This is a genomic window from Mesorhizobium sp. BR1-1-16, from assembly GCF_020165495.1.
Taxonomy (GTDB): Bacteria; Pseudomonadota; Alphaproteobacteria; order Rhizobiales; family Kaistiaceae; genus Kaistia.
The window spans coordinates 57,672-112,613 of sequence record NZ_JAIUIE010000003.1; the positions used below are offsets into that span (position 1 = coordinate 57,672).

At 65.4% G+C, this 54,942-nt stretch carries 61 protein-coding genes (2 of these 61 running past the window's edge); 34 read left to right on the forward strand and 27 right to left on the reverse strand.

Going from position 1 to position 54,942, the window contains the following annotated elements; translation table 11 throughout:
• The 4 genes from LB518_RS08730 to LB518_RS08745 all read left to right on the forward strand — a co-directional run.
• On the forward strand, positions 1-137 hold the 3' end of the coding sequence (locus tag LB518_RS08730; RefSeq protein WP_224576073.1) for a glycosyltransferase. It extends 994 nt beyond the left edge of the window; the window shows 137 of its 1,131 coding nt (coding positions 995-1,131); its start codon lies beyond the left edge, outside the window; the stop codon is at positions 135-137.
• Positions 138-290: 153 nt separating this feature from the next.
• The gene (locus tag LB518_RS08735; RefSeq protein WP_224576075.1) at positions 291-1,493 is read left to right on the forward strand and encodes a pyridoxal phosphate-dependent aminotransferase; all 1,203 of its coding nucleotides are present in this window, start codon (positions 291-293) and stop codon (positions 1,491-1,493) included.
• A 95-nt stretch (positions 1,494-1,588) separates the two neighbouring features.
• The gene (locus tag LB518_RS08740) at positions 1,589-2,002 is read left to right on the forward strand and encodes a VOC family protein (RefSeq protein WP_224576077.1); all 414 of its coding nucleotides are present in this window, start codon (positions 1,589-1,591) and stop codon (positions 2,000-2,002) included.
• 67 nt (positions 2,003-2,069) lie between these two features.
• Positions 2,070-3,512 (forward strand): phospholipase D-like domain-containing protein, encoded by a 1,443-nt coding sequence (locus LB518_RS08745; protein WP_224576080.1) that lies wholly within the window; start codon positions 2,070-2,072, stop codon positions 3,510-3,512.
• On the opposite strand, the gene LB518_RS08750 is transcribed toward LB518_RS08745, so the two are convergent.
• Positions 3,513-4,502 carry a magnesium transporter CorA family protein gene (locus tag LB518_RS08750; RefSeq protein WP_224576082.1) on the reverse strand — a complete coding sequence of 330 codons (990 nt, stop codon included), beginning with the start codon at positions 4,500-4,502 and terminating at the stop codon, positions 3,513-3,515. It abuts the gene before it with no gap.
• A 222-nt stretch (positions 4,503-4,724) separates the two neighbouring features.
• Between LB518_RS08750 and LB518_RS08755 the strand changes: the two genes are divergently transcribed.
• Both LB518_RS08755 and LB518_RS08760 read left to right on the forward strand, forming a co-directional pair.
• Positions 4,725-5,240 (forward strand): DUF992 domain-containing protein, encoded by a 516-nt coding sequence (locus LB518_RS08755; protein WP_224576084.1) that lies wholly within the window; start codon positions 4,725-4,727, stop codon positions 5,238-5,240.
• Positions 5,241-5,447: 207 nt separating this feature from the next.
• On the forward strand, positions 5,448-7,511 hold the full coding sequence (locus LB518_RS08760; RefSeq protein ID WP_224576086.1) for an elongation factor G: 2,064 nt from the start codon (positions 5,448-5,450) through the stop codon (positions 7,509-7,511).
• Here LB518_RS08760 and LB518_RS08765 read toward each other — a convergent pair.
• Positions 7,491-9,020 carry a DHA2 family efflux MFS transporter permease subunit gene (locus LB518_RS08765; RefSeq protein ID WP_224576089.1) on the reverse strand — a complete coding sequence of 510 codons (1,530 nt, stop codon included), beginning with the start codon at positions 9,018-9,020 and terminating at the stop codon, positions 7,491-7,493. The two genes, LB518_RS08760 and LB518_RS08765, sit on opposite strands and share 21 nt — an antisense overlap.
• Positions 9,021-9,150: 130 nt before the next feature.
• Between LB518_RS08765 and LB518_RS08770 the strand changes: the two genes are divergently transcribed.
• From LB518_RS08770 to LB518_RS08790, 5 genes are all read left to right on the forward strand, one after another.
• The gene (locus LB518_RS08770; protein WP_224576091.1) at positions 9,151-9,972 is read left to right on the forward strand and encodes a DUF1194 domain-containing protein; all 822 of its coding nucleotides are present in this window, start codon (positions 9,151-9,153) and stop codon (positions 9,970-9,972) included.
• Positions 9,973-10,036: 64 nt separating this feature from the next.
• The gene (locus tag LB518_RS08775) at positions 10,037-11,281 is read left to right on the forward strand and encodes a lytic murein transglycosylase (protein WP_353619940.1); all 1,245 of its coding nucleotides are present in this window, start codon (positions 10,037-10,039) and stop codon (positions 11,279-11,281) included.
• A 250-nt stretch (positions 11,282-11,531) separates the two neighbouring features.
• Entirely contained in the window at positions 11,532-12,011 is a 480-nt protein-coding gene (locus tag LB518_RS08780; protein ID WP_224576095.1) for a YaiI/YqxD family protein, read from the forward strand.
• A gap of 159 nt (positions 12,012-12,170) precedes the next feature.
• On the forward strand, positions 12,171-12,992 hold the full coding sequence (locus LB518_RS08785; RefSeq protein WP_224576097.1) for a lytic murein transglycosylase: 822 nt from the start codon (positions 12,171-12,173) through the stop codon (positions 12,990-12,992).
• Positions 12,993-12,995: 3 nt separating this feature from the next.
• Positions 12,996-14,243, forward strand: coding sequence for a BaiN/RdsA family NAD(P)/FAD-dependent oxidoreductase (locus tag LB518_RS08790; RefSeq protein ID WP_224576099.1), 1,248 nt, complete (start codon positions 12,996-12,998; stop codon positions 14,241-14,243).
• Positions 14,244-14,264: 21 nt separating this feature from the next.
• On the opposite strand, the gene LB518_RS08795 is transcribed toward LB518_RS08790, so the two are convergent.
• From LB518_RS08795 to LB518_RS08805, 3 genes are all read right to left on the reverse strand, one after another.
• Positions 14,265-14,621, reverse strand: a complete 357-nt coding sequence (locus tag LB518_RS08795; RefSeq protein ID WP_224576102.1) for a winged helix-turn-helix domain-containing protein — start codon at positions 14,619-14,621, stop codon at positions 14,265-14,267.
• Between the two features lie 73 nt (positions 14,622-14,694).
• Positions 14,695-15,693 (reverse strand): ABC transporter permease, encoded by a 999-nt coding sequence (locus LB518_RS08800; protein WP_224576103.1) that lies wholly within the window; start codon positions 15,691-15,693, stop codon positions 14,695-14,697.
• A gap of 33 nt (positions 15,694-15,726) precedes the next feature.
• Positions 15,727-16,536: an ATP-binding cassette domain-containing protein gene (locus LB518_RS08805; RefSeq protein WP_502845808.1), complete on the reverse strand. Its 810-nt coding sequence runs from the start codon at positions 16,534-16,536 to the stop codon at positions 15,727-15,729.
• Positions 16,537-16,949: 413 nt separating this feature from the next.
• Here LB518_RS08805 and LB518_RS08810 point away from each other — a divergent pair, with 413 nt between their 5' ends.
• Positions 16,950-17,942: a substrate-binding domain-containing protein gene (locus LB518_RS08810; RefSeq protein WP_224576121.1), complete on the forward strand. Its 993-nt coding sequence runs from the start codon at positions 16,950-16,952 to the stop codon at positions 17,940-17,942.
• Positions 17,943-18,069: 127 nt separating this feature from the next.
• Here LB518_RS08810 and LB518_RS08815 read toward each other — a convergent pair whose 3' ends face one another.
• Positions 18,070-18,327, reverse strand: coding sequence for a hypothetical protein (locus LB518_RS08815; RefSeq protein WP_224576123.1), 258 nt, complete (start codon positions 18,325-18,327; stop codon positions 18,070-18,072).
• A gap of 188 nt (positions 18,328-18,515) precedes the next feature.
• Positions 18,516-19,142, reverse strand: a complete 627-nt coding sequence (locus tag LB518_RS08820; RefSeq protein WP_224576125.1) for a glutathione S-transferase family protein — start codon at positions 19,140-19,142, stop codon at positions 18,516-18,518.
• A 159-nt stretch (positions 19,143-19,301) separates the two neighbouring features.
• On the opposite strand from LB518_RS08820, the gene modA reads away from it, so the two are divergent.
• The 3 genes from modA (at position 19,302) to modC (ending at position 21,943) form a co-directional block, all read left to right on the forward strand.
• On the forward strand, positions 19,302-20,093 hold the full coding sequence (gene modA, locus LB518_RS08825) for a molybdate ABC transporter substrate-binding protein (RefSeq protein WP_502845816.1): 792 nt from the start codon (positions 19,302-19,304) through the stop codon (positions 20,091-20,093).
• Positions 20,094-20,192: 99 nt separating this feature from the next.
• Positions 20,193-20,888 (forward strand): molybdate ABC transporter permease subunit, encoded by a 696-nt coding sequence (gene modB / locus LB518_RS08830; protein ID WP_224576131.1) that lies wholly within the window; start codon positions 20,193-20,195, stop codon positions 20,886-20,888.
• Positions 20,885-21,943, forward strand: coding sequence for a molybdenum ABC transporter ATP-binding protein (gene modC, locus LB518_RS08835; RefSeq protein WP_224576133.1), 1,059 nt, complete (start codon positions 20,885-20,887; stop codon positions 21,941-21,943). The genes modB and modC overlap by 4 nt, the downstream gene beginning before the upstream one ends.
• On the opposite strand, the gene LB518_RS08840 is transcribed toward modC, so the two are convergent.
• Positions 21,940-22,293 (reverse strand): septal ring lytic transglycosylase RlpA family protein, encoded by a 354-nt coding sequence (locus LB518_RS08840; RefSeq protein WP_224577095.1) that lies wholly within the window; start codon positions 22,291-22,293, stop codon positions 21,940-21,942. The two genes, modC and LB518_RS08840, sit on opposite strands and share 4 nt — an antisense overlap.
• Positions 22,294-22,535: 242 nt before the next feature.
• Entirely contained in the window at positions 22,536-23,324 is a 789-nt protein-coding gene (locus LB518_RS08845) for a DUF72 domain-containing protein (protein WP_224576136.1), read from the reverse strand.
• Between the two features lie 85 nt (positions 23,325-23,409).
• Here LB518_RS08845 and LB518_RS08850 point away from each other — a divergent pair, with 85 nt between their 5' ends.
• Complete coding sequence (locus tag LB518_RS08850) at positions 23,410-23,664, forward strand: YgaP-like transmembrane domain (RefSeq protein ID WP_224576138.1); 255 nt, start codon at positions 23,410-23,412, stop codon at positions 23,662-23,664.
• A gap of 39 nt (positions 23,665-23,703) precedes the next feature.
• Here LB518_RS08850 and LB518_RS08855 read toward each other — a convergent pair whose 3' ends face one another.
• The 3 genes from LB518_RS08855 to LB518_RS08865 all read right to left on the reverse strand — a co-directional run bounded on the left by LB518_RS08855 (position 23,704) and on the right by LB518_RS08865 (position 24,835).
• Positions 23,704-23,958 carry a GlsB/YeaQ/YmgE family stress response membrane protein gene (locus LB518_RS08855; protein WP_224576141.1) on the reverse strand — a complete coding sequence of 85 codons (255 nt, stop codon included), beginning with the start codon at positions 23,956-23,958 and terminating at the stop codon, positions 23,704-23,706.
• 118 nt (positions 23,959-24,076) lie between these two features.
• On the reverse strand, positions 24,077-24,496 hold the full coding sequence (gene arfB / locus LB518_RS08860) for an alternative ribosome rescue aminoacyl-tRNA hydrolase ArfB (RefSeq protein WP_224576144.1): 420 nt from the start codon (positions 24,494-24,496) through the stop codon (positions 24,077-24,079).
• A gap of 21 nt (positions 24,497-24,517) precedes the next feature.
• Positions 24,518-24,835 (reverse strand): hypothetical protein, encoded by a 318-nt coding sequence (locus tag LB518_RS08865; protein ID WP_224576147.1) that lies wholly within the window; start codon positions 24,833-24,835, stop codon positions 24,518-24,520.
• Between the two features lie 93 nt (positions 24,836-24,928).
• Here LB518_RS08865 and LB518_RS08870 point away from each other — a divergent pair, with 93 nt between their 5' ends.
• Positions 24,929-25,756: an SDR family NAD(P)-dependent oxidoreductase gene (locus LB518_RS08870; RefSeq protein WP_224576150.1), complete on the forward strand. Its 828-nt coding sequence runs from the start codon at positions 24,929-24,931 to the stop codon at positions 25,754-25,756.
• Positions 25,757-25,758: 2 nt separating this feature from the next.
• Positions 25,759-26,250 (forward strand): GNAT family N-acetyltransferase, encoded by a 492-nt coding sequence (locus tag LB518_RS08875; RefSeq protein WP_224576153.1) that lies wholly within the window; start codon positions 25,759-25,761, stop codon positions 26,248-26,250.
• Here the strand turns inward: LB518_RS08875 and LB518_RS08880 are convergent.
• The 3 genes from LB518_RS08880 to uvrB form a co-directional block, all read right to left on the reverse strand.
• A complete protein-coding gene (locus LB518_RS08880) occupies positions 26,240-26,818 on the reverse strand; it encodes an AAA family ATPase (RefSeq protein WP_224576156.1) in 579 nt (192 codons plus the stop codon). The two genes, LB518_RS08875 and LB518_RS08880, sit on opposite strands and share 11 nt — an antisense overlap.
• Positions 26,819-27,035: 217 nt before the next feature.
• Positions 27,036-27,410: a GFA family protein gene (locus LB518_RS08885; RefSeq protein WP_224576158.1), complete on the reverse strand. Its 375-nt coding sequence runs from the start codon at positions 27,408-27,410 to the stop codon at positions 27,036-27,038.
• Between the two features lie 80 nt (positions 27,411-27,490).
• Positions 27,491-30,349: an excinuclease ABC subunit UvrB gene (gene uvrB / locus LB518_RS08890; RefSeq protein WP_224576161.1), complete on the reverse strand. Its 2,859-nt coding sequence runs from the start codon at positions 30,347-30,349 to the stop codon at positions 27,491-27,493.
• Positions 30,350-30,534: 185 nt separating this feature from the next.
• Here uvrB and parA point away from each other — a divergent pair, with 185 nt between their 5' ends.
• From parA to LB518_RS08910, 4 genes are read left to right on the forward strand one after another with little or no spacing between them, the layout of a single operon-like run.
• A complete protein-coding gene (parA, locus tag LB518_RS08895) occupies positions 30,535-31,200 on the forward strand; it encodes a ParA family partition ATPase (protein ID WP_224576163.1) in 666 nt (221 codons plus the stop codon).
• A complete protein-coding gene (locus tag LB518_RS08900) occupies positions 31,197-31,418 on the forward strand; it encodes a SlyX family protein (protein ID WP_224576165.1) in 222 nt (73 codons plus the stop codon). Before parA ends, LB518_RS08900 begins: the two co-directional genes overlap by 4 nt.
• Before the next feature lie 15 nt (positions 31,419-31,433).
• Entirely contained in the window at positions 31,434-33,113 is a 1,680-nt protein-coding gene (locus LB518_RS08905; protein WP_224576168.1) for an FAD-dependent oxidoreductase, read from the forward strand.
• The gene (locus tag LB518_RS08910) at positions 33,110-33,418 is read left to right on the forward strand and encodes a UBP-type zinc finger domain-containing protein (protein ID WP_224576171.1); all 309 of its coding nucleotides are present in this window, start codon (positions 33,110-33,112) and stop codon (positions 33,416-33,418) included. Before LB518_RS08905 ends, LB518_RS08910 begins: the two co-directional genes overlap by 4 nt.
• Before the next feature lie 75 nt (positions 33,419-33,493).
• On the opposite strand, the gene minE is transcribed toward LB518_RS08910, so the two are convergent.
• From minE to LB518_RS08940, 6 genes are all read right to left on the reverse strand, one after another.
• Positions 33,494-33,760: a cell division topological specificity factor MinE gene (gene minE, locus LB518_RS08915; protein ID WP_224576174.1), complete on the reverse strand. Its 267-nt coding sequence runs from the start codon at positions 33,758-33,760 to the stop codon at positions 33,494-33,496.
• Positions 33,757-34,575: a septum site-determining protein MinD gene (gene minD / locus LB518_RS08920; RefSeq protein WP_224576177.1), complete on the reverse strand. Its 819-nt coding sequence runs from the start codon at positions 34,573-34,575 to the stop codon at positions 33,757-33,759. Before minD ends, minE begins: the two co-directional genes overlap by 4 nt.
• A 24-nt stretch (positions 34,576-34,599) precedes the next feature.
• On the reverse strand, positions 34,600-35,274 hold the full coding sequence (gene minC, locus LB518_RS08925) for a septum site-determining protein MinC (protein WP_224577097.1): 675 nt from the start codon (positions 35,272-35,274) through the stop codon (positions 34,600-34,602).
• A 422-nt stretch (positions 35,275-35,696) separates the two neighbouring features.
• A complete protein-coding gene (locus LB518_RS08930) occupies positions 35,697-36,989 on the reverse strand; it encodes an LLM class flavin-dependent oxidoreductase (RefSeq protein WP_224577099.1) in 1,293 nt (430 codons plus the stop codon).
• Between the two features lie 184 nt (positions 36,990-37,173).
• On the reverse strand, positions 37,174-38,238 hold the full coding sequence (locus LB518_RS08935; protein WP_224576180.1) for an LLM class flavin-dependent oxidoreductase: 1,065 nt from the start codon (positions 38,236-38,238) through the stop codon (positions 37,174-37,176).
• Positions 38,239-38,337: 99 nt separating this feature from the next.
• Positions 38,338-39,096 carry an SH3 domain-containing protein gene (locus tag LB518_RS08940; protein WP_224576183.1) on the reverse strand — a complete coding sequence of 253 codons (759 nt, stop codon included), beginning with the start codon at positions 39,094-39,096 and terminating at the stop codon, positions 38,338-38,340.
• Positions 39,097-39,342: 246 nt separating this feature from the next.
• On the opposite strand from LB518_RS08940, the gene lepB reads away from it, so the two are divergent.
• Together lepB and LB518_RS08950 are read left to right on the forward strand one after the other, a co-directional pair.
• Complete coding sequence (gene lepB / locus LB518_RS08945) at positions 39,343-40,128, forward strand: signal peptidase I (RefSeq protein WP_224576186.1); 786 nt, start codon at positions 39,343-39,345, stop codon at positions 40,126-40,128.
• Positions 40,129-40,212: 84 nt separating this feature from the next.
• Positions 40,213-41,382, forward strand: coding sequence for an MFS transporter (locus LB518_RS08950; RefSeq protein WP_224576187.1), 1,170 nt, complete (start codon positions 40,213-40,215; stop codon positions 41,380-41,382).
• A 3-nt stretch (positions 41,383-41,385) separates the two neighbouring features.
• Here the strand turns inward: LB518_RS08950 and LB518_RS08955 are convergent, their stop codons facing one another.
• Together LB518_RS08955 and LB518_RS08960 are read right to left on the reverse strand one after the other, a co-directional pair.
• On the reverse strand, positions 41,386-41,526 hold the full coding sequence (locus LB518_RS08955; RefSeq protein ID WP_224576189.1) for a hypothetical protein: 141 nt from the start codon (positions 41,524-41,526) through the stop codon (positions 41,386-41,388).
• Between the two features lie 147 nt (positions 41,527-41,673).
• On the reverse strand, positions 41,674-42,522 hold the full coding sequence (locus LB518_RS08960) for a dienelactone hydrolase family protein (protein WP_224577101.1): 849 nt from the start codon (positions 42,520-42,522) through the stop codon (positions 41,674-41,676).
• Positions 42,523-43,030: 508 nt separating this feature from the next.
• On the opposite strand from LB518_RS08960, the gene LB518_RS08965 reads away from it, so the two are divergent.
• The 7 genes from LB518_RS08965 (at position 43,031) to LB518_RS08995 (ending at position 48,089) form a co-directional block, all read left to right on the forward strand.
• Entirely contained in the window at positions 43,031-43,243 is a 213-nt protein-coding gene (locus tag LB518_RS08965) for a cold-shock protein (RefSeq protein ID WP_224576191.1), read from the forward strand.
• 351 nt (positions 43,244-43,594) lie between these two features.
• Positions 43,595-44,098 carry a type III secretion system chaperone family protein gene (locus LB518_RS08970; protein ID WP_224576193.1) on the forward strand — a complete coding sequence of 168 codons (504 nt, stop codon included), beginning with the start codon at positions 43,595-43,597 and terminating at the stop codon, positions 44,096-44,098.
• Positions 44,099-44,181: 83 nt separating this feature from the next.
• A complete protein-coding gene (pip, locus tag LB518_RS08975) occupies positions 44,182-45,132 on the forward strand; it encodes a prolyl aminopeptidase (RefSeq protein WP_224576195.1) in 951 nt (316 codons plus the stop codon).
• Positions 45,133-45,220: 88 nt separating this feature from the next.
• The gene (gene proC / locus LB518_RS08980) at positions 45,221-46,045 is read left to right on the forward strand and encodes a pyrroline-5-carboxylate reductase (protein WP_224576196.1); all 825 of its coding nucleotides are present in this window, start codon (positions 45,221-45,223) and stop codon (positions 46,043-46,045) included.
• Between the two features lie 52 nt (positions 46,046-46,097).
• Positions 46,098-46,757, forward strand: a complete 660-nt coding sequence (locus LB518_RS08985) for a TetR/AcrR family transcriptional regulator (protein ID WP_224576198.1) — start codon at positions 46,098-46,100, stop codon at positions 46,755-46,757.
• Between the two features lie 53 nt (positions 46,758-46,810).
• Positions 46,811-47,176 (forward strand): tRNA-binding protein, encoded by a 366-nt coding sequence (locus tag LB518_RS08990; RefSeq protein WP_224576200.1) that lies wholly within the window; start codon positions 46,811-46,813, stop codon positions 47,174-47,176.
• An 85-nt stretch (positions 47,177-47,261) separates the two neighbouring features.
• On the forward strand, positions 47,262-48,089 hold the full coding sequence (locus tag LB518_RS08995; RefSeq protein ID WP_224576203.1) for a VOC family protein: 828 nt from the start codon (positions 47,262-47,264) through the stop codon (positions 48,087-48,089).
• Between the two features lie 18 nt (positions 48,090-48,107).
• Here LB518_RS08995 and LB518_RS09000 read toward each other — a convergent pair whose 3' ends face one another.
• From LB518_RS09000 to LB518_RS09010, 3 genes are all read right to left on the reverse strand, one after another.
• The gene (locus tag LB518_RS09000) at positions 48,108-49,478 is read right to left on the reverse strand and encodes an ATP-binding protein (protein WP_224577103.1); all 1,371 of its coding nucleotides are present in this window, start codon (positions 49,476-49,478) and stop codon (positions 48,108-48,110) included.
• 172 nt (positions 49,479-49,650) lie between these two features.
• The gene (locus LB518_RS09005; RefSeq protein WP_224576215.1) at positions 49,651-50,370 is read right to left on the reverse strand and encodes a response regulator; all 720 of its coding nucleotides are present in this window, start codon (positions 50,368-50,370) and stop codon (positions 49,651-49,653) included.
• Between the two features lie 24 nt (positions 50,371-50,394).
• On the reverse strand, positions 50,395-50,946 hold the full coding sequence (locus tag LB518_RS09010) for a MarR family winged helix-turn-helix transcriptional regulator (RefSeq protein ID WP_224576216.1): 552 nt from the start codon (positions 50,944-50,946) through the stop codon (positions 50,395-50,397).
• A 267-nt stretch (positions 50,947-51,213) separates the two neighbouring features.
• Between LB518_RS09010 and LB518_RS09015 the strand changes: the two genes are divergently transcribed.
• A complete protein-coding gene (locus tag LB518_RS09015) occupies positions 51,214-52,113 on the forward strand; it encodes a branched-chain amino acid aminotransferase (RefSeq protein ID WP_224576218.1) in 900 nt (299 codons plus the stop codon).
• A 60-nt stretch (positions 52,114-52,173) separates the two neighbouring features.
• On the opposite strand, the gene LB518_RS09020 is transcribed toward LB518_RS09015, so the two are convergent.
• Positions 52,174-54,024, reverse strand: a complete 1,851-nt coding sequence (locus LB518_RS09020) for an ABC transporter ATP-binding protein (RefSeq protein WP_224576221.1) — start codon at positions 54,022-54,024, stop codon at positions 52,174-52,176.
• A 63-nt stretch (positions 54,025-54,087) separates the two neighbouring features.
• Between LB518_RS09020 and LB518_RS09025 the strand changes: the two genes are divergently transcribed.
• Together LB518_RS09025 and hemF are read left to right on the forward strand one after the other, a co-directional pair.
• Positions 54,088-54,588 (forward strand): tRNA (cytidine(34)-2'-O)-methyltransferase, encoded by a 501-nt coding sequence (locus tag LB518_RS09025; protein ID WP_224576223.1) that lies wholly within the window; start codon positions 54,088-54,090, stop codon positions 54,586-54,588.
• Positions 54,575-54,942, forward strand: the start of a protein-coding gene (gene hemF, locus LB518_RS09030; protein ID WP_502845809.1) for an oxygen-dependent coproporphyrinogen oxidase. 538 nt of this gene lie beyond the right edge of the window; 368 of the gene's 906 nt are visible here — the first part of the coding sequence; the start codon lies at positions 54,575-54,577; its stop codon lies beyond the right edge, outside the window. Before LB518_RS09025 ends, hemF begins: the two co-directional genes overlap by 14 nt.

Sequence of the window (54,942 nt, forward strand, 5' to 3'; positions counted from 1 at the left end):
TCGGCGGCATTGCCAGCGTCTCGGTCGCCAGCAACATCTACGCGTCGGAGCCGCAGCCTCTCGTCGCAGGCGTCGCCGGAGCACTCATGAGCGCCGTCTTCAACTATTGCGTGACGCGCGCCTACACCTGGAAATAGGCAGCTTCACCAGCCCCTGACGACGCGAAGCCCGGCTCCCGATTGGCCGGGTGCGCGAACGAGCGGCCGTGCGCTTCGTCCTTGCCATGAGCCACGACGGAGACTAGGTTCCGCGCCGCCTCAACCCTTTGAACAGCCTCGCTGGAGCCCAAAATGGCCTTCCTTGCCGACAGCCTCGCCCGCATCAAGCCGTCCGCGACCATCGCGGTGACGAACAAGGCGCGTGAGCTCAAGGCCGCCGGCCGCGATGTGATCGGCCTCGGCGCCGGCGAGCCGGATTTCGATACGCCCGAAAACATCAAGGAAGCAGCGATCAAGGCAATCCGCGAGGGCAAGACCAAGTACACCGCCGTCGACGGCATTCCCGAGCTGAAGGCGGCGATCGCCGCAAAGTTCAAGCGCGAGAACAACCTCACCTACGCGCCGAACCAGATCACGGTCGGAACCGGCGGCAAGCAGGTGCTCTACAACGCCCTGATGGCGACGCTGAACCCGGGCGACGAGGTCATCATCCCGGCGCCGTATTGGGTCTCCTACCCGGAGATCGTGGCGCTCGGCGGTGGTACGCCGGTCGAGATCGTCGGCCCGCAGGAGCAGGGCTTCAAGATCAACGCCGCGGCGCTCGAAGCGGCGATCACGCCGAAGACCAAGTGGCTGATCCTGAACTCGCCGTCGAACCCGACCGGCGCCGGCTATACGCGCGCCGAACTGCGCGCGCTCGCCGACGTGCTGCTGAAGCATCCGCAGGTCTGGATCATGACCGACGACATGTATGAGCATCTGGTCTTCGACGGCTTCGAGTTCGCGACGATCGCCGAGGTCGAGCCGAAGCTGTTCGACCGGACGCTGACGGTGAACGGCGTCTCCAAGGCCTATGCCATGACCGGCTGGCGCATCGGCTATGCCGGCGGCCCTGCCGAGCTCATCAAGGCGATCGGCACCATCCAGTCGCAATCGACTTCGAACCCCTCCTCCATCTCGCAATGGGCGGCGGTCGAGGCGCTGAACGGTCCGCAGGACTACATCGCGAAGAATGCCGAGATCTTCAGGAAGCGCCGCGATCTGGTCGTCTCGATGCTGAACCAGGCGACCGGCATCGTCTGCCCGAATCCGGAAGGCGCCTTCTACGTGTTCCCGTCCTGCGCCGGCACACTCGGCAAGACCACGACGGGTGGCAAGGTGCTCGCGACCGACGAAGACTTCGTCACGGCGCTGCTGGAAGAAGAAGGCGTCGCGGTGGTGCAGGGTTCGGCATTCGGCCTCGCGCCGTATTTCCGCATCTCCTACGCGACCTCGACCGAGGCGCTGGAAGATGCCTGCACGCGCATCCAGCGCTTCTGCGGCAATCTTCGCTGAGCATCGAGCCGCATCACGCCACCGTTTGCGCGGGACGACGCCTCTCCGGGCGCTTATTGTCGCTGAAGACGACGCGGCACTTGGGGAGGAGCACCATGACGGAACTCGAAATTCATCACATCTCGGTCGTGGTCACTGACCTCGACCGGGCGCTGACGTTCTATGAGGCGCTGTTCGATCTGCCGCGCCTGCAGCGGCCACCGTTCAAGACGGCCGGCGCCTGGCTTGCCTGCGGTAAGGTGCAGATCCACCTCATCCAGTATCTGCCGGGTACCTTCCGGACCGGTCCGATCGACACGTCGGACGGGCATTTTTGCTTCCGCTCAGACGACTGGACGGGCTTCCTCGACGGTCTTCTCGCGCGCGGCTTCCGCGAGGACGGTGACGAGGACGATCCCATGCATATCGTCGTCTATCGCAACAGCGTCGCCGGCTTTCCGCAGCTCTATCTTCGCGATCCCGATCGCAACATCATCGAGATCAACGGCGCGCCTCCGCGCCATGCCTAGAATCATGCTCTGATCACCACTTCGCAAGGCACCGCTCCCGGCGTTCGAACAAGGCAGTCACGCGACGATGACGTCGAGCAATTTCGCGCTGTTTCTCTCGGTTCTGCATATCGCGATGGCATCCGCCGTAACGGTGCATGCGCTGCTGACCCGCCTCGCGCCACAATCGACCATTGCCTGGATCGGGCTCGCCTGGCTCTCGCCCTATATCGGGCCGGTGCTCTATCTGCTGTTCGGCGTCAATCGCGTCCGCCGCAAGGCGATCAAGCTGTCTGGCCCGGAAGGAGACATCGACGCACCGCGGTCGCGCTTCGTGGTGGCGCCGGAGGATATCGAGCAGGGCGGCGACGAGCATCTCGAACCGCTGGCGAAGTTCGGCCTTCGCCTCACCGGCCGTCCGCTGCTTTCAGGCAATGCGATCACGCCGCTCGTCGACGGGGACACCGCCTATCCCGCGATGATCGCCGCCATCGATGCCGCCCAGAACAGCGTCGCGATCTCGAGCTTCATCTTCCATGACGATGCCGGCGGCGGACCGATCGTCGATGCCATGATCGCCGCGCACAAACGCGGCGTCGCTGTCCGCGGGCTGGTCGACGGCATCGGCGCGGGCTATCTGCGCAGCCCCGTCCATGACCGGCTGCGCGCCGCCGGCGTGCCCGCCGCCCGCTTCATGCATGAGGTGGCGCCGTGGAAGATGTCGTTCATCAATTTGAGGACGCACAAGAAGGTCCTCGTCGTCGACGGCATGCATGGCTTCACGGGCGGCATGAACATTTCCGACGACAATCTCTTCCGCGTCATGGATATCCCGGCCAAACGCGCCGTGCAGGACATGCATTTCCGCGTCGAGGGCCCCGTCGTCGCCCATCTCATGGAGACCTTCGCCGAGGATTGGGCTTTCACGACAGGCGAGCGGCTCGATGGTCTTGCCTGGTTCCCGGAGATCGGCGGGGCCGGCGATATTCCGGCGCGCGGCATCGCCAGCGGTCCCGATGAGGACAATGAAAAGCTGATGTGGACCATGGCCTCGGCGATCAGCCGGGCCGAGCATCGCGTGCGTATCCTGACGCCCTATTTCGTGCCGGACGAAAGGCTCGGCTCGCAGCTCGCTTTGGCAGCGCTGCGCGGCGTCACCGTCGAACTGGTCATCCCCGGCCGCTCCAACCACATCTATATCGACTGGGCGATGAACGCGCTGATGGCGCCGCTGCTCCGCGCGGGCTGCAGCGTCCGTCGTACGGCGGCGCCCTTCGACCATTCCAAGCTGATGACGGTCGACGGCGCCTGGTCGCTGTTCGGCAGCGCCAACTGGGACGCGCGCAGCCTGCGCCTCAATTTCGAATTCAATGTCGAGGCCTATTCGACGGAATTCGCCGCGACGATCGACGCCATCATCGACAAGAAGCTTGAGGGTTCGACACGCGTCACGCTCGTCGAGCTCCGGCAGCGCTCGATCCTCATACGGCTGCGCGATTCAGCCGCCCGCCTCGCCTCGCCCTATCTCTAGCTAAAGCCAGCCGCGCCATTTGAAATAGAGGTAGGGCAGCATCGCCGAGAGCACCATTGCGATGATCGCCACCGGATAGGCCCAGGCGAAATTCAGTTCGGGCATGTCGCGGAAGTTCATGCCGTAGATCGTGCCGATCAGCATTGGCGGCAGCAGGATCGTCGAGACGACCGTCAGCACGCTCACGACCTGGTTCTGCTCGTTCGAGATCAACCCGAGCGTCGCATCGAGCAGGAAAGTGATCTTGTTGAGGACGAAATTCGCATGATCCTCGAGCGAACGGATGTCGCGCAGCATCAGCTTGAGGCGTGAAGAGAGCCCGGCCTTCAGGCTGACATCCGGCAGCATCGCCGCCGCGTATTGCACCAGCCGCTCCAGCGAGGCGAGACTCTCGCGCGTCTTCGAAGCGAGATCGCCCTGTATGCCGAGGCCGCCGATCGCCGCCGCGAGCAGGCGTCCGCGGTGGCGGCCTTTGGTCCGCTGCTGGAAGATCTCGAAATTGAGATGATCGACCGATTGCGCGATCCGTTCGAGCACGTCGGCCGAACGATCGATGAAGGCTTCGAGCAGGCCTGCGAGAACGCCCGGTGCCGAGGTACAGCCGCTGTCCGGCTTTGGCGCACGGGCGAGGAACTGCTTGAACGCCGTCATGTCGGCATAGCGCAGCGTCACGATCTTGTTCTTTGCCACGGCGAAGGAGAACGGCGTCAGGCCGGGCGTGCCCTGGTCGATGCCGACCAAGATGCTGGCCGTCATCACGACGACGCCATCCTCGACATAGAAGCGGCTCGAAAATTCGATCTCGCGCGTTTCCTCGCGGGTCGGAATGAGGCCGCCGAGAAAGGCCTCGGCCTGCTTCTCTTCCTCCGCTGTCGGATCATGCAGGTCGACCCAGGCAATCTCCCGCGCCTCCCCGCGCGCGATCGCCTCGACAGGTGGCAACGCAACGACGGTCGGCCCGCGATCGGCAACGGCATAGGCTGTCAGCATCGACAACTCCGCTAGTGGCTGCAGTCAAAACAAGCCGACTGCTTTCGGCTCGGGTTTACCACAACTCGCGACCGGGCTTGATCGTGCCAACATGGGCTGCGATGACGCAGATCAATGCATCGTGGGATCAAACACCCGCGGACTGCGTTGACATGGGCTTATACGGGGCTCCAACGGTGTCGCACCCCCCGGCGCGATGCTCGACTTGAAGAGGATTTACCAATGAAGACCGTCTCGCTGAAGATCGCCGCCGCCGCCATGGCTGTCGCCTGTGCTGGTACGCTCGCTCACGCTGCAGACATGTCCGCGCCAGCCCCCTATCAAGACGACGAGCGCAACGGCGTGAAGATCGGCCTGCTGGAATGCGACATCGGCGGCGGCCTCGGTTACCTGATCGGCTCGGCGAAGGAGGTCTCCTGCACCTTCCGTTCGACCAAGGGCCGTGTCGAGACCTACACAGGGAATATCAAAAAGCTCGGCGTTGATGTCGGCTGGACGCGCGAGGGCAAGCTGCTCTGGGCCGTGTTCGCGCCGGTCGCTGGCTATCACCATGGCGCGCTCTCGGGCCTCTATCTCGGCGCGACGGCAGAGGCGACGGCGATCGTCGGCGTCGGCGCCAACGTCCTTGTCGGCGGAACGGGCGGCTCGATCGCGCTGCAGATGATCAGCGTCACGGGCCAGACCGGCCTGAATGCGGCCGCCGGCGGTGCGGCCCTGACGCTCGTCCCGACCAGCTAAACTCGTCCGATCCAGACCGAGATTTCGGCCCGCGCATTCCCCGATGCGCGGGCCGTTTGCATGCGCCATCGCCGTGTCGTGATGGAGAGCCGGCTTGCCAGCCCCAATATTCCCTGAGACGATCTCGTCGCCGACCGGGCTTCCGGGTCCGGTTCGCGCACCGAAGCATGAGAATGGTCATAGAACATTTCATGAACGGAGGAAGCGATGACCGAGTCAGTCCACGGCGGCGCCGGCAGAAGAGCCGGCCCCAGGGCGATCGCGCTGGTCGGCCCTTTTGCGAGCGGCAAGACGACGTTGCTCGAGGCGCTGCTGGCGCGCACCGGCGCTATCCCGCGCCAAGGCAGCGTCACGGCCGGCACATCGATCGGCGATGCTTCGGCGGAAGCACGCGCCCATCAGATGAGCGTTGAGCTCAACATCGCCGAAACCGCGTTCCTCGACGACCGCATCACGATCTTCGATTGCCCCGGCTCGGTCGAGTTCGCGCATGAGGCGGAGGCGGTGCTGGCCGTCGTCGATTGCGCCGTCGTCGTGGTCGAGGCCGACCCGCGCAAGGTCCCTGCACTGCAAACCTGGCTCGGCCTGCTGGAAGCGCGCGGCATCCCGCGGCTCGTGTTCCTCAACAAGATCGACAAGAGCGACATGGGCGTCGAGGAAGCGCTCGGCCTGATGCAGAAGGCGAGCCGCGCTCCGCTCCTGCTGCGCCACATCCCCATTCGCCAGAACGACATCGTCACCGGTTTCGTCGACCTCGCCCTCGAACGCGCGTTCCTCTACCGCGAGCAGGCGCCAAGCGAGGTGATCGACATCTCCGATCCCGACCGCGCCCGCGAGGCAGAGGCGCGTTATGCGATGCTTGAAAAGCTCGCCGACTATGATGACGGGCTCATGGAGGCACTGTTGGACGACATCGAGCCGGCGCAAGACCATGTCTTCGCCGATCTCGTGCGCGATTTCCGCGACGGGCTGGTCTGCCCGGTGCTGATCGGATCGGCGCTGCATGGTCATGGCGTTGGCCGCTTGCTGAAGGCTATCCGCCACGAGGCGCCCGATGTGGCGGACCTCGCCGACCGGCTCGGTCTTTCGCTTGAGGGCGAACCGGTGGTGCAGATCGTCAAGACCATCAATGCAGGCCATGCCGGCAAGCTTTCGATCGGCCGCGTGCTGCGCGGCGCGATCGACGACGCCACCGAACTCGCGGGACCAAATGGACCCGTCGGCCGCGTCTCCGGCCTCCTGCGGCCGAGCGGGCAGCAGATGGTGAAACGTGAGACGGTGCAGATCGGGGAAACGGCTGGCTTCGGCAAGCTCGACGGCGCGGCGACCGGCATGACGTTGGCGGTGGGCAAGTCCGCCCCCGCCCAGCTCGCGCCGCTTGCGGCGGCTGACCCGGTGATGGCGCTGGCGATCGGCGCAGTCGACCGCAAGGACGAGGCAAAGCTGGCGCTTGCCCTCGCCAAGCTCTCGGAGGAAAGCCCGGCGCTTGTCGTCGGACAGGATGCGGATACAGGCGAAGTGCGGCTCGGCGGCCAGGGCGAGATGCATCTGCGCGTCGCGATGGAGCGCGTTGCCGCGCGCTTCGGCCTGTCGGTCGAGCAGCACCAGCCGAGCATTCCCTATCGCGAGACCATCAAGGCCAACGCGACCGTGCGCGGCCGCCACAAGAAACAATCCGGCGGCCATGGCCAGTTCGGCGACTGCGTGCTCGAAATCCGGCCGCAACCACGCGGCGCCGGCTTCGTGTTCGAGGACGCGATCACCGGCGGCGCCATTCCGCGCAACTACATCCCCGCTGTCGAGGCCGGTATCATCGACGCCTTGAAGAAAGGCCCGCTCGGCCATCCGGTCGTCGACGTCGCGGTCCGGCTGACCGATGGCTCCTATCACAGCGTCGATTCTTCCGATCAGGCGTTCCGGACGGCGGCGCAAATCGGCATGCGGGAGGCTCTCGAACAGTGCCAGCCCGTGCTGCTCGAACCGGTTCTGCATGTCTCGATCATGGTCCCGTCTGATACAGCGCCGCGCGTCAACATGATGGTGACGCAGCGACGCGGCCAATTGCTCGGGTTCGATGCGCGCGAGGGATGGCCCGGCTGGGATACGGTGGAGGCCGAGATTCCGGAAGCGGAAATGGCCGGCTTCATCATCGAGTTGCGCTCGGCGACATCAGGAGCCGGCAGCTACACCGCGCGTTTCGACCATCTCGCCGAACAGACTGGCCGAGCGGCCGCGGCGGACACCCGCAAGTCAAACGCCCGAGCCGCCTGATCCTTCGCCCGCTGGAGCCGCGCCGGCTTCGTCGCTGGTGAACAGCCACCCGACAAGGCCGGCGAGGAGCGCAAGGACGCCACAGATGACGGTCGCCGCACCAAAGCCGGCGATCGTTGCGCGCGCCCGCAGTGCCTCGATCGCCGCATCGGCGGCACCTCCGGCCGGCGCGGCGCCGAAACCGAGGGAACGCACGGCTTCCGCTGCCGGGCCGGCTTCGCCGCGCAGCGCCAGCGCGAAGCCGACGCCGACCGCGAGACCGAGGCTCGCGACTGAAAGGAGACCGGCGACGCGGGCCACGGCATTGTTGATGCCGGAGGCCGCGCCGCTGCGTCCGGGCGGCGCCGCATTCATCACCGCCGTGGAGAGAGGCGCGACCGTGATGCCCATGCCGAGCCCCATCAGAAGCATCGCCGGCACGACGGCCGTTCCATAGCTGCCATTGGCGACCGCCGGCGCCAACGCCAGGAAGGCGAGCCCCGTCAGCAAGGGGCCGACGGTCAGGCAGGGCCGCGTGCCAAAGCGGTCGGCAAGGCCGCCGCCGAAGCGCGACAGCACGCCCATCACGATGACAAAGGGGATGAACACCGAACCGGCGAGCGCCGCGGGATAGTGATGCGCCTCGATCAGCGCCGTCGGAAGGAAGAACAGCGCGCCGGACAGAGCGAAATAGAGCAGAAGCGTCAGCGCGTTGACGCCCGAGAACGTGCGGCTGTGAAAGAGCGCCAGCGGCATCATCGGGTTCGGCGCCCGCTGCTCCCAGAACACGAACACGACCAGCACCAGAATCCCGAGCGCCGCGAGGCCGAGATCGATCGCAGCGCCGCCGCCGGCCGGGTCTGCGAGAGCGGTCAGCCCATAGGCGGCGAGCCCGAGGCCGAGGACCGCAAGCGCTCCACCGAGCCAATCCATCCGCAGTCCAACCCGCGTCCCATCCGCTGGAACACGCAGTTGGCAGAGCACCAACGCCGCGACGGCGATCGGCAGATTGATCAGGAAGATCGCCCGCCACGAACCGTGATCGACCAGGAGGCCCCCGATGACGGGGCCGATTGCTGGCGCGATCGACGCGGCAGCCGCCCAGGTGCCGATCGCCCGGCCACGAACCTTCGGCGGGTAGTGCGCCGCGATCAGCGCCAGCGAGCCCGGCACCATCAAGGCGCCGCCAACACCCTGGATCGCGCGGGCGATGACCAGGCTTTCCGGCGACCAGGCGAGACCACAGGCTGCTGATGCCAACCCGAACAGCGCGATGCCGATCATGAACACCCGCCTCAACCCGAAGGCGTCACCGGCCGCGCCGCCGAGCAGCGTGAAGGCCGCGAGCGTCAGCGTATAGGCGTTGGCGGTCCACTGTCCCTCGGCAAAGCCGGCACCAATGCCGGAGCGGATCGCCGGCAGGGCGACCGTCACGACCGAGCCGTCCATGAAGGCCATGCCCGCAGCGAGGATCGTCGCCACCAGCACCGCCCCCGCCGCCCCGGATCCCGCCTTGTCGGTCGCTGTCATGCCGATGCCTCGCACGGTCCCGATCGGCAAAGGCGCGCGAGGCCTTGAGGATCGTCCGAACAACTCTACAGTTGTCCAGACGGCCTTGCATCCCCGGTCTGCGCGAGCTTTCGCGCAAAAGGAAGAGGACATGAATCCGGTCCGCTCGCCACTGTGCCTCGCTTTTGGCCTCTCGGCCCTTCTCGCGGTCGCGCAGCCGGCCCAAGCGGCCGATCTTCCCGTCGATGTCGAACTGGTGCTCGCGGTCGACGTTTCGCGCTCGATGGATGCCGGCGAGCGGGCGATCCAGCGCCAGGGCTATCGCGACGCGCTGCGCCATCCGGATGTCGTCAGGGCCATTCGCTCGGGCCTCTATGGCCGTATCGCCCTCACCTATTTCGAATGGTCGGGACCAGGCGCCGAACATGTGATCGTGCCTTGGAGCCTCATGGAAGATGAGGAAAGCGCCGAAGCGGTTGCCGCCTCCATCGTGCCGTCGCAGGTCAGCGGGCGTTTCGGAACGTCGATTTCATCGAGCCTTCTCTTCGGCGCGAGCCTCTTCGTCGACAATGGCTTCGCCGGCGAGCGGCAGGTCATCGACGTATCGGGCGATGGACCGAACAATGTCGGCGAGCCCGTCGTGCCGGCGCGCGAGGCGGTCCTGGCGCGCGGCATCGTTATCAACGGCTTGCCGATCGTCCTGCGTCCCGGCGGCTATGGCGGCTTCGATATCCCCGATCTCGACGGATATTATCGCGACTGCGTGGTCGGCGGTCCCGGCGCGTTCACGATCCCCGTCACATCGACCGATCAGTTCGAAACCGCGATCCGCCGCAAGCTCATCCAGGAGATCGCCGAGCCGAGGGGCCGCCCAGGCACCCCGCCGCTCATCCGCGTTGCATCCGGCGCGGCGCCCGGCGGCGCCGATTGCCTCATCGGCGAGGCACGGCGCAACAACTGGATGTCGCGCTAGCATCCCCGTTGCGTCCGGCTCGGCGAATCGCCACTGTCGGCTCCGAATTGGACTTCCGGACCGGGTGATCGCCTTGCGCCTCCTTCTCAATCTCTGCGTCCTGCTCGTTCTCGCCGCGGCCATGCCAGCCCATGCGCAGTCGCGCAACGCCACGGAGATCGCCTTTCAGAAATGGCTTTCCGAAACAGTCACGCCCGCGGCGGAGAAGCGTGGCGTCACGGCGTCGACGCTTCAGCGCGCCTTTGCCGGGCTGAAGCTCGACTGGACGCTGCCGGACCTTGCTCCGCCCGGCCAGCCGGGCCGCGAAGAGCCGCAGCGCCAGGCCGAATTCCAGGGCCCGGCACGCTATTTCGACGAGGGCAAGGTCAAGTCGCTCGCTCAGGGCGGCCGCAGCCGCTTCAAGACCTGGTCGCGGACGCTGGCGGAAGTCGAGACGCGCTACGGCGTATCGCCCTCGATCGTGCTCGCCATCTGGGGCCGCGAGTCGGGCTATGGCGCAGCCAAGCTGCCCTATTCGGCGATCCGGGCGCTGGCGACCGAATCCTTCATGGGCGCCCGCAAGGAGAACTTCTATCCAGAGCTGCTCGCGGCGTTGGAGATCCTGGAGGGCGACCATATCGCGCTCAACCAGATGAAGAGTTCATGGGCCGGCGCGCTCGGCCAGCCACAATTCCTGCCATCGAAATATCTGACGACAGCCGTCGACTTCGACAAGAACGGCCGCCGCGACATCTGGAATTCCGTGCCCGATACGCTCGGCTCCATCGCCAACTACCTGAAGCAGAACGGCTGGCAGCCCGGCGTCGGCTGGGGTTTCGAGGTGGCGCTGCCACCCGAGATCGCCTGCAGCCTTGAAGGTCCCGACCAGGGCAAGCCCATGTCGGACTGGCTCGCCATGGGGATCCGCAATGCCGACGGATCGCAGATCAACGCCCGCACGCCCAAGCAGATCATGCATCTGCTGATGCCGGCTGGCCGCTACGGTCCGGCCTTCCTCGTCTCGGACAATTTCTACGTCTTGAAGTCCTATAACGAGAGCGATCTCTACGCGCTTTTCATCGGTCATCTCGCCGACCGCATCCGCTCGAATGCCGGCCCGTTCCTCGGCCGCTGGGCCGATGTCGGCGGCTTCAGGCGCAGCGACGTGCGATCGATGCAGCAGCGCCTCGAAGCGCGCGGGGTCGATGTCGGCTCGGCCGACGGGCTGGTCGGCTACAAGACCCGCATCGCGGTCGGAGACTGGCAGACCTCGAAGGGCGTTCCGCCGACTTGCTTCCCCGACGCGGCCCTGCTCAAGCAGATTCGCTGATGCGGCGAATTTTCGCTTTCAATCGCCGACATCTTCGGTAAGCTTCTCTTGTCATCAACAATCGAAAGGAGGTGATCCTGTGTCTCATTGTCGTTCGCCGCGTGGCTTGGTTGCAATGGTCCGGATCTCTGATTTCGTAGGGATTCGTACCGCTTGACCGGCATTGCTTGGCCTACGGGCCGGGTCGCGGTTTGACAATGGAAGGGTCGCCCAAGCGGGCGACCCTTCTCATTTCGAGAAGCCTCTTTTGATGTCCAGGCCGATCCTGATCTATATCGACGCCGACGCCTGCCCGGTGAAGGCCGAGATCTACAAGGTTGCCGAGCGCCACGGCCTCAAGACCTTCGTGGTCGCCAACAGCTTCATGCAGGTGCCGCGCGATCCGATGATCGAGCGCGTTATCGTGCCCGGCGGCATGAACGTCGCCGATGATTGGATTGCCGAGCGAGCGGTCGAGGGCGATATCGTCGTGACCTCCGACGTGCCGCTTGCCGACCGTGCGATCAAGGCCGGCGCCGACGTCATCGCCCCCAATGGCCGCCCTTTCACCGAAGCCTCGATCGGCATGGCGCTGGCGACGCGCAATCTCATGGAGGATCTGCGCTCGGCGGGCGCCATCACCGGGGGGCCGAAGCCCTTCTCGCCACGTGACCGCTCGGCCTTCCTGTCAGCGCTGGATCTCGCCATCGTGCGCTTGAAACGTCGCGGCTTCGGTATCGCGACCGCCTGAGCAGGAATGCAACACCGAAAGCTTTCAACCGGAAAGTAACCTTGACCGTCTAGGCCTCGTCTTGAACGCGCCGCCCGCCCGTGAGTACTTGGCGCATCGATGGCACCGCGCGCCGCCATGGCTATAGGGCGCCGGCCAACAATGAGACGAAGGTAGACCATGATCCGTTCAAAACTTCGCATGCTGATCGCCACGCTGGTCTTCGCTGCCGGCGCGGCAGGCGCGAACGCGGCCACCTGCAGCAACAACCCGGCCGAGTTTCCCGCCTGGCTCGAGAGCTTCAAGGCAGAGGCGATCGCGAGCGGCATCTCGCCTCGCGTCGTCCAGGCATCCCTTTCCGGCGTGACCTATGATCCGCGCGTCATCAAGCTCGACCGCAACCAGAAGCACTTCAAGCAGCCCTTCGCGGTCTATTCCGCCCGCGTCGTTTCAGCCGGACGCGTCGCCCGCGGCAAGAAGCTGATGGCGCAATATGCCAATGCGCTCGCCCGCATCGAGAAGCAATTCGGCGTCCCCGGCCCGATCCTGATCGCGATCTGGGGCATGGAAACGGATTTCGGCGCCGGCAGCGGCAATATGTCGACCTTCCGCTCGCTGTCGACGCTGGCGTTCGACTGCCGCCGCACCGATTTCTTCCAGGAGCAGTTGATGGACGCGCTCAAGATCGTCCAGCGCGGCGACCTCGCGCCCGGGGACATGAAGGGCGCCTGGGCCGGTGAGATCGGCCAGACGCAGTTCATGGCATCCTCCTATGTCCGTTTCGCCATCGATTTCGACGGCAACGGCCATGCCGACCTCCGCCACAGCCCCGTTGACGTCCTCGCCTCCACGGCGAACTACCTCAAGGGCTATGGCTGGCAGCGGGGCGGCAGCTGGGAAGAAGGCTCGGCCAATTTCAACGTGCTACGGCAGTGGAACAAGGCCGAGGTCTATGCCAAGAGTGCGGCGCTCTTTGCCGACAAGCTGGTCGGCAAGCAGTAGCGCGTGGCACGCCGCATCACCATTGTCGGCGCCGGCCCGACCGGGCTGATCGCGGCCCTCCGCCTCGCCGAAGCCGGCGCGGCGGTCACGCTGCATGAGCGTATGCCCTCCCCGGCCCGCAAATTCCTGATGGCCGGCCGCGGCGGGCTCAATCTCACGCATAGCGAGCCGATGGACCGTTTCCTCGGCCGCTATGGCGCGGCAGCCGCGCACCTGCAACCCGTCATCGACGCATTTCCGCCGACCGCGCTGCGGGCTTTCGCCGATGAACTCGGCGAGACCACCTTTGTCGGTTCAAGCGGGCGTGTCTTCCCGAAATCGATGAAGGCTTCGCCGCTTCTGAGGGCCTGGCTGCGCCGGCTCGATGCGCTTGGCGTCAAGCTTGAGACCCGGCACGAATGGATCGGGTTCGGCGGCCCGGGCGAGGATCGATTTCTAACGGCCGACGGCTCGGTAGAGACCGTCGCGGCCGATGCGACGCTGCTGGCGCTGGGCGGCGCGAGCTGGCCGCGCCTCGGCGCCGATGGCCGCTTCGTCCCGATTCTTGAGGAGGCCGGCGTTGCGGTGACCCCGCTCGCCCCTGCCAATGTCGGATTTTCCGTCGCCTGGTCGGAGACATTCCGCGACCGCTTCGCCGGCACGCCGCTGAAGAACATCGCCATCCGTTACAGAAGCGAGCACATTCGCGGCGAAGCGATGATCGCCAGCTACGGCATCGAAGGCGGCGCCGTCTATGCGTTGAGCGGGGCTTTGCGCGCCGAGGCGGCGGCAGGCGGCGCAGAGATCACCATCGACCTGATGCCGCAATTGGATGTGGCCGAAATCGCGAGGCGGATCGCGCGGCAGCGGCCGAACGAATCGCTGTCGAACCGTCTGCGCAAGGCCGTGAAGCTCGCCCCGGTCGCCATCAACCTGCTGCGTGAGGCCCGTCCCGATCTGCCGCGCGCGCCGGAAGACCTCGCCGCGCTGATCAAGGAACTGCCCCTTCGCCTTGGCCCGCCGGCCGGGCTCGAGCGGGCGATCTCCACGGCCGGCGGCGTCGCCTTCGACGCCCTGGACGAGAAACTGATGCTGAAGGCGCGGCCTGGCACCTTCGTCGCGGGCGAAATGCTCGACTGGGAAGCGCCGACGGGCGGCTATCTGCTGCAGGGCTGCTTCGCGACCGGCGTCGCTGCAGCAGAAGGCATCAAGGCCTGGCTCGCGCTGGGCTCATCCGACGCGTCAGAACCTACGCCCAAGTCCTTGGCGTGACTCTGATCCTCGCGTGAGCGTTTATTTGATCAGCAGGCGCAATTCGTCCAGTCCGGCAGCGATCGCGGCATTGGCCTCAGCCTCCATGGCACGATAGCGGCCAAGCACCCGCGCACCGAGCTCAGTGAGACGGGCCCCACCGCCGCCACCCGTGCCACCCTTTTCTGTCTCGATGAGCGGCGATCGGAATACAGCGTTCATTTCGCGGACGAGTGTCCAGACGCGCTTGGCGCTCATGCCGAGACGGTCGCCGGCTGCGGCCAGCGACCCGGTCGCGGCGACCGCATCGAGCAGATCGGCCTTGCCGGGACCAAGCGCGAAACCGGCCTTCAGCACGAGACGGAAGCGCAGGCCTTCGGTCTGGTTCGGAGCATGCAAGAGCGTCGAATCCTCGCGGCACTGCGGCCAATGTGCCGCCGATAGCGACCGCCGTCCATGTCGCTGGCTACGCTCAGGAGGGCTGGCGCAGGTTCTTGATCCGGTCGAACAGCACGGCGACGATGATGAAGGAGCCGATGAAGGCGCCCTGCCAGAAAGCGTTGATCCCGAGCAGGCCGAGGCTGTTGCGGATGATCTCGATCAGCGCCGCGCCAACGATCGCGCCGAACGCCGTGCCGACGCCGCCGGCGAGGTTCGCGCCGCCGATGACCGTCGCTGCGATGACCTGCAGCTCCATACCGGTGCCGAGATTGGTCGTCACGGCGCCGAGCCAGCCGGTTTCGATCACGCCGGCGATCCCCGCCGAAAGCGATGAGATCATGTAGACGGCGACCTTGATCTGCTTCACCGGCACACCGGTCAGCACGGCCGCATTTTCATTGCCGCCGATGGCGTAGACATGGCGGCCAAACCGTGTCCAGCGCAGCACGAAGGCGGTAATCAGCGCCAGCACGACCATGTAGATGACAGGGTTTGCGATGCCGAAGAAGAAGTGACCGCCACCAAGCGCCAGCAGCTTATCGTGGTCGGGGCCGAACTGGTAGACGACGGTATTGTTCGAAGCGACCATGGCAAGGCTGCGCGCGATCGACAGCATGCCGAGCGTCACCACGAAAGGCGGCATGCCGACATAGGCGATCAGGACGCCATTGACCGCGCCGACGATGAGCGCCGTGCCGAGCGAGGCCGCGATGCCGACCTCGATCGAATAGCCGGCATGCATCGTCACCGCGAGGATCATGCTGCAAAGGCACAGCACCGAGCCGACCGAGAGGTCGATGCCGCCCGTGATGATCACGACTGTCATGCCGAGCGCGATCACCGCCACGAAGGTGAAATTGCGCGTGACGTTGAAGAGGTTGTTCGAGGTCGCGAATGAATCCGTCGCGAAGGACAGGAAGACACAGGCGAGGATGACGGCGATCAGGACCCAGAAGGTCTGGCGCGAAGTCAGCCACGACAGGACGCTGTGCTGCCGCTGGCCGATATGGTCGTCGATGGTGGTCGCCATGATGTCGTTGTCGCCCTGCTGCTGGCTTTAACCTCACGCCACCTGTTCGATGGCGCCGGTGATGAGGCCGGTGACCTCCTCGGGAGAACTCAGCGCAATCGGCCGGTCGGCAACCTTGCGGCCGCGCCGGAGGACCACGACACGATCGCAGACGGTGAACACATCCGGCATGCGGTGACTGATCAGAACCACGGCGATGCCCTGGTCGCGCAGATGGCGGATGAGGTTCAGCACTTCCGCCACCTGCCGCACCGAGATAGCGGCGGTCGGCTCGTCCATCAGCACAATCTTGGCATCCGAAAGCCGCGTGCGTGCGATCGCCACCGCCTGGCGCTGGCCGCCCGACATCTGCTTGACCAGATCGCGCGGCCGCGTCTCGGACTTCAGCTCCTTGAACAATTCGCCGGCGCGCTTGTACATCGCGCCGTAGTCGAGGACGCGGAGCGGGCCGAAGCCCTTGCGCAGCTCGCGGCCGAGAAACACATTCGCCGCGGCCGTGAGATTGTCGCAAAGCGCCAGGTGCTGGTGCACGATCTCGATGCCGTGCTCGCGCGCCTCGACAGGCTTGTGCATGACGAGCTCGCGCCCGTCCATTTTCAGCGAGCCATGCGTCGGGCGAAAGTTGCCGGCGATGATCTTCACAAGCGTCGACTTGCCGGCGCCATTGTCGCCCATCAGGCCGATGACCTCGCCGGGCTCCAGCGAGAATGAAACATCATTCAGCGCATGAATGGCGCCGAAATGCTTCGAGACGTTCGATATCTCAAGAACCGGCACCCCGCCTCCTCCCGAAGCTGCTGCCACGCCCGCAGAAGCGGTGCGCACGGCCGTCCGGCCATGCATCCCCAATAGTCGGCGCTCTTCGTGTCGTCAATCCGAACATCCGATGAATATCGAAGTCGGAGGCCTCGAACATTCGCGGTGTTGGCGACGCTTCGGATCGCCTATGCTGTAAAGCGGCATGAAAACCGGACTTTATGGTGCGATGCAGCGAGATTGCTGCCGCCCGGACCGTCGCTCATCCAACAGGCTGTATATGATTATCATACGATCATTCGGATTGACTTGGGCGGATCGACAACGTTAGCTTTGTGTTGTTCGGGACTGGGCCTGGCCGCTGAGGGAGCGGCTGGATTGCAGGGGCTGGACGCAGGCAGCCGGGCTGCGTGGAGAAGACGAAACAACACGCAACCCAGCCGGCGCGTCCGCATCCGGATATCCAAAGCTAGTCTTTTCAAACGTCTCGGGAGGAGACCATGAAAAAGAGCCTCATGCTGATCGCAGCCGCTGTGCTGGCCCTTTCGGCCGGCGATGCGTTCGCTGCCAAGAAACAGCTCGTCATCGTCGTGAAGGGTCTCGACAATCCCTTCTTCGAAGCCATCCACCAGGGCTGCGAGAAGTGGAACAAGGAGAACGCCGACAGCGAGTACGAGTGCTTCTACACCGGCCCCGCTTCGACCTCTGACGAGGCCGGCGAGGCGCAGATCGTGCAGGACATGCTCGGCAAGCCGTCGACGGTCGCCATGGCGATCTCGCCGTCCAACGCGCCGCTGATCGCCAACACGATCAAGGCGGCCAATCCGCAGATCCCGATCATGACGCTCGACGCCGACCTGAAGAAGGAAGACGCCGCGCTGCGCAAGACCTATCTCGGCACCGACAACTATCTGATGGGCTTCCGCCTCGGCGAATATCTGAAGAAGGCCAAGCCGAATGGCGGCACGGTCTGCCTGATCGAGGGCAATGCCGCAGCTGACAACATCCTGCGCCGTGCCTCGGGCACCCGCGACGCACTGTCCGGCCAGAAGGGCCTCGACATGCTCAAGGGCGAAGGCGGCTGGACCGAAATCTCCGGCTGCCCGGTGTTCACCAATGATGACGGCCCGACCGGCGTGCAGGCGATGTCGGATATCCTGGCCGCCAATCCGAAGCTCGACGCATTCGTCATCGAAGGCGGCTGGCCGCTGTTCGGCGCGCCGCAGCCCTATCGCCAGCTGACCGACCAGTACAAGGACCGGATCGCCAGCAAGGATCTCGTCATAGTCGCCGCCGACACCATCGGCGATGAAGTTGCGATCGCCAAGGAAGGCCGCGTCGAGGCTCTTGTCGGCCAGCGTCCGTTCGAAATGGGCTACAAGGCGCCGAGCGTCATGATCAGCCTCATCAAGGGCGAGAAGGTCGAGGATCCGGTCTTCACCGGCCTTGACGAGTGCACGAAGGACACCGTCGACACCTGCATCCAGAAATAGGCGAGAGCCGTTTCCAAAGCAGCCGGCGGCTTCCTGAGCCGCCGGGCCCAAACAGAAGGAGCGCCCCGCGGCGCTCCTTTTTTATGCGGTCCAGTTGGTGCCGGAGAACCGCGCCACGATGACCGTCCTAGCCGTCGACGCGCAGCGACACGGCTTCCGGCAGCAGGCGGTCTACGAGGGAACTCTGCGGCGCGGCTGCCCGCGCCTGCTGGGTCGGGACGCCGTTTGAATCAATCGTCACGCCCCCGGGGCCGCCGCCGAAGCTGTGCATCATCGCGACCAGGACGAGCGCGACGGCGTAGGCTGCCATCCAGAGGATGAAGGCGCGGCGGGTCGTCGTCTCACGGCGAGGATTGGCGCGCTGGCGATGGTTGTTCTCGATCATGGCGGATCCCCGTCTCGGGCTGTCTTGTCCCACGCCGCCATTGAGACCCCCGACTGAGGCGACGGTTCGGAGCGAATGTGGCTCCGGCCGTGCCATGTCGTGACCAAATTGCGGCAAAGGTAAACGGCTTAAAAACTGTGCCGCTGCGGGTCCTTAGCCGGGAAGGCTCAAGCCGTCTGTGACCGCGGTCACGCTGGCGGTCGCCAGTCAATGCCGACATGGCGTGGCCGGGCCGCGATGCGGGCGAGCCAGGCGCGGATGCTGGGGTAGAGGCCAAGATCGTAGTCCGCGTCCTCGGCGACATGTGTATACGCAAAGAGCGCGATATCGGCGATCGAGAAGCTAGGACCGGCAAGGAAATCGGCCCCGGAGAGCCGGGCTTCCATCACGCCGAGCGCCTTGTGACCCTTCACCTGCCATTCCTCGACGCGGTGCCCCATCGTTGCCCGTCCGCCGGGAGTCAGGAACAGCCAGTTCCGCGCCACCGCGATCACCGGCTCATGGCTGTACTGCTCGAAGAACAACCACTGATAGCAGAGCGCCCGATCATAGGTGTCGACGGGGATGAGCGGCGTGCCCTCCGCGAGATGCAGCAGCATGGCATTCGATTCGGCGAGCGGCCGTCCATCTGGCAGCACGAGCAGCGGCACCTGCGCGTTCGGGTTGAGCTTCAGGAAGTCGGGCGCGGCCGTCTTGCCGCTGCCCTTCTCCATCTCGACGATGCGAAAGGGAATGCCGAGCTCGTGCATCAGCAGCCGCGGCTTGTAGCAATTGCCCGAGCTCTGCATCGAAAACAGCGTGTGGATAGCGGCCATGCGGATCTCCTGTGCCCAATGCAACGATCCTCGCCGGCGCGTCGAATGTCCAATTCGAACCTGTTGCGGACCCATCAACGCTACCGATCGATCCGGGCCGGTTGCAGCATCGATATTCCCGTGCAGAAATGTCGATCCCGATCCCGGAGACACACCATGATCCGCCTGACCCGCCGCCTTGCCTTCGCTCTGGCCGGCCTCGCCTTCCTCACCGCGCCGTTGACCGCCCTGCCCGCCAGCGCCGCCGACATCAAGGTCTTCGCTGCGGCGAGCCTCAAGGAAGCGCTCGATGCCGCGGCCAAGGCTTACACGGCGACGACAGGCCAGGCGGTCGTCGCCAGCTATGCCGGTTCCTCCGCGCTCGCGAGGCAGATCGAGGCCGGCGCACCGGCAGACATCTTCTTTTCGGCAGATCTCGACTGGATGAACGAACTGGCCGAGAAGGGCCTGATCGACCCGGCGACGCGCAAGACCCTGCTCGGCAACACGCTGGTTCTGGTGGCGCCGGCGGATTCAGCAGCGACGATCTCCATCGGCCCGGATTTCCCGCTTGCCGCCGCGCTCGGCGCCGATGGCAAGCTCGCCATGGCCGCGGTCGCCTCGGTACCGGCCGGCAAATATGGCAAGGCAGCGCTGACGAAGCTCGGCGTCTGGAATGCGGTCGCCCCCCATGTCGCGGAGGCCGACAATGTTCGCGGCGCGCTCGCTTTCGTAGCGCGCGGCGAGGCACCGTTCGGTATTGTCTACGGCACCGACGCGAAGGCCGAGTCGGGCGTCAAGGTCGTCGGCACCTTTCCCGAGGACAGCCATCCGCCCATCGTCTATCCGATCGCCCTCATCAAGGCTTCGACCAATCCGGACGCCAAGGCCTTCCTTGAGTGGCTCGTCTCGCCGGAGGCACAGCCCGCTTTCGAAAAGGCAGGCTTCACGATCATCGGCGGCCAGGGTTGAGCGGAAATAAACTAAGCTCGGCGCTTGCATGACTGGTGCGATATCGTCGGCGGCAAGCGGATCGATCGTGAAAGGCCGCGAGATGGCCGGCGGAGCGTGATGGATAGTCTTTTCACCGCCGACGAATGGCAGGCGATCGCGCTCAGCCTGCGCGTCGCGAGCGTTGCCGTCGCGGCGAGCCTCCCCTTCGGCATCGCCTGCGCCATGCTTCTGGCGCGCGGCCGCTTTCCCGGCCGGACGCTGTTCTCGGCGATCATCCACCTGCCGCTGGTAATGCCGCCTGTCGTGACCGGCTTTCTGCTGCTGCTCGCCTTCGGTCGCAGGGGACCGATCGGCGCCTTTCTCGACCAGCATTTCGGTATCGTGCTCGCTTTCCGCTGGACCGGCGCGGCGCTCGCCTGCGCCGTGATGGGCTTTCCCCTGATGGTGCGCGCCATCGCCCTTTCCATCGAGGCCATCGATCAGCGGCTGGAACAGGCGGCGTCCACGCTCGGCGCCGGGCGCATCGCCGTATTCCTGACCGTGACGCTGCCGCTCGCCCTCCCCGGCATCCTCGCTGGCCTCGTACTGTCCTTCGCCAGGGCGCTCGGCGAATTCGGCGCGACGATTACCTTCGTCTCCAACATTCCCGGCGAGACACAGACCATTCCCTCGGCGATCTACAGCCTGATCCAGACGCCGGGCGGCGATGGCGCGGCGCTGAGCCTGACAGTCGTTTCCGTCCTGATCTCGCTGGGCGCGCTCGTCTTGTCAGAGGCGATCGCCAGGCGCGCGACACGCGAAGGCCGGCCATGACGCTGACCTTCGAGGCCGAGAAGCGTCTTGGCGGTTTCGCGCTTGAGGCCCGCTTTGCCTCGGAGAGCGGCGTGACCGCCCTTTTCGGCCCCTCCGGCTCCGGCAAGACGACGATCGTCAATCTGGTCGCAGGCCTGGCGCGGCCCGATCGTGGCCGCATCACGCTGGATGGCACGGTGCTCGTCGACACCGCCGCCGGCATCACGCTGCCGCCGTCGCGGCGCCGGGTCGGCTACGTCTTTCAGGACGCGCGCCTGTTCCCGCATCTCTCGGTGCGATCCAACCTTTCCTATGGGCGCTGGTTCGGGCCCCGCGCGGGACGCTGGGGCGATTTCGGCGCCATCGTCGAGTTACTCGGCATCGGCGCGCTGCTGGATCGGCAGCCGCGTGATCTTTCCGGCGGCGAGAAACAGCGCGTCGCGATCGGCCGGGCCTTGCTTGCAAGTCCGCGGCTTCTTCTGATGGACGAGCCGCTCGCGGCGCTCGACCGTGCGCGCCGGGCCGAGATTCTGCCGTTCCTCGAACGGCTGCGCGATGAAATGAAGCTGCCGATCCTCTATGTCAGCCATGCGGTCGACGAGGTGGCGCGGCTGGCTGACCAGGTGGTGATCATCGAGGCCGGCCGTGTCGCGGCGATCGGTCCGGTCGGCACGGTCTTCGCGGAGGTTGCCGCCGACAGCGAGACCGGCGCGATCCTGACCGCCGTCGTCCGCGCGGATGACGGGCTCGACGGCGTCACGCTGCTCGATCACCCGGCCGGCATGCTGCAGGTGCCCCGGCTCGGCCGCCCCATCGGCACGCGCGTCCGCGTCCATATCCGGGCGCGCGACATCGCGTTGGCCGTCGGCGAGCCCGGGCGGATCTCGATCCGAAACCGCCTCGCGGCGCGGGTCGTCGCCCTCAGCGAGCAGATTCTTGATGTGGCGGTGACGCTGGATGTCGGGGGCCAGCCGATGCTGGCGCGGGTCACGCGCGGCGCGGCACGCGATCTTGGCCTTGCGCCGGGACTTGGCGTAACCGCCCTGATCAAGGCGGTGGCGCTCGACGAGCGCTAGCCGCAGGCGCCCTTCATGGCGACGCCGTCCGCGACCACACGCACCTTGGCCGTACCGCTCGAAACCATGCCGAGCTGCTGCGCGGCGGCGCGGGAAACGTCGATGACCCGGCCGCCGACAAAGGGGCCGCGATCATTGATGCGCACGACGACGAACTTGCCGTTGCGGAGATTTTCAACCCGGACGCGGGTGCCAAAGGGGAGAGAACGGTGCGCCGCGGTCAGGGCGGCAGGGTTGTTGCGCTCGCCGCTCGCCGTCCGGCCGGAGAGCTTGTACCAGGAGGCCCGGCCGCACTGCGCGCCGGCCTGGGCCGGCTGGATGTTGAGGGACGTCGTCGCCGCAATAGCCATCAAGCCAGCCGTGATGGCCGGCAAATAGGTCTTGGAACTCACCCGGTTACTCTCCGTTATCGCGCTCGCTGGCGCGCATCCACACCTGATCGAAGGAAGCCCTTGTTTGATGTCGTTCATCAACGGGCTAAAAAAGGCGAGAATGGGGCGCGGATTGTGCACCAAAACGCACACAGAGCCGTGGGCCAGGCCGCGTCTGGCTCAAGGCTCCCTGCTAAAACGCATCCGAGTAGAGAGCCGCGTCAGCCGCCAAGCCGCTCGATGAGCGCCATCGCGGCAGCTGGCGCCTTTGGCTTGAAGCCATTGATCATATAGATGAAAACGTCGCGCTTGCCCTTATTGTCTGCCTCGCCCGCAAGCCGCGGCAGATCATCGGGAAAACCACCTTCAGCGAAGGTACTGGCACGCGCGTGCCACTGGTCGAGGGCTGCGTCGGAATAGCCCACCGCCTCATCCTCGGAAGCGGCCTGCAGGCGAGCATAGACGAAGTCCGCCGTCGGATCGGCGATCATGGGAAAATGGTCGGAGTCCGCCAGCACGATGGCGACGCCGTAGCGCCGAGCCAGAGCTACGAAATCAGGCGACTTGAAGCTGTCGTGCCGCACTTCGACCGCATGGCGCAGCTTACGGCTGCCTTCGGTCTTCGGCAGCAGCGCGAGAAAGGCCTCGAAGTCTTCGGGATCGAACTTCTTGGTCTCCATGAACTGCCAGTTGATCGGGCCGAGCTTGTCGCCAAGTTCGGTGATGCCGCTGTCGATCAACCTTTGGATGGACTCGCCCGCCTCGGCGAGAACACGCCGGTTGGTTGTATAACGCGACCCCTTCAGCGCAAAGATGAAGTCGTCCGGCGTCTCGGCCGCCCATTTGCGGAAGCTCTCCGGCTTCTGCGAACCATAATAGGTGCCATTGATCTCGATCGATGTGACATGCCGGCTGGCATGCTCCAATTCGCGCTTCTGCGGCAATCCCTCGGGATAGAATACGCCGCGCCAGGGCTCGAACACCCAGCCGCCGATGCCCACTTTGATCATGAGACCCTCCCTTGCGGCGAAAGGGTCGCGGGAACGCAACCGTCGATGCCGCGTTGAAAGTTCGATTCTCAAGAGGAGACCACCAATGATCTTCCGCTCGCGAACCGTTGAACCTGTCGTGGTTCCGGAAATGTCGACCGCCAGCCGAACCCTGTCGGTTCTGGGCGGGCTGGCTTTGGCAGCAGCCTCTCTGCGCCCACGCCCGAACCGCTTTTTGTCGGTCCTCGCTCTGGCGACTGGCTCCTATCTCGCCTATCGCGGCGCGACGGGTCGCTGCCCGATCACCGAGGCTCTCGAAGAGCATTTCAGCGAGCACCCGGAACTGCCGCGGCGGCGCTAAAAAAGATCCCGCTTCGCAAGCGAAGCGGGATCTCTTGATTCAGGCGCGGCGTCTGACGATCGCGCCCCAGATGAACAGGACGATCAGTGCGCCGACAACCGCGCCGATCAGTCCTGCCTGATCGTTCGGGCCATACCATCCAATCGCCTGGCCGAGCCAGGTGGCGAGGAAGGCGCCGGCAATGCCGAGGATGATGGTGAGAATGAAGCCCTTCGGCTCATTGTCGCCCGGCATGATGAATTTCGCGATCACACCGGCTACAAAGCCGATGATGATGGTCCAGATGATACCCATGGGTGCGTCCCTCGTCTCGCGTTAAGCCCGAGCTTCAATGCACGGCTTGCGAGGATGTTGCACCGATGACGCGATTTTAGCCAGATCGTACAGAAAAGCCCCGCACCCGGTCGGAAGATCAATCGAGCTTGATGCCGCCGCGCATCGCCTTGACGCCCGAGCGCTTGGCCTTGCCCTCGAGCCGGCGCTCCTTCGAGGCCTTGGTCGGCTTGGTAGCCCGGCGGGGAACCGGTGGCGGAACGGCGGCGCGGATCAGTTCCGCCAGCCGCTCGATCGCATCGGCGCGGTTGCGGGTCTGGTCGCGGTGACGCTGCGCGGTGATGACGATGACGCCATCCTGGGTCAGCTTGGACCCGGCAAGCCGCATCAGGCGCACGGCGACGGCGTCGGGCAGCGATCGCGAGCGGCGCGCATCGAAGCGCAGTTGCACCGCGCTCGACACCTTGTTGACGTTCTGCCCACCGGGTCCCGACGCGCGAATGAACGTTTCCTCGATTTCGCTCTCGTCGAGTTCGATCTCGTCGGTGATGCGGATCATGACGCGGCCAGGAAACGGCCGCTACTGCGCGGCCTTGGCCTCGGTGATCGCCGAATCATAGGCGGCGCAGATCTTGTCGAGATCGGTCGTCACCTCGGCGACCTGATCGACGGTCACCTGCTTGGCGCGCCATGGCTGGGCCTGGGACGGATCCTTGGCGACGATCGCCTTGACGAGATCGGCGAGTTGGATCGACTTCGCCTGCAGCTCGTCCTTGGTGCAGGCGAAGGCCGCCGGCATCGTGGTGGCGAGAAGCATGAGAGCAAGAAGCGTGCGGCGCATCGGCATGAAATCCCTGTCGCGAAACCAGTCCCCAATCCGGATATAGAAGGTTATCATGCTTTGTGCATCCATCCCGATCGCCGCGACGGCAACCGGCCTCCACGGCGCCGCGACGATGAACGCCAATCGACTGACCAGCAGGACGTAGACATGACCCATCCCGCCATCGCCGCCGGCAACGTTGCCGTGATCACGGGCGGCGCCTCCGGCATCGGCCTCGCCGCCGCGCGAAAGTTCCAGTCTCTCGGGCTCAAGGTCGCGATTGCGGACTGGAACGAGGACGCTCTCGACCGGGCGCGCGCGGCGCTCGGCCCGGAAGCGCTCGTGGTCAAGGCTGACGTCTCCAACCGCGTCGATGTGGAAGCCCTTCTCGACGCGGTGCTCGACCGGTTCGGCACGCCGAATGTAGTGATGAACAATGCCGGCATCGGCAATGGCGGCCCGGCGCTGGGCGAACTGGCAAGCTGGCAGCGGGTCCTCGGCACCAACCTTTTCGGCGTCGTCAACGGCGTGCAGGTGTTCGGTCCTGCGATGATCGCCGCGGGCAAGCCCGGCCTCATCATCAATACCGGCTCGAAACAGGGCATCACGACACCGCCCGGCGATACCGCCTATAACGTATCGAAGGCCGGCGTGAAGGTGCTGACCGAGGCGCTGGCGCATGAATTGCGCAATATCGCGGACGGGAAGGTCGAGGCCAAGCTGCTGATCCCGGGCTTCGTCTGGACTGGCCTGACGACGGGCGAGCGCGCCGTCAAGCCCGACGGCGCCTGGACACCGGAGCAGACCATCGACTTCATGCTCGCCTCGATCGAGCGCGGCGATTTCTACATTCTCTGCCCCGACAACGAGGTCGAGCGGCCGACCGACGAGAAGCGCATTCTCTGGGCCGCCGGCGACATCGTCGAGAACCGGCCGCCTTTGTCGCGCTGGCACAAGGACTACGGCGACGCCTTCCAGGCCTTCCTGAAAGGCTGAGCGTGGTCGAGATCCGGCCGATCCGCGCGGACGATATCCCAGGCTTTCGCGACGCAGTCGACTGCGTCGCGCGCGAAAAGCGGTTTCTGGCCCGCACTGAGGGCCCGACACTGGAACAGGCGGCGGAGTTCGTCGGCGACAATCTGGCGAAGAACAATCCCCATCTCGTCGCCCTGGACGGGGCGGCGCTCATCGGCTGGTGCGACATCATCCGCAACGACCATCTGCCAATCTATGCCCATTCAGGGACGGTCGGGATGGGTCTGCTTCCGGCCTATCGCGGCCTCGGGATCGGCCGCCGCCTGCTCGAAGCGGCGATCGACTCGGCGCGTCTGGCCGGCATGACGCGGATCGCGCTGACTGTGCGCGCCGACAATAGGGCAGCGGCACAGCTCTATCAGCGGATTGGCTTCGAGCCGGAAGGTTTCCACCGCCACACCGATTGCATCGACGGGATCTACTACGACACGCGCTCGATGGCGCTCATCCTTTGACCCGGTCGGCGACGAAGCGGACCCGGCTCTCGATATCGCTGCGCGGCAGTTCGACCAGCCGATAGCCGAGATCGGAATAGGCCGCGCGAAGCGACCAGTATTCCGCCTCGGCGGCCGCGAAATCATGCCGCCGCTCTTCATCGGCGACGAAAAGCTCAGGCCAGGGCGGCGCCATGAACACGTCATCGGCATAGCGCAGCCGCGTCACCGCCGCCTCGACCGCCGGCGGAACCCCGGCGCCGACGCTGCGGAACCAGGCATAGACGTCGACCAGCCCGCGATCGAACAGCGTCAGCCGTCCGCTGGCGGCTGCCTCCGCCAGCTGATGCATGGCGCGGGAAAGCACGAGTTGCGTGAAGCCGTCCATGTCCCGCCAGGGAACGGCGTCGCCGCCGATGAAGAGCTGTTCCCGCACGATCTGGCGTCCGGGCTCCATCTGGACGGCAAAGCCCCGCGCCGCGAGCGCTGCCAGAAGCGTCGATTTACCGCCGCCGGAGCAGCCGGAAATCATGACGAAGCGATCCTTGAGCGCGGCGAGGCGGCCGAAATCATCGTCGATGGCGAACATGGTCGAACCTTTGGCGCGCAAGGCTATGGGCTAGAAGACCGGCGGCCCTATCTCGTCGCGATGAACGCGCCGGACAAGGACAACGCCGACAAGGCGCGCGGCTATGTGCTGATAGGGAAGAAGCGTGGATGGGCCGATGAATGCCGACGATCACCGTCCCGGCAAGAACGACCCGATCGGGCTCGTCTTGTTGATAGCCGAACGGCGATCTCTCCCGTCAACCGATCTCGCCCACCCAGGGATGCCTGAATTCGGCGTAGACGGCTTGGGACGGAGCAGGAAATGTCGGATCGGCGAACGAGCCGACTCCGACGGCGATCATGTCGGGCTTTCGGCGTGGCTCCCAGAAGACCGTCGAGCCGCAGTCGGGACAGAAATGCAGCAGCACCGGAAATCCGCTGTCCGAGGGGCGCTCAAAGGAGCGGCTCGGCCCCTCGATCCGGACGTGATCGCGCCCAAAGAAGGCGGCGATGCCGAAGGCGCTGCCTGTCCGTTTCTGGCAGGCCGGACAATGACAGAGCGAGACCTTTTCCGGCTCGCCGCTGCAGGTGACACGCAGTTCACCGCAGGCGCAAGTCGCCAAACGCTCCAAGGATCCCCTCCTCAAAAACCAGTCTTGGGCCAAGCCGCGAGCGAACCTGGGCTCGCCGAGGGACCACTGCGTCGCACACCCTACCGCTTCGGTCCCTTCCGTCCAGCGCTCGACCCTGCCCTGCCGCCGACCGAGCGGCCGCCGGGACGATGGTTCGAGGTCATCGGATCGGGCCGCTTCGGCCGGTCGCCATGATCGGCGGCGACCTGCGTCATGTTCGAACTCGCGCCCATTTCGTCGAGCGTCGGCTTGCGCGCGCGGCTCTTGAGACCGGATGATGCATCGCCGAGCGGCACTTCGGTGCGCTTCACCGTCATCTCGTCAAGATCGTTCTTGCGGGCGCGGGTAGGCGGCAGATTGCCGGCCGCCCCGTATTTCTTCTCCCCGCGATAGCCGCCGGTCCTGTCGTCGATCGCCGACTGGCTCGCCAGCGGATCGTCGGCAATGGCGAGTTCGGTCTCGCGCAGACGCTTGATCTCGTCGCGCAGACGCGCCGCCGTCTCGAACTCCAGGTTGATCGCCGCCTCGCGCATCCGCTTTTCGAGGTCCTCGAGATGGGCCTTCAAATTGTTGCCGATGAGGGCCGTATCGGCGAGACCGGCATCGACGGTGACATGGTCCTGCTCATAGACCGAGGCCATGATGTCGCCGATCTGGCGCTTGATTGATTCCGGCGTGATGCCGTGCTCGAGATTATAGGCGACTTGCTTCTCGCGCCGCCGCTCGGTCTCGGCCATCGCCCGCTCCATCGAGCCGGTGATGCTGTCGGCATAGAGGATAACCTTGCCGTCGACGTTGCGCGCCGCGCGGCCGATCGTCTGGATCAGCGATGTCTCGGACCGCAGGAAACCTTCCTTGTCGGCGTCGAGGATCGCAACCCGCGCGCATTCGGGGATGTCGAGCCCCTCGCGCAGCAGGTTGATGCCGATGAGAACATCGAAGGCGCCGAGGCGCAGGTCGCGGATGATCTCGATCCGCTCCAGCGTCTCGACATCGGAATGCATGTAACGGACGCGAACGCCGTTCTCGTGCAGATATTCGGTAAGGTCCTCGGCCATGCGCTTGGTCAGAGTCGTCACCAGCGTGCGATAGCCAGCCTTCGCCGTTTCGCGCACCTCGCCGAGCAGGTCGTCGACCTGCGTCTTCGCGGGGCGGATCTCGATCACCGGATCGATCAGGCCGGTCGGCCGAATGACCTGCTCGGTGAACACGCCGCCCGTCGCGTCCATCTCCCATCCACCTGGCGTCGCCGAGACATGCACGGTCTGCGGCCGCATCGCGTCCCATTCCTCGAAGCGCAGCGGCCGATTGTCCATGCAGGACGGCAGGCGGAAGCCATATTCGGCCAGCGTCGCCTTGCGCCTGAAGTCGCCGCGATACATCGCGCCGATCTGCGGGATGGTGACATGGCTCTCATCGGTGAAGACGAGCGCGTTGTCCGGCAGATATTCGAACAAAGTCGGCGGCGGCTCCCCCGGCAGGCGACCGGTCAGATAGCGCGAATAATTTTCGATGCCAGCGCAGGAGCCCGTCGCCTCGATCATCTCGATATCGAAACGGCAGCGCTGCTCAAGCCGCTGCGCCTCCAAAAGCCGCCCGGCCGCTTCCAGCTCGACGAGCCGCGCGCGCAGCTCGGTCTTGATCGAGGCGATCGCCTGGTTGAGCGTCGGCTTCGGCGTCACATAGTGCGAATTCGCATAGACCTTCACGAATTTGAGGTCAGCGGTCTTCTGCCCGGTGAGCGGATCGAATTCGGTGATGCTCTCGACCTCGTCGCCAAACAGCGACAAGCGCCAGGCGCGATCTTCAAGGTGGGCCGGGAAGATCTCGACCGTGTCGCCGCGCACCCGGAAGCTGCCGCGGACGAAATTGAGATCCTGGCGCTTGTATTGCAGGGCGACGAGATCGGCGAGCAGCTGACGCTGATTGAGCTTTTCGCCCACCTCGATGCCGAAGGTCATCGCCGTATAGGTCTCGACGGAGCCGATACCGTAGATGCAGGACACCGACGCGACGATGATGACGTCGTCGCGCTCCAGCAGCGAGCGCGTCGCCGAATGGCGCATGCGGTCGATCTGCTCGTTAACGGAGGATTCCTTCTCGATATAGGTGTCCGTCCGCGGCACATAGGCCTCGGGCTGGTAGTAGTCGTAATAAGAGACGAAATATTCGACCGCGTTGTCCGGGAAGAACGACTTGAACTCGCCATAGAGCTGGGCGGCCAGAGTCTTGTTCGGCGCGAGGATCAGCGCCGGCCGCTGCGTCCGCTCGATCACCTGCGCCATCGTGAAGGTCTTGCCCGAGCCGGTGACGCCGAGCAGCACCTGGTCCTTTTCCTGCCGGCTGACGCCCTCGACCAGTTCGGCGATCGCCGTCGGCTGATCGCCCTTCGGCTCGAAGGGTGAGACGATGCGGAATGGCTGCCCGCCCTCGGACTTCTGCGGCCGCTCCGGCCGGTGCGGCACCCACGTCTTGTCGCGCACCTCCTGCCGGCCATGCTCGATGAGCGCCGTCAGCGCTGCAACGGTCGCCGTCACCGAGGACGAGGCAAGGCTCGACGAGGCTTCGGCCTCTTCCAGTCCCATGTCCAGACCAGCGACGGGATTGAGGCCGCTGGCCGCGCGCTCGCGCGCCGAGCTGGCAACGCCGATCGAAGTGCCGCGACCTGACTTATACGCGCCCGACTCGGCTGCCTTGTCCTTGTCCTTGGCCTTGCCCTTCTTCCTGCCCTCGTCGACCGGCAGGTCGACCAGTTGCATGCGCTCAGGCCGGGCCCGCGGCGCGCGTTTCGGCTTCGGCGCGATCGGCTGCGCATCCGCAGCGCGCGCGATCTCGTCGATCCAGTCAGCGATATTGCCTGATAGCTCGGCGGAGCTGTCGGCTTCGAAAGCGGCCTGCGGCGCTTCGCCGAAGCCGGACGGTTTGGAGCGTTTGGCCATGGGTACGAAAGTAGAACGAGTCAGACGCTTTTTGAAGGGAGCGCGCCCTGAAAAAACGTCATGCCCGCCGCTTCGGCCGATCGCCGTCGCCCGGCTGCATTGCCCTTGTCGGCGCATCCTGCGACAGTTGCGTCTGGACAGGCGCAAGATGCGTGCGCCGCACAAGAGCCAACGAGGCGACCGCCATGACAGGCAAGATCCTGGTGATCGCGCAGCAGAAGGGCGGCTCGGGCAAGACGACGCTGGCCGCTCATCTCGCAGTCGCACAGCTCGGAGCCGCCGATGGCGGCCGGGTTGCCATTCTCGACATCGATCCGCAGGGCAGTCTCGGCCAATGGTATGAGCGTCGCGAGCGGCGGCTCGGCGAGGGTGAGACCGGCCTGCTACTGCGCACCGCTTCCGGCTGGGGCGCCAAGCGCGAGGCGCGGCTCCTGGCGCGGGATCATGATCTCGTCCTGATCGACATGCCGCCGCGCTCCGACATGGAAGCGCGCAACGCGATTGAGGCGGCCGATTTGGTCGCTGTTCCGGTTCAGCCGACACCGGTCGATCTGTGGGCGACCGAGGCAACGCTGGAACTCGTCGAAAAGGGCGGACCACCGGCGATCCTGATCGTCAATCGCGCCCCTGCCCGCTCGATCGCCGAGGCGACGCTCGCGCAATTGCAGAAGCTGGCCGCCCCCGTCGCCGCGAGCCAGCTCGGCAACCGCGTCGCCTTCGGCGCCACCATGGGCTCTGGCAGCACGGTCCTCGAAGCCTTTCCCCAATCCAAGGCCGCCGACGAAGTGCGCGCGCTGGCCTCCGAATTACAGCGGCTGCTCGCCAGCCAACCCACGAAGGCATCCCGATGATCGACGACCCGTCCGTTCCTGATCGCGTCGACGCGCTCGAAATCCGCGCCGCGCATCACGAGCGCAATCTGGACGAGCTCAACGAGGTCATCCTGGCGCAGTGGAAGGAGATCGACCGCATGACGCGGCTCGTGCGGCGCCTGGAAGAGCGCCTGTCGGAAGCGGAAGCGCGCTCGGGCCGCCCCAATGCGCCCGAACCTCCGCCGCCGCATTACTAGGAGCGCTGCCGGTCCATGGCTTCGACCCTCGATACTCGCCGCGCGCAGATGTATCCGCAACTCCAGCCGGCGGAGATCGATCGCCTGCGAAGGTTCGGGATCGCTGCATTGTATGGCGACGGCGAAATGCTGGCGCGGCGCGGTTACGCGATTCCGGGACTGATCGTCGTGCTCTCCGGCGCGGTCCGCATCACGCACCGGGATGCCGCGGGCGTCGATCATCTCATCGTCGAGCACGGTCCGGGCGAGTTCGTCGGCGAGGTGACGCAGCTTTCCGAGCGCCCTGCCCTCGTCGATGCCCGTGCGATCGGGGCCGTCGAAGCGCTGGTGATTCCGTCGGACAGATTGCGCGGGCTGATGGTCGCGGAGGCCGAGCTCGGCGAACGAATCATGCGGGCGCTGATCCTCCGCCGCGTCGGGCTGATCGAGGCCGGCGCCGGCCCGGTCATCATCGGCCGCCCCGACCATGGCGATGTCCTCAGGCTGCAGGGCTTCCTGACGCGGAATGGCGTACCGAACCAGACGCTCGACCCTGCGACCGACGACACCGCCCGCGCCATCGTCTCGCGGTTCGCCATCGATGCCGAGGCTCTGCCCGTCGTGCTCTGCCCCAATGGCGACGTGCTTCGCAATCCGACCGAATCGGCGCTCGGACGCTGCATCGGCCTCGTCAGGCCGCTCGATCCCGATAGGGTTCACGACGTCGCCGTGATCGGCGCCGGTCCGGCAGGGCTGGCAACGGCGGTCTATGCGGCGTCCGAAGGTCTATCCGTGCTGGTGCTGGACATGCGCGCCTTCGGTGGCCAGGCCGGCGCCTCGGCGCGGATCGAGAATTACCTCGGCTTCCCGACCGGAATCACCGGCATGGCGCTGATGGGACGCGCCTACAATCAGGCGCAGAAGTTTGGCGCCGAACTGGCGATCCCCGACCAGGCCCTGGCGATCACGCCGGTCGACGTCGATGGCGAGCGGCGCTTCCGCCTCACGCTCGGCGAGGACGAGCAGGCAACGGCACGAACCGTCGTGGTCGCGAGCGGCGCGCGCTATCGGCGGCCGGCGATCAACGGGCTCGAGGTCTATGAGGGAACCAGCATTCACTATTGGGCTTCGCCACTTGAACGAAAGCTGTGCGCGGCTCAGGAGGTGGTGCTCGTCGGCGGTGGCAATTCCGCCGGCCAGGCCGCGGTCTACCTCGCCGGCCAGGCGGCGAAAGTGTGGATGTTGATCCGCGCCGCCGGGCTCGCCGCCAGCATGTCGCGCTACCTGATCGACCGTATTGCGGCATCCCCCAATATCGAGCTGGTGACGGAGAGCGAGATCACGTGCCTCGAAGGCGAGCGCGGCGAGCTTTCGCGCGTCACCTGGCGCCAAAGGGTCACCGGCGCCGAAACGCAGCGGTCGATCCGCCATGTGTTCCTGTTCATCGGTGCCGATCCCAACACCGGCTGGCTGGACGGCAGCGGCATCGCGCTCGACGGCAAGGGCTTCGTCGATACGGGCAGCGTTCCCGGCCATCACGCCCTCGAAACCAACCGCCGCGGTGTCTTCGCCGTGGGCGACGTCCGTGCCGGATCGGTCAAGCGCGTCGCGGCCGCGGTCGGCGAAGGCGCCCAGGTCGTCGCCGCGATCCATGCCTATCTCGCGGCGGACGCCGGTCGTGTGCCGCCCCTCAACACAGGAGCCGACCCCCGATGAGCGAGGACTGCACGCATACGGACACGATCCGCAAGGTGACGCCGAGCGCCAGAGGCTGCGAGGAATGCCTCAAGAGCGGCAACTGGTGGGTGCATCTGCGGATCTGCCGCAGCTGCGGTCATGTCGGCTGCTGCGACGACTCCCCCAACAAGCACGCTACCGCCCATTTCCACGCGACCGGCCATCCGATCATCGAAGGCTATGATCCGCCGGAAGGCTGGGGCTGGTGCTATGTCGACGAAGTCTTCCTCGACCTCGGCGACGATACAACCCCGCAGGACGGCCCGATTCCGAGATTCATATGAGGTAGGCGGCACGTCCCTGAAAGCATGAGGAGCGCGGGCAGGCTGCCGCGCTCTCTCAACGTGCTGAAGACATCCTCACGCGGCCGCGCGGCGGCGGATCGGGTTCGGGAGTTCGATCTCGACCTCGAGCGTCGAGATGGCCTCGTCGCGCTGCATCTTGACCTGAACCTTCTCGGCGGGGATCTCGACATGGCGCGCGATCACTTCGAGAATTTCCTCGCGGAGGACAGCGATCAGGTCGCTGGCGCCAGCCGAAACGCGTTCGTGCTGCAGGAGGATCTGCAGGCGGTCACGCGCGACCGGTGCAGAGCGGGCTGGCCTGAAGAAATCGAAGATCGTCATGCCGCCCTCCGACCGAACAGCTTGCCCATGAAGCCGACGCGCTTGTCGGCGGGGATCATCATCGGGATGACGTCGCCTTCGAGGCGCCGTGCCGCGTCGATATAGGCGCGGGCCGGTGCGCTGTCGGCAGCGGTCAGCGTCACCGGGCAGCCGACATTCGAGGCGTTGAGGACGGCCTCGCTCTCGGGAATGATGCCGAGCAGCGGGATCGAGAGGATCTCGAGCACGTCGTCGACCTTCAGCATCTGCCCACGTTCGGCGCGCGCCGCGTCGTAGCGGGTCAGCAGCAGGTGCTTCTCCATATATTCGCCGCGCTCGGCCTTGGCCGTCTTGGCGTCGAGCATGCCGATGATGCGGTCGCTGTCACGCACCGAGGACACTTCCGGATTGGTGACGACGACGGCAACGTCGGCATGGCGCATGGCGAGCAGCGCACCGCGCTCGATGCCGGCCGGCGAATCGCAGACGATCCAGTCAAAGCTCTCGCGAAGATCGTCCATGACGCGGGCGACGCCTTCGCTCGTCAGGGCATCCTTGTCGCGGGTCTGCGAGGCGGGCAGCAGATACAGCGTCTCGAGCCGCTTGTCGCGGATCAGCGCCTGCTGAAGCTTAGCCTCGCCCTGCACCACGTTGATGAGGTCATAGACCACGCGGCGCTCGGCGCCCATGACGAGATCGAGATTGCGCAGACCGACGTCGAAGTCGACCACGGCGACGCGGCTGCCATTCATGGCGAGCGCTGCGCCGATCGCTGCAGTCGACGTCGTCTTGCCGACGCCGCCCTTGCCGGAAGTGACCACCAGAACCTGCGACATACCCCTTGCTCCTCAATTCTCTGGTCAGCCCAGAGCAGCCATGTTCATTTTGTCGTCGGCGAGCCAGGCCTGTACGGAGCGGCCGCGGAACGTCGCGTCGATCTCGTCCGCCGTCTGGTAGAGCCCGTCGATCGCGATCAGTTCGGCTTCGAATTTCTGCACGAAGATGCGCGCCGCGGCATTGCCGGTGGTGCCGGCAATGGCCCGCCCGCGCAGCGCGCCGTAAATGTGGATCGAGTTGCCGGCGATGATCTCGGCACCCGAAGCCACGGATCCGATGACCGTCACGTCACCTTGCGGGAAGATGATCGACTGGCCGGAGCGAACCGGCGTCTCGACCAGAAGCGAGGGGATCGGACGATCGACGAAACCCTGCTGCTTGGGTGGCTCGGCACTCGGCTTGTGCACGATCTCGGTGTGCTTGCCACCGCTCACGGAGGGCGGCATGCCGAAACCGAGCCAGGACGGATCGGCGCCCTCGACCCCCATCACCTTGATCTCGCGCTCATAGAGCTGCCCGAGCAGCTCGGCGAAATCCGTCTTGGTGATGACGAGGCCGGTGACGTCGAGAATGACGGGCCTGTTGGCGAAATAGCCCTGCGAGCGGCCAGCGAGCTTGTCGAGTTCTGCCAGCCAGCCCGAGATCGGCAGAGCCGGCGCCAGCACGGTGGCTAGGAAGGAACGACCACGGAAGCGGATTGCCTGCTTGGCGGCGTTCCTGGCGCTCTTGGCCGCCTTGTCAGCTTCTTCCCTGGCCGCGGGGCCGGCGGCTGTGCTCTTCGCTGCTGTGGTCTGGGCTGCTGTGCTCACGGCTTGCTCTTTGCGTTCTGTTAAGCATTTTCTCAGCCCGTTCCGGTTAACGAGCGGTTAATGCCAAAAGCCGCAAAGACGGACCCAATGGCAGAACCCCGCCATTTCCGCGACAAAAATACAGTTAAAAAATTGTGACCGCCTACCCCTCGCGGGCCCGCACGATCGCCGAAACGGCGGCAAAGCGGCTTGATTCGTTACCGGCCGGAGCGAAGGACACACCTGCAGATGCGGCCGACGCGATGCAGGCGGAAGGTCGTCCTCGCCGCCATTCATCCACGACTCATTCGGCGTGGCAGCTTCAGACGTGCTCAGTCCGGGAAAAAGCGGTTCGGCGGGCGCTGGAGGCCAAGATGATCGCGCAGCGTCGTTCCCTCATAGTCGGTGCGGAAGATGCCGCGGCGCTGCAACTCGGGCACGACCTTGTCGACAAAGGCATCCAGCCCGCCGGGCAGATACGGGAACATGACGTTGAAGCCGTCGGAGGCATCGTTCTCCAGCCAGGCCTGCATCGTATCGGCGATCGATTGCGGCGTGCCGACCATTTCGAGCCCCGAGAAGCCGCCAAGCCGCTGCGCGAGCTGCCGCACGGTCAGATTCTCGCGTTTCGCAAGATCGATCACCCGTTGGCGGCCAGTCTTGCTGTCATTGGTTTCCGGGATGTCGGGAAGCGGACCATCCGGGTCAAATGACGAGGCGTCGTGGCCGAGCGCGATCGAAAGGGAAGCGATTCCACTGTCATAGTGGACCCCGGCGTCGAGACGGGCGCGAATGGCCGTGGCCTCGTCGAGGCTGTCGCCCACGACGACGAAGGCGCCAGGCAGGATCTTCAGGCTGTCCGGATGCCGGCCGATGCGCGCCATGCGCGCCTTGATATCGGCATAGAAACGGCGCCCCTCCTCCATTGACGGCGCAGCGCCGAAAATGACTTCCGCCGTCTCGGCGGCGAGCTGGCGGCCTGGATCCGAAGCGCCCGCCTGTACGATCACGGGCCAGCCCTGCGGCGGGCGGGCAATGTTGAGCGGCCCGCGCACGGAGAGAAATTCTCCCTTGTGGCCAAGGACATGCATCCGTTCCGGATCGAAGAACACGCCGCTCTCGACGTCACGCACAAAGGCGTCGTCGGCGAAACTGTCCCAAAGGCCGGTGACGACATCGTAGAATTCGCGGGCGCGCCGATAGCGCTCGCCATGCTCGACATGCTCATCGAGCCCGAAATTGAGTGCGGCGTCGGGGTTCGAGGTGGTGACGATGTTCCAGCCGGCACGGCCGCCGCTGATATGGTCGAGCGAGGCGAAGCGGCGGGCGATGTGATAGGGCGCATCGAACGTCGTCGATGCCGTGGCGACGAGACCGATCCGCTCGGTTGCCCCAGCCAGTGCCGAAAGCAGTGTGAACGGCTCGAACGAGGTCGCGGTATGGCTGCGCTTCAGCGCCGCGGCAGGCATGTTCAGCACCGCAAGATGATCCGCCATGAAGAATGCATCGAACTTGCCGCGTTCGAGCGTCCGGATCATCGCCTTCAGATGGTCGAAGTTGAAATTGGCATCCGGCCAGGCGCCCGGATAGCGCCAGGCGCCTGTATGGAGGCTGACGGGGCGCATGAAGGCGCCGAGCTTCAACTGGCGCGGGGCGGCGGACTGGACAGACACGGATGGCTCCTGCTTCGGTCACTGATTATTGTAGCGATCCGAACAGAAATCGCCAGAACGGATTGCCTCCGGTGGAGCCTCCCGGCGCAACGAGAATCTCCGAGTTTGCTTCTGCGGGGTCGAAGCGTTCCAACGCTCAGGCTGAAGCCGGCTCCGGCGACGCGGCCTTGTCGGCGAGCGCCTTACGCACCTCGGGCGCGACCCTGGTACCGAAGAGTTCGATCGACTTCATGAGCTTGTCATGCGGCAGCGTGCCGACACTGAACTGGATCATGAAGCGATCGTGCTGGAAGAACTCGTGCTGATAGAGGATCTTCTCGACGACCTCCGCCGGACTGCCGACGAAGAGAGCGCCGCGCAGCTTGCGCTGGGCCTCGAATTGGCCGCGCGTCGTCGGCGGCCAGCCGCGCTCGCGGCCGATGCGGCTCATCGTGTCGGCGAAGGGCGGAAAGGCGATGTCGGCCGCCTCCTGCGAGGTCTCGGCGATGAAGCCATGTGAGTTGATGCCGACCGGCAGGCTGGCCGGATCATGGCCGCCCTGCACCGCCGCATCGCGATAGAGCTGCACCAGCGGGGCGAATTGCTCGGGTTGGCCGCCGATGATCGCGATCGCCAGCGGCAGGCCTAGAACACCGGCGCGCGCCACCGATTGCGGCGTTCCCCCGACAGCGATCCAGACCGGCAAAGGCTGCTGGACGGGGCGTGGATAGACACCGCGATCGTTGATGGCTGCTCGATGCTCGCCTTTCCAGGTGATCCGCTCGTGATCGCGGAGCGCCAGAAGGAGATCGAGCTTCTCCGAGAAAAGCGTGTCGTAGTCGGCTAGGTCATAGCCGAACAGGGGGAACGACTCGATGAAGGAGCCGCGCCCGGCCATGATCTCGGCGCGGCCGCCCGACAAGAGATCGAGCGTCGAGAAGCGCTGGAATACGCGCACCGGATCATCGGAGGAAAGCACCGTGACAGCGCTGGTGAGGCGGATCGACTTCGTGCGCGCCGCCGCCGCCGCAAGGATGACGTCCGGCGCCGAGACCAGGTAATCGGGGCGGTGATGTTCGCCGAGACCGAAGACATCGAGCCCAAGCTGGTCGGCGAGTTCGATTTCTTCAAGAAGATTGGCGACGCGCTGCCGCGGGCTGATGCGCGCCCCCGTGACAGGATCCGGCATCAGGTCGCCAAATGTGTAGATGCCGAGTTCCATCATCGTCCCCGCTGATCTGTCGATCAACGAATATGGGGGCGCAGCGGCGGCGCGGAAATGCCGCCGCGGCGCGACAGAGTGTTCACGCCTGAGTGACGGCTACTGAGGCGAACAGAAGATGGTTCCCGGCGCGCAAGGCGGCGCCGCTCCGTGTCCCGGCACAAAAAACTGCGGCTTGCCCGGCTGGCCCTGCTGAGGCGGCTGCTGGGCCTGCCCGCCCTGCGGCTGCTGCGGCTGTTGCTGCGGTCGCTGTCCGCCCTGTTGCTGCGGCGGGCGCTGCCCGCCCTGCTGCGGGGGCTGGTAAGGCTGCGGCGGCCCGCCATTGCCCTGCTGGGGCGGACGGTTGCCGCCATGCCAACCGCCGCCCTGCCCGCCTCCGCCCTGACCAGGCGGAGGACGATAGCCCGGCGGGGGCCGGTTATTGTTGTCCCAGCCGCCGGGCGGGGGGCGATAACCGGGCGGACGGTCGCCATAATAGGGCGGCGGACGATAGCCCGGACGGCCATAATAAGGCGGCGGCGGACGATATCCGGGCCCGTAATCGCCGGGGCCATAGTATGGCGGCGGCTCGACGTAGATCGGCGGCGGCGTCACATAGACGGCTGGCGGCGGCCCGCGATAGGCCGGAGGCGGCCCGACGAAACCGGCAAGGTAATTGTCGGAGACCCAACCGGGTGCACCTCCCGCCGAAACCTGGCACCAGCCGCCGGTGCAGCCGAGGACATCGACGCCGGTGCCCTTGGGCAGCGTGCCCATCTTGCCGTAATTGGTACCCGGCCCGGTCCGCATATTGACATTGCCGGTCGTGAACGCGTCGTCGGCGAGCGCCGGCCCGGCCGCAACCAGGGAGATTCCCAAGGCAGCCGCCGCAAACAGCCCGCGCCGCCAACCCGTCGATGTCGAAGGAATTCGCATCGTCAACCGCTGCCTCCACGCAGGCGCCGAAAGAGCGGCGCGACTCATATTTTCGCCTCAGAGACGAATGATATAGCGTCCATACTGGTGTCGCTCACCGTGATACCACTCTGGCCGGGGTTCGTTGTTGCCCGCTTCCACGGCTTCGCCTACATCACCCGCAACGCCAATCGTCCGGAACCCGGCCTCATGTCCGAAATCGAGAAGACCGTCGCGGCCAAGCCTGCCGACAAGAAGCCAGCCGGCAAGGAGGGCGTCGGCGGTACGGTCCGTGTCTTCGTCGAAGCCCTCATCATCGCCCTCGTCGTTCGGACGCTTCTTTTCCAACCCTTCGAGATCCCGTCGGGTTCCCTGATCCCGACGCTGGAGATCGGCGACTACCTGTTCGTGTCGAAGTTCACTTACGGCTATTCGCGCTATTCGTTTCCGTTCGGCATTGCGCCCTTCTCCGGGCGCATCCTCGGCTCATTGCCCAAGCAGGGCGACATCGCCGTCTTCAAGGGTCCGAAGGACAATTCGACCGACTTCATCAAGCGCGTGATCGGCCTGCCCGGCGACACCGTGCAGGTGATCGAAGGGCGGCTCTACATCAACGACAAGATGGTCGAGCGCCAGCCGATCGAGCCATACCGGACACGCGATTTCTTCGGCAATCCGATCGATGCGCCGCAATATATCGAGACGCTGCCGAATGGCGTCCAGCACCGCGTCATCGAGATCGAGGGCGATCGCGGCGGCTTCGACAACACGCCGAAATATGAGGTGCCGCCCGACCATGTCTTCATGATGGGCGACAATCGCGACAACTCGGCCGATAGCCGCGACATGAATTCGATGGGCTACGTGCCGGTCGAAAATCTCGAGGGCAAGGCGCAGGTGATCTTCTTCTCGATCGACGACCGCTCGTCATTCTGGAAGGTCTGGGATTGGCCATGGGCCATCCGTTGGAACCGCCTGTTCACCGGAATTCACTAGCCGGCTGCGGCATTTTCGCTGCATCGCGGCATGGCCGTTTGAGGCATAAGGGGGAGGTCATTTCCTCCCCCGGACATTGTCGTCATGCCGTTGGCGCTCTTTGCCCTTGCCGTCGCTTCGTTCGGCATCGGCACCACTGAATTCGTGATCATGGGCCTCTTGCCGGAACTGGCGCGAGACCTCTCGGTCACGATCCCACAGGCCGGCCTCCTGATCACCGGCTACGCGCTCGGCGTCGTGGTTGGCGGCCCGATCATCGCCATCGCGACGACCAGACTGCCGCGCAAGACGACGCTGGTCGGGCTCACAAGCTTGTTCGTGGTCGGCAACCTGCTCTGCGCCATCGCGCCGAGCTACGCCCTTTTGATGGCAGCGCGCGTCGTCACGGCCTTCGGTCATGGCGCCTTTTTCGGCATCGGCTCGATCGTCGCCGCACGCCTCGTGCCGCGCCACCAGCGCGCCCGCGCGATGGCGATGCTGTTCGCCGGCGTGACGCTGGCCAACATCCTCGGCGTTCCCGCCGGCACCGCGCTTGGCCAGGCCTTTGGCTGGCGCTCGACCTTCTGGGTCGTCGTGGTGATCGGCATCGTCTCGGTCGCGGCCATCGCCGCCTTCGTGCCGAAGACGGGCGAAGGGGAAGCACCGGCAAGCCTTGCAAGCGAATTCCGCGTGTTCCGCAACAGCCAGGTCTGGCTGGCGATGGCGATCAGCGTCGTCACCTCGGCCAGCCTCTTTGCGGTGTTCACCTATATCGCGCCAATCCTGCAGACCGTGACCGGCATCTCGCCCGGAGCAACGACGCTGGTACTGCTTCTGTTCGGCGCCGGCATCACGATCGGCAACCTCGTCGGTGGCCGCCTCGCCGACTGGCGACTGATGGAAACGATCATCGGCGCGCTCGGCCTGCTCGCAATCGTCATGCTGCAATTCGCGCTGTCGAGCCATCACGCGGCTGCGGCCACGGCCACCGTCTTCATCTGGGGCGTCGTGTTCTTCGCGCTGATCGCGCCGCTGCAGATGCGCGTCGTCGAATGCGCGTCGGACGCGCCCAATCTCGCATCGACGCTCAATCAGGGCGCCTTCAATCTCGGCAATGCGCTCGGCGCCTGGATCGGCGGAACGGCGCTGACGCTGGGCGTCAATTACGATCGCCTGCCGATACTCGGCGCCGTGCTCGCAACGCTTGCGCTTGGCATCGCGCTGCAGTCCTGGCGGATGGGACGTCGGCGACTGGCAACGGTCGCGGCGGAATAGCGCTCAGAGCGGCCGGATGAGGTGTGCCGTCTTGTGGACCGCCCCAGCATCGCCGGCCCAATAGCCGAACGCTGCGCTCGGCAACATGACGCTCAGCCAGATCGCGGCTGCGACGAACCAAGCTTCAGCGCCCAGACGTGTCATGACGCAACTCCAACCGATTGGTGCTGTACTGCGATAATGCTGGTGGGGAGTGCCGGCTCCGGGAAGGCCCGGACCCGGCAGAAGATGCTCCAGCGTATGCAGCCCGCGTGCCAATCATGTGACAACGCGGCGCACCAACCGGCCGGATCAGCCGAGATTGGCCTTCAGGAAGTCGATCGTCCGACCCCAGGCCAGATTGGCCGCTTTTTCGTCGTAGCGAGCAGCCGAAGTGTCGTTGTTGAAGGCGTGATTGACGCCGTCATAGACGAAAACCTGATAGTTGACGCCTGCCGCCTTCAGGGCAGCCTCATAGTCGGGAATGCCGGCATTGATGCGGTCATCGAGCCCCGCATAATGAAGCAGCAGCTTCGCCTTTATCTTCGGCACATCTGCCGCTTTCGGCTGCATTCCATAGTAAGCGACGCCCGCGACGAGATCGGGATCGTTCACCGCGAGCTGGTTGACCATGCCACCGCCCCAGCAGAAGCCGACCGCGCCCACCTTGCCGTTCGAAGCAGGGTTCGATTTCAGATAGGCGACCGCCGCCTTCGCCTCGGCCAGCGCATCGGCCGGTGAGAGCTGGCCAATCATGTCGCGCGCCTTGTCCTCGTCGGCAGGCGTGCCGCCGGCAGTCGACAGCAGGTCGACGCCAAGCGCAAGGAAGCCGGCCACCGCGAAGCGCCGCGTCACATCCTCGATATGCGGGTTGAGGCCGCGATTTTCGTGGATGACAAGAACGGCGGGAAGCTTGGTCGACGTATCCTTCGGCCGGGCCAGGAGACCCGCGATGTCCCCCTTGGGACCTGGAAAGGTGACTCGCTCCGCAGTGATGCGTGCGTCGTCAGGTGCCACGACGGCCGCTTGCGCCTTGTTGGCGGATAGCAGCGGCACCACGGCGGCGGCCGCAGCGGAGCTGCCGACGAGTTTCGTCAGCTTGTCCATGAAGCCGCGACGATCAAGCGTCAGATGCGTGTAGTCGTCATAGAGCTTGATCATGTCCTGCGTGATGACAGGACGCGTCGATGTTTCGTTGACCGCCACGATTTTCTCCTCCTCTTGCCCTCGCCGAGAATTGGGATCGAGGGCAGAGCTTTCAAGCAGAACGAAGCGACCAGACGGCCATATCCGATCACAATTGGTTCAGGCATGGCGCTGCGGCGCCCTTCCCTCCCGGGCAAGCATAGCCAAAGCGATCGCCGCCGCGAAATCTTCGCCGGACGCCGAAACGCCAGCGGCGACTTCGGCGTCGCTGTCCTTCGCAGACGCATTGCGGCGCTATCGTTGATTTCTGTGACTTTCTACTGCATGATTTGCAGGCGAGGTCAGACGAAGGACGGACGGAGACTGGACCACTGGTCAAGGGGATTGGTTTCTTGAGGGAACAGGACCACCCCGGCGCAGTCGGTCACTGGAACGATACCGACATTTTCCACCGACATCTGAGGACCTGACGACGACGGCAGCCGTGCCGCGGCGCCGCGAGAGGAAAGTGAGAGGATCGGCCATGCGCCAGACGGGGACCGTCAAGTTTTTCAATGCTTCCAAGGGCTTCGGCTTCATCACGCCGGATGAGGGTGGCAGCGACGTGTTCGTGCACGTCACGGCTGTCGAGCGTTCCGGGCTGACGGCGCTCAACGACGGAATGCGCGTTTCCTTCGATACCGAGCCGGACAAGCGCGGCAAGGGTCCGAAGGCCGTCGATCTGCGCCCCGAATAACGCCGCGTCTTTGCTTTGCTCAAGCGCCTCGGGCCCTGCCCGAGGCTTTTCGTGTTGGGCCCATCCATGCACTCGCGGCCCGGCCGGTGACGCGGCGCGGGCGTCGGGTTCAACAGTCTTTCGCATGCGCGAGCAAAAGTGATCTCGCCAAGCCGCCCTGCGGCATTATAGTGATGTGTAAGAGATTCGCGCTGTTGGGCTTTGTGCCGACAAGGAGTTCGGGGTGAAAGCGAGCCTGCCTCTACCGGCTGGCAGCTTTTCGTCCGGATCGGAAGCTGGACCTCATGTCCCGTTTCCGGAGTGTGTGTTCTGAGTGGTGCTGTCCTTTCCGATCAAGCGCGAGGATCGGCTATGAGCCTCATCGAATTCGAGACCGAAGACCGGCAATCGAACCCCGTCGATACGATCGAGAATATCGCTGCGATCAATGACTGGGCCTTCGAGCGTTCGGGCGACGACGAGATCACGATCTCGATCGGCGGCGGCTGGTGCGACTACCATGTCTCCTTCTCCTGGATGGAGGATATGGAGGCCGTGCACCTCGCCTGCGCGTTTGACCTCAAGGTGACCGACCCACGCAAGACAGAGGTGATGCGCCTGCTGTCCCTGGTCAACGAGCAACTCTGGATCGGCCATTTCGATCTCTGGGGCAAGGAAGGCGTCGTGATGTACCGGCAGACGCTCCTGCTCGCCGGCGGCGCCGAACCGAACAGCGCCCAGGTCGAAGGCCTGCTCGAAAACGCCATCGAGAGCTGCGAACGCTATTATCAGGCGTTCCAGTTCGTGGTCTGGGCCGGCAAATCCGCTTCGGAAGCGCTCGAAGCGGTCATGTTCGAGACCGTGGGCGAAGCCTGAGGCGATAGCGGGCGGCCGCTGCCAGCAGGACGGCCGCTCCGCGATGAATGCATCGCGGTTCGGACACACCGCGTGAACGAGACATGACTGGAATACTCTATCCCGAGAGCCTTCCGCTCGAGTCCGGCTTGTTGCCCGTCGACGGCGGTCATTCGATCTATTGGGAACTCTCGGGCCAAGCGGCGGGAACGGCTGCGCTGTACCTGCATGGCGGTCCCGGCAGCGGCCTCGGCTCCGGGCGCTATCGGCGGCTGTTCGATCCGGAGCGCTATCGGATCGTCGGAATCGACCAGCGCGGCTGTGGCCGCAGCCGGCCGCTCGCCATCGATGCGCTCGACCATCTCGCCGACAACACCACGGGCGCGCTGATCGCCGATATCGAGGCGGTCCGTCGTCATCTCGGCATCGAGGCGTGGCTGCTCAGTGGCGTCTCCTGGGGTGTCACGCTCGCCCTCGCCTATGCCGAGGCCCATCCCGAAAGGGTATCGCGCATGGTGTTCGGCGCGATCACCACAACCAGCCGCGACGAGGTCGACTGGATCACGGGCGCCATCGGACGGATCTTTCCGGAAGCGTTCGCGCGCTTCGAGCACGATTCTGGCCGGCGCGAGGGCGAGCGGATCATCGAAGCCTATGCGCGCCGCCTGGCCGGCGATGATGCCGACGACCGAACCGCGGCAGCTCGTGCCTGGAACGCGTGGGAATCGACCCATGTCTCGCTCGACCCCAACTGGTCGCCGATCGCCGCTCGCTTCGACGAAGATCAGGCACGTTCCTTCGCAACCCTCGTCGCGCATTATTGGGCGCATGACGGCTTCCTGCGGAACGGCCGCGAGATCCTGGCCGGCATCGACCGCATCGCGACGATCCCGGCCGTGCTGATCCATGGCCGCCGCGATATCGGCAGCCCCGCGATCACCGCCTATCGGCTGCACTCACACTGGCCGGCGAGCCGGCTGATCGTCCTGCCGGATGAAGGGCATGGCGGCCCCGCGATGTCCGCCGCCATGCGCCAGGCACTCGACGAGACCTGACCACCAAAAGGCCGGAGCGCTGTTCCCGTTTCCATCCGGCACGCCGGTGGTCTATGACGCAGCAACAGCATTCCTCTTCGGTGGCCCCATGTCGTTTTCAGAGCTCACGCCTGCCTCCCCTCTCGTCCTGATCGGCGCCGGCAAGATGGGCGGCGCGCTGCTTGCTGGCTGGCTTGCCGGAGGTCTTGATCCGAAGGCCGTCATCGTGATCGATCCCGGCCCGCCGCCCGAGACCGCCGAACTAATGGCCCGCCACGGCGTCACCCATCGCACGACACCGCCCGACGGCATCACGGCGCGCGTGCTGCTCCTCGCCGTCAAGCCGCAGATGATGGGGGCCGCGCTGCCGGCGGTCCGCGCTCTGGTCGGCCCCGGCACCGTTACGGTTTCGATCGCCGCCGGCACGACTGTCGCAACGATAGAGGAAGCGCTCGGCGGGGCCGTCGTCAGGGCCATGCCGAACACGCCGGCACAGGTCGGCCGCGGCGCGACCGGCCTTTTCGCGAATGAGGTCACCACGGACGCCGATCGCGTGCTGGTCGAGGCACTGCTCGGCGCGGTCGGAATCACTGGCTGGGTCGAGAGCGAAACGCTGATCGACGCCGTCACGGCGATGTCTGGTTCCGGCCCGGCTTATGTTTTCCTCCTCGCCGAGGCATTGACGGAAGCCGGCATCAAGGCCGGCCTGCCGGCCGAACTCGCCGCCCGTTTCGCCCGGCAGACCGTCTCAGGTTCGGGCGAATTGCTGCAGCAATCGCCGCTGCCGCCCGAAACGCTGCGCAAGAACGTCACCTCGCCGAACGGCACCACCGCCGCTGCCCTTCACGTGCTGATGGCCGATGACGGACTGCAGCCGCTGCTTGATCGCGCAGTCGCGGCGGCCAAACAACGCGCCGAGGAACTGGCGGGCTGAAACACGCCTCATTCGCCCCATATCTTTCGGAGGGTGATCAGGAGGACATGACATGCAGCAGACCGTGCCGGAGAACGTCATCGACGCCTTCATGGCGCTGCTGGGCGAAAAGCCCTTCGAGGCGATCGATCTCCCCGAGATCGCCGAGCGGGCCGGGCTGACGCTCGGCGCCCTCCGCGAAGCTGCCGACGGCAAGTTCGCAATCCTCGCCGCCTTCATGCGCCGTATCGACCGCGCGGTGCTCGACGAAGCCGACAAGGCCGGCGAGGACACGCGCCGTGACCGCCTGTTCGATATCCTGATGCGCCGCTTCGACAAGTTGGTGACTCACAAGCGCGCTGTCGCTCATCTCGCGGCAAGCGCCCGTCGCGACCCGGCGCTGGCGCTCGGTCTGAATGCTCTGGCGCTGCCATCGGCGCGCTACATGCTGGCGGCCGCCGGTATCGGCACCGACGGACTGCGCGGCTGCGCGCGCACCCAAGGTCTCGTCACGATGCTGGTGCGCCTGATGCCAACATGGATCGACGACACCGACCCCGACCAGTCACGCACCATGGCGGCGCTCGACAAGGCTCTATCGCGCGCTGAAGGGTGGGATCACCGCGTTGGCAGGATCGAGAAGGCCGTCTGCCGTATCGGCCGCCGTTTTGAACGCCGCAGGCCTTCGCCTTCGCCGGCAGGAGCAACCGACACGACCGATGCCGCCGCTTGACGCGGGCCGCCACGATGCTACCCGTCGCTTCTGGCAACAGGGAGCGACGGCAGATGGCGGCAGACAACGAGGCAGGCAAGAGCGGAACGATCGACTTCAGTGACTTCCTGAAGGTCGATATCCGCGTCGGGACGATCCTCGAGGCCACGCCATTCCCGGAAGCCCGCAAGCCCGCCTACAAGCTCCTGATCGATTTCGGCCCGGAGATCGGCCGCAAGAAATCGTCGGCGCAGATCACCAAATACTACACGGTCGATGAACTCGCCGGCCGACAGGTACTCGCCGTGGTCAATTTTCCGCCACGCCAGATCGGCCCGTTCATGTCGGAAGTGCTGACGCTCGGCATGCCGGATGAAGAGGGCGCCGTGGTCCTCACCGCAGTCGAGCGCGGCGTGCCGAATGGCGGCCGCCTTTTCTGAGCACGCAGTGTTCACAACTGGACAGCTATCGCCGCGGCGGCTTCATCATTAGCTATGGCTCAGATGTTTTCGATGGAGCCAAGTCATGGCCGATAGTCCTGTCGCTGATTCCGCACTTCCCTTTGCGCTGACCAGGCCTGTTCATGTCGCGTCGGTCGGCCTCAAGGTGAAGAGCATCCCGACGGTCGCCGATTACTATCGTGCGCTGCTCGGACTGGAGACGATCTCCGAGAAGGACGGGCTGATGGTGCTCGGTGCCGGCGGCGTACCGCTGCTGGAACTCGCCTCGCTCGCGCCCGGAGCCGCGCTCGACGATCCGCGCAGCGCCGGTCTCTTCCACACGGCCTTCCTCATGCCGAGCCGCATGGATCTCGGCCGCTGGGTGTTGCATGCCTCTGAAGAGGGGATCGCGGTCGATGGCATGTCGGATCATCTCGTCAGTGAAGCGTTTTACCTGACCGATCCCGAGGGCAACGGCATCGAGATCTATGCCGATCGGGACGAGAAAACCTGGCCGCGTGATGGCTACCGCCTCAAGATGGCGACAGAGCCACTGGATGTGAACGCCATCGTCGAGGCGGTCCCGGCCGATGCAGCCCCTTACCAGACCGCGCCCGATCGGCTCCGCATCGGCCATGTCCATCTGCGTGTCGGCGACGACAAGTTGGCCGAGGCATGGTGGACGTCAGAAGTCGGCCTCGAGGTGGTGACGCATTATCCCGGTGCCAGCTTCCTGGCGTCCGGCGGCTATCATCATCACATCGCCGGCAATATCTGGCGGAGCCGCGGCGCCGGAAAGCGCGACGCTTCGCGCGGCGGCCTGGCGCATGTGACGCTTTCGGGCTCTGGCGTCACCGCCAACCGCGAACTGGTCGATCCCTGGGGCACCGTGGTGCGCCTCGCCGCCGCCTGAGGCCTAACGGCATCGGCGTCAGGCGGGAATCGCGATCGTCGCCCTGAGGCCACCCTCCGGCGATGTAGAGAGCGTGACGTCGCCTCCATGGGCCCGGGCGATGTCGCGCGCGATCGGCAGGCCGAGCCCCGTGCCGCTCTCATCGAGATTGCGCGCCTCGTCGAGGCGGTAGAACGGGCGGAAAACCATCTCGAACTGATCCTCCGGAATGCCGGGACCGTCATCGTCGACCGTCACCGTCAGCCAGCCTTCGAGATTTGTGGCCGTCACGACGATCGTGTTGCCATGACGGCAGGCATTGGCGACGAGGTTGCCGATGCAGCGCTTGAACTCGTTCGGCCGCAAGCTGACGATCGGATCGCCCTCGAAGCGCGCCTCGACGAGATGGCCGACGCGGCGCGATCCCTCGATGACGTCGGCAATCAGCGCCGCGACATCGGTCTTGACGGTGGGCTCGTCGACATCGCCGCGCGCAAAGGCGAGATAGCCCTCCAGCATGCGCTGCATGTCATCGACATCGCGCCGCATCGCGCGGACATCGTCGTTCTCGCGCAGGAGGGCGAGCTGCAGGCGGAAGCGGGTCAGCACGGTCCTGAGATCATGGCTGACACCGGCGAGCATCGTCGTGCGCTGCTCCATCTGCCGGTTGATCCGGTCCGCCATCTCGATGAAGGTCGCGCTGGCTCGGCGGACCTCGCGGGCGCCGCGTGGCTTGAAGTCCTCGATCGCACGGCCCTTGCCGAACCCCTCGGCCGCATCGGCGAGTTCCTGGATCGGGCGGATCTGGTTGCGCAGGAAGGCGATAGCGATGACCAGCAGCACGAGGCTGGTGCCGACCATCCAGAAGATGAAGATTTCGGAGTTCGACGCGTAAGTCTGGCTGCGGCGCGCCAGCACGCGCAGCACCTTGTCGCCGAGCTGGATACGCACCTCGACGAGGTTCGACTTGCCGACCGTATCGATCCAGAACGGCTTGCCGATCTGCTGGCTGATTTCATCCGAAAGCGCGCTGTCGAGCAGCGAGAAGAACGGCTTCGGCGCCGCCGGCGGCAACGGTTCGCCCGGCACCACGGAGATGATCAGGCCGAGCCGATCCTGCGCGATGCGGATGATCTGGCCGTAGGTCGGATCCGAGGGATAGGTCTCGATGAGATCGACGATCGCCGAGATATCACGCACCGTTGCGGCGGAGAGACGGCGCGTCACGGTTTGCCAGTGTCGCTCCATGAACACGAAGGCGACTACCGATTGCAGGATGACGATCGGCGCGATGATGATGATCAGCGCTCGCGCATAGAGGCCTTTCGGCATCGCTGCGCCGAGGCGGCGACCGAGAAAGCGATAGGGCGCAAGAAAGACGGCGAGCGCCGGATCGGCCTTGCGCAATATCCGCCGCGCCTCGTTGATCGCCGGAGCGCGGCCAAGGCGCCGGATGGCGGTGACAAGCGGCCAGTCGAACCAGCTGCCGATGCGGCCGTCGCGATGGAAGGGATGCGGCTGGCGCTCCGTCACGCGGCCTCCGGCGCCGCAGCGCTGCCCCGCCCTCGGGCCATCATCACGCTCACGCCTCCGTCACCAGGCGGTAGCCGATGCCGCGCACCGTCTGGAGATAGAGCGGATTGGCGGGATCGACTTCGATCTTCCGGCGGAGGCGATTAATCTGCACATCGATGGTGCGCTCGCCTGCCGGCTCATCCTCCGAGAGAAGTGACAGCCGTGGCACGGTCTCGTTCGGCGTCGCCGCGAAGACGGCCATGATCTGCCGCTCTCGGTCGGTGAGGCGGATCACCTCCTGGCCACGCCGTAGTTCCCGCCGGCCGATATGGAAGCTGAACGGCCCGAAGCGAAGCTGCTCGATCAGCGGCGCCGTCGGAGGCGTGCCGCGCTTGAGGATTGCATTGATCCGGAGGACGAGTTCGCGCGGCTCGAACGGCTTGCCAAGATAATCGTCGGCGCCGCCCTCGAAGCCGCGGATGCGATGATCGATCTCGACACGCGCCGTCAGCATCAGGATCGGCACCTGCATGGTCTCGCGAAGGCTCTTCAGGAGATCGAGCCCGTTCTCGCCCGGCATCATCACGTCGAGGATCAGGAGGTCGAACGCGAGAGAGCCGAGCCGCGTCCGCGCCTCCTCGGCATTGGCGGCGACGTCGACGCGGAAACCATTGTCGCTCAGATAGCGCGAAAGCAGCGTACGGATGCGCTGGTCGTCGTCGATCACGAGAAGATGGGGCGCATCGTCCGGCAGGATCGCCGCATCCGTTCCGGCGAGTTGGGTCATGGCAATCGCTCCAGCGCCGCCAAGCTAGCGGCTGATCAGCCGGGATACCTTATCCCGTTCGTCGGCGTCGATCATCAGGCGCAGGAAACGCTCGGCCGCGACGCGCCCGGCGGGATCGAGCGCCGCCAATGCGGCGCCGATGCGGCGCGCCTGCGGCTCCGTCAGCCGCGCCGAGAGCGCCCTGCCCTTCTCGGTGGGATAGAGCAGCCGCTGACGCCGGTCGACCGGACCCGGGACCTGTTCGATGAAGCCGGTGTCGATCAGTTCCTTCAAGACGCGGCCAAGGCTCTGCTTGGTGATCTTCAGGATATCGAGCAGATCGGCGACGCGCATGCCCGGATGGCGATCGACGAAATGCAGCACGCGATGATGCGCGCGCCCGAAATCATAGCGCACCAGGACCGCATCCGGATCCGACACGAAATCGCGATAGGCATAAAACAGCAATTCGATCAGAACGACCTCAGGCTTGTCCGCAATCGTCACCGGTGCGGTCACCGGGCCCTTGCTTCCATCCGCGGTGGTCACCTCTTCCGCTGCCCCTTCCGAATGAGCCGCAATATTTACGTCAGCCATATTGACATATTTCGGTTCGATTGTTACGAGAATGGCCGCCGCGACGAAATCTTCGACCGCGCCAGCCGTCCCGCGTCACGCAAAGTTGCTGTGACAGCGCTTCGACCGGCACATTACCGATAGTTTCCGCGCTGCGCAAAATCCGCCGCCCTCGCGCGGCCCCTTCCGCCGCAGGGCCTTGCGGCCAGACTAAAGGCCGGACCGGCGCCCTTCGACGCCGGCCGATTGCCAAGCGGGCCCCGATGGCCCGAACCGGGAGCAACGACAATGAGCGCGCCTGCCTTCGACCAGAAAGATGGATGGATCTGGTTCAATGGCTCCTTCGTCCCGTGGAAGGACGCCAAGGTCCATGTCCTCACCCACGGGCTGCACTACGCAAGCTCCGTGTTCGAGGGCGAACGCGCTTATGGCGGCACGATCTTCAAGCTGCACGAGCATACCGAGCGGCTGTTCCGCTCGGCCGAAATCCTCGATTTCGAGATCCCCTACACGATGGAGGAGATCGACGAGGCCTGCAACGCGACGCTCGCAAAGAACGGCCTGACCGATGGCTATCTGCGCCCGATCGCATGGCGCGGCAGCGAGATGATGGGCGTCTCCGCACAGCACAACAAGATCAACGTCGCCATCGCCGCCTGGGAATGGCCGTCCTATTTCAGCCCCGCCGAGCGGCTGAAGGGCATCCGCCTCGCCTTCGCCAAGTACCGCCGCCCCGATCCGCAGACCGCTCCGTCGATGGCCAAGGCGGCCGGCCTCTACATGATCTGCACGATCTCCAAGCATGATGCGGAGCGCCGCGGCTATGCCGACGCGCTCATGCTCGACTGGGAAGGCAATGTCGCCGAAGCCACCGGCGCCAACATCTTCTTCGTCAAGGACGGCGTCATCCACACCCCGCTCGCCGACCGCTTCCTGAATGGCATCACGCGCCAGACCGTCATCGGGCTGGCCAAGGCGCGCGGGATCGAGGTGATCGAGCGCCGTATCCGTCCGGAAGAACTGCCGACCTTCAGTGAATGCTGGCTGTGCGGTTCGGCGGCTGAGGTCACGCCTGTCTCGGAGATCGGCGAATATCACTTCACGCCGGGCAAGATGAGCGAAATGCTGATGGCCGACTACACCGCCGCGGTGACCCCTGCGGCCACGAAAGTCGCCGCCAACGCCTGAGGCGTTTGACGAGACATGTCATGGCCGGTCTTTCCGGCCATGACATCCAGCCATCGCCGATCAGGCCGCCGCGATCTCATGCGGCGCCCTGTCGCCGATGAAGCCGCCGGACTGGCGGGCCCAGAGCTGGGCATACAGCCCCTCGCGGGCCAGCAATTCCTTGTGCGTCCCAGTCTCGACGATACGGCCGTCATCCATCACCACAAGCCGGTCCATCGCCGCGATGGTCGACAGGCGGTGCGCGATCGCCATGACGGTCTTGCCTGCCATCAGGCCTTCCAGTTGCTCCTGGATCACCGCCTCGATCTCCGAATCGAGCGCTGAGGTCGCCTCGTCAAGCACGAGGATCGGGGCATCTTTCAACAACACGCGGGCAATCGCGATGCGCTGACGCTGGCCGCCGGAGAGCTTGACGCCCCGCTCGCCGACATGCGCCTCATAGCCTTTGCGGCCTCTGGGATCGGCAAGCCCGGCAATGAACCCATCGGCAGAGGCCCGCTCGGCCGCAATCCGGACTTCGGTTTCATCGGCATCCGGACGTCCGTAGCGGATGTTGTCGCGGATCGAACGGTTGAGCAGCGCGGTGTCCTGCGTGACGACGCCAATGGCCGCGCGCAATGAGGCCTGCGTGACCGTGGCGATGTCCTGGCCGTCGATGCGGATCGACCCCTCCTCGAGGTCGTAGAGGCGGAGCAGCAGGCTTACGAGGGTCGTCTTGCCGGCCCCGGAACGGCCGACGATGCCGATGCGCTCGCCCGGATGTACGGTGAGGTCGACACCGCGCAGAACCGGCGTCGTGCCGCCATAGGCGAAACTGACATGATCGAAGACGATCTCGCCCCGCCGCACGACGAGGTCCGGCGCCTCGGGCTGGTCGATGAGGCCATGCGGGCGCGCAATCGTGCGCATGCCGTCCTCAACCGTGCCGACATTGTCGAAGAGGCCGGTGAGCGTCATCATCACGCGGCCGGAAATGACGCTGAGCCGCATCACAAGGCCGAGGGCAACCGCCGTCTCGCCCGGGCTGATCGCCCCGCGCGTCCACAGCCAGACGGCAGCCGCGCCAGTTGCCCCAACCAGCAGCGCGTTCGAGATCTGCAGCAGGATCGACAATGTCGTCAGCAGACGATTCTGGTCGAGCATGCGTCCGGTCTGCTCGGCGATGGCGCCGCGCGCCGTCTCCTCCTCGCGGCCGTCCCGCGCAAACAGCTTCACCGTCTGGATGTTGCCATAGATATCGGCGAGCTTGCCGGTGAGCAGAGAGCGCGCCTCGGACGCCGCCGCCGCCCGGCGCCGGACGCGGGGCACGAAGGTAGCGGCGAGCACCGCTAAAGCGACGACCCAGATTGCGAGCGGCGCCGCCATCAGCGGATCGGCACTGGCGAAAATGAAGAATGTGCTGGTGACAAAGACGGCGACGACCCAGAGCGCATCGATCACCTGCGTGACGCTCTGCGTCATCGCCGACCCCGTCTGCACGATCTTCGTGACGATGCGGCCCGAGAAATCGTTCTGGAAGAAGGTGTAGGATTGACCGAGAACGTGCAGATGGTTGAGCCAGCGGATGCGCGCAGTGAGCGCTGGCGGCAGCGTCTGGTTGGAGATGATCGACTGGATCGCATTGACAAGCGGCCGCAGCACCAGGACCACCAGCGCCATCAGCGCGAGTTGATGGCCATGCTCGGCGAGGAAGGTCGCCGGCGTGCCCCGCGTCATCATGTCGACGAGTTGGCCGACATAGGAATAGATCGCGACCTCGGCGAGCGAGGCGCCAAGCCCGGCGAGAAGCAGGGCCAGCACATAGGGCCAGACGGGCTGCAGAAAATAGCGATAGAACGCGATCAGCCCGTTCGGCGGGCTGCTCGTCTCGGCCGAAAAAGGATCGATCAGTCGTTCGAAATAGCGAAGCATTGTTGACCTTTACGCGCCGCTTCCGGCATCCCTTCAACGCAAGCAGAGCGCGTTTCCGTCCCCATGCCCCGCATCGTTCTCTACCAGCCCGACATCCCGCACAACACGGGCGCCATCCTGCGCTTCGCGGCCTGTCTCGGGCTCGGCGTCGATCTCATCGAGCCGGCCGGCTTCGACCTGTCCGATCGCGGCATGAAGCGGGCCGGCATGGATTATCTGGAGCGCGCAGCCCTCTCCCGCCACCTTTCCTTCGCAGCTTTCGAAGAATTCCGTCGCCCGGCCGGCGGCCGCATCATCCTGCTGACGACCAAGGCCGAGCAGTCCTATCTCAATTTCCATTACCACCCCGGGGATTTCCTGCTGTTTGGCCGTGAAAGTGCCGGCGTCCCCGACGACGTCCATGCCATGGCTGACCACCGCCTCACCGTCCCCATGCAGCCGGGACTGCGCTCGCTCAACCTCGCCATGACGGTCGCGATGGTCACAGGCGAGGCATTGCGCCAGACAGGCGGACCCGCTGCCGACGATTCAAGCGACAAGGATGCTCCCCATGACCGCGCCTGAACACACCACCCTGCCCGAGCATCTCGACGAGAAGAAGCAACGCGCCAGCGGGTGGTTCGCGACGCTGCAGGCGCGCATCATCGTCGCCTTCGAGGCGCTCGAGGACGATGCCTCGCCCACCCTCTATTCCGGCCCCGCCGGCCGCTTCGTGAAGACGCCCTGGAAGCGCACCGACCACACCGGCGCCGATGGCGGCGGCGGCACCATGGCGCTGATGAAGGGGCGGCTCTTCGAGAAGATCGGCGTCCACGTCTCGGCCGTGCATGGCAGCTTCGCGCCGGAATTCGCCAAGGATATTCCGGGCGCCAGCGAGGATCCGCGCTTCTGGGCTGGTGGCATCTCGCTCATCGCCCA

Bases quoted from the DNA above. Each gene is read 5' to 3' on its own strand.
- LB518_RS08800 (WP_224576103.1), bottom strand. From the start codon at position 15,693: ATGGCGACCACCATCGACGACCATATCGGCCAGCGGCAGCACAGCGTC.
- LB518_RS08910 (WP_224576171.1), top strand. From the start codon at position 33,110: ATGAGCGAGGACTGCACGCATACGGACACGATCCGCAAGGTGACGCCG.
- LB518_RS08805 (WP_502845808.1), bottom strand. From the start codon at position 16,536: ATGCATGGCCGGACGGCCGTGCGCACCGCTTCTGCGGGCGTGGCAGCA.
- LB518_RS09025 (WP_224576223.1), top strand. From the start codon at position 54,088: ATGCCCCGCATCGTTCTCTACCAGCCCGACATCCCGCACAACACGGGC.
- LB518_RS08935 (WP_224576180.1), bottom strand. From the start codon at position 38,238: ATGGAACTCGGCATCTACACATTTGGCGACCTGATGCCGGATCCTGTC.
- LB518_RS08985 (WP_224576198.1), top strand. From the start codon at position 46,098: ATGCAGCAGACCGTGCCGGAGAACGTCATCGACGCCTTCATGGCGCTG.
- LB518_RS08960 (WP_224577101.1), bottom strand. From the start codon at position 42,522: ATGATCAAGCTCTATGACGACTACACGCATCTGACGCTTGATCGTCGC.
- LB518_RS08740 (WP_224576077.1), top strand. From the start codon at position 1,589: ATGACGGAACTCGAAATTCATCACATCTCGGTCGTGGTCACTGACCTC.
- pip (WP_224576195.1), top strand. From the start codon at position 44,182: ATGACTGGAATACTCTATCCCGAGAGCCTTCCGCTCGAGTCCGGCTTG.
- LB518_RS08750 (WP_224576082.1), bottom strand. From the start codon at position 4,502: ATGCTGACAGCCTATGCCGTTGCCGATCGCGGGCCGACCGTCGTTGCG.
- LB518_RS08970 (WP_224576193.1), top strand. From the start codon at position 43,595: ATGAGCCTCATCGAATTCGAGACCGAAGACCGGCAATCGAACCCCGTC.
- LB518_RS08880 (WP_224576156.1), bottom strand. From the start codon at position 26,818: ATGTTCGCCATCGACGATGATTTCGGCCGCCTCGCCGCGCTCAAGGAT.
- LB518_RS08820 (WP_224576125.1), bottom strand. From the start codon at position 19,142: ATGGCCGCTATCCACACGCTGTTTTCGATGCAGAGCTCGGGCAATTGC.
- LB518_RS08770 (WP_224576091.1), top strand. From the start codon at position 9,151: ATGAATCCGGTCCGCTCGCCACTGTGCCTCGCTTTTGGCCTCTCGGCC.
- LB518_RS08965 (WP_224576191.1), top strand. From the start codon at position 43,031: ATGCGCCAGACGGGGACCGTCAAGTTTTTCAATGCTTCCAAGGGCTTC.
- LB518_RS08995 (WP_224576203.1), top strand. From the start codon at position 47,262: ATGGCCGATAGTCCTGTCGCTGATTCCGCACTTCCCTTTGCGCTGACC.
- LB518_RS09015 (WP_224576218.1), top strand. From the start codon at position 51,214: ATGAGCGCGCCTGCCTTCGACCAGAAAGATGGATGGATCTGGTTCAAT.
- LB518_RS08865 (WP_224576147.1), bottom strand. From the start codon at position 24,835: ATGATAACCTTCTATATCCGGATTGGGGACTGGTTTCGCGACAGGGAT.
- LB518_RS09020 (WP_224576221.1), bottom strand. From the start codon at position 54,024: ATGCTTCGCTATTTCGAACGACTGATCGATCCTTTTTCGGCCGAGACG.
- LB518_RS08990 (WP_224576200.1), top strand. From the start codon at position 46,811: ATGGCGGCAGACAACGAGGCAGGCAAGAGCGGAACGATCGACTTCAGT.
- LB518_RS08755 (WP_224576084.1), top strand. From the start codon at position 4,725: ATGAAGACCGTCTCGCTGAAGATCGCCGCCGCCGCCATGGCTGTCGCC.
- modC (WP_224576133.1), top strand. From the start codon at position 20,885: ATGACGCTGACCTTCGAGGCCGAGAAGCGTCTTGGCGGTTTCGCGCTT.
- LB518_RS08785 (WP_224576097.1), top strand. From the start codon at position 12,171: ATGATCCGTTCAAAACTTCGCATGCTGATCGCCACGCTGGTCTTCGCT.
- lepB (WP_224576186.1), top strand. From the start codon at position 39,343: ATGTCCGAAATCGAGAAGACCGTCGCGGCCAAGCCTGCCGACAAGAAG.
- LB518_RS08735 (WP_224576075.1), top strand. From the start codon at position 291: ATGGCCTTCCTTGCCGACAGCCTCGCCCGCATCAAGCCGTCCGCGACC.
- parA (WP_224576163.1), top strand. From the start codon at position 30,535: ATGACAGGCAAGATCCTGGTGATCGCGCAGCAGAAGGGCGGCTCGGGC.
- arfB (WP_224576144.1), bottom strand. From the start codon at position 24,496: ATGATCCGCATCACCGACGAGATCGAACTCGACGAGAGCGAAATCGAG.
- LB518_RS08930 (WP_224577099.1), bottom strand. From the start codon at position 36,989: ATGCGCCCCGTCAGCCTCCATACAGGCGCCTGGCGCTATCCGGGCGCC.
- LB518_RS08760 (WP_224576086.1), top strand. From the start codon at position 5,448: ATGACCGAGTCAGTCCACGGCGGCGCCGGCAGAAGAGCCGGCCCCAGG.
- LB518_RS09005 (WP_224576215.1), bottom strand. From the start codon at position 50,370: ATGACCCAACTCGCCGGAACGGATGCGGCGATCCTGCCGGACGATGCG.
- LB518_RS08840 (WP_224577095.1), bottom strand. From the start codon at position 22,293: ATGGCTATTGCGGCGACGACGTCCCTCAACATCCAGCCGGCCCAGGCC.
- LB518_RS08815 (WP_224576123.1), bottom strand. From the start codon at position 18,327: ATGATCGAGAACAACCATCGCCAGCGCGCCAATCCTCGCCGTGAGACG.
- LB518_RS08955 (WP_224576189.1), bottom strand. From the start codon at position 41,526: ATGACACGTCTGGGCGCTGAAGCTTGGTTCGTCGCAGCCGCGATCTGG.
- LB518_RS08850 (WP_224576138.1), top strand. From the start codon at position 23,410: ATGATCTTCCGCTCGCGAACCGTTGAACCTGTCGTGGTTCCGGAAATG.
- LB518_RS08765 (WP_224576089.1), bottom strand. From the start codon at position 9,020: ATGACAGCGACCGACAAGGCGGGATCCGGGGCGGCGGGGGCGGTGCTG.
- LB518_RS09010 (WP_224576216.1), bottom strand. From the start codon at position 50,946: ATGGCTGACGTAAATATTGCGGCTCATTCGGAAGGGGCAGCGGAAGAG.
- proC (WP_224576196.1), top strand. From the start codon at position 45,221: ATGTCGTTTTCAGAGCTCACGCCTGCCTCCCCTCTCGTCCTGATCGGC.
- minE (WP_224576174.1), bottom strand. From the start codon at position 33,760: ATGACGATCTTCGATTTCTTCAGGCCAGCCCGCTCTGCACCGGTCGCG.
- uvrB (WP_224576161.1), bottom strand. From the start codon at position 30,349: ATGGCCAAACGCTCCAAACCGTCCGGCTTCGGCGAAGCGCCGCAGGCC.
- LB518_RS08855 (WP_224576141.1), bottom strand. From the start codon at position 23,958: ATGGGTATCATCTGGACCATCATCATCGGCTTTGTAGCCGGTGTGATC.
- LB518_RS08905 (WP_224576168.1), top strand. From the start codon at position 31,434: ATGGCTTCGACCCTCGATACTCGCCGCGCGCAGATGTATCCGCAACTC.
- LB518_RS08810 (WP_224576121.1), top strand. From the start codon at position 16,950: ATGAAAAAGAGCCTCATGCTGATCGCAGCCGCTGTGCTGGCCCTTTCG.
- LB518_RS08780 (WP_224576095.1), top strand. From the start codon at position 11,532: ATGTCCAGGCCGATCCTGATCTATATCGACGCCGACGCCTGCCCGGTG.
- modB (WP_224576131.1), top strand. From the start codon at position 20,193: ATGGATAGTCTTTTCACCGCCGACGAATGGCAGGCGATCGCGCTCAGC.
- LB518_RS08845 (WP_224576136.1), bottom strand. From the start codon at position 23,324: ATGATCAAAGTGGGCATCGGCGGCTGGGTGTTCGAGCCCTGGCGCGGC.
- LB518_RS08745 (WP_224576080.1), top strand. From the start codon at position 2,070: ATGACGTCGAGCAATTTCGCGCTGTTTCTCTCGGTTCTGCATATCGCG.
- LB518_RS08950 (WP_224576187.1), top strand. From the start codon at position 40,213: ATGCCGTTGGCGCTCTTTGCCCTTGCCGTCGCTTCGTTCGGCATCGGC.
- LB518_RS08900 (WP_224576165.1), top strand. From the start codon at position 31,197: ATGATCGACGACCCGTCCGTTCCTGATCGCGTCGACGCGCTCGAAATC.
- LB518_RS08870 (WP_224576150.1), top strand. From the start codon at position 24,929: ATGACCCATCCCGCCATCGCCGCCGGCAACGTTGCCGTGATCACGGGC.
- minD (WP_224576177.1), bottom strand. From the start codon at position 34,575: ATGTCGCAGGTTCTGGTGGTCACTTCCGGCAAGGGCGGCGTCGGCAAG.